The sequence below is a fragment of the Burkholderia sp. MSMB1498 genome, assembly GCF_001526245.1.
Taxonomy (GTDB): Bacteria; Pseudomonadota; Gammaproteobacteria; order Burkholderiales; family Burkholderiaceae; genus Burkholderia; species Burkholderia savannae.
The window spans coordinates 1-42,119 of record NZ_LOYJ01000035.1 but is presented as its reverse complement, the minus strand read 5'-3'; the positions used below and the strand labels follow the sequence as shown (position 1 = coordinate 42,119).

The following is a 42,119-nucleotide window of genomic DNA, read 5'->3' as shown; positions in this document are numbered from 1 at the left end:
ACCGAAGAACCGAAGAACCGAAGAACCGAAGAACCGAAGAACCGAAGAACCGAAGAACCGAAGAACCGAAGAACCGAAGAACTGGCGGAATAGAGGGACAGCGCAACACCGAAACACCGACGCGTCGACCACCGCCGCTGCGCCTTGCGCCGCGAATCGAACGCGCGGACGTTCGATTCGCGCCGTCGTCGTTCACACTTTCGCGAGCGCCTGATCGAGATCGGCGAGCAGATCGTCGATATGTTCGATGCCGATCGACAGCCGCACCGTCTCTTCCTTCACGCCCGCCTTCGCGAGCTCTTCCGGCGACAACTGGCGGTGCGTCGTCGAAGCGGGATGCGTCGCGAGCGACTTCGCGTCGCCGATGTTGACGAGCCGCGTGAAGAGCTGCAGCGCGTCCTGGAACGCGGCGCCCGCGGCGCGCCCGCCCTTCACGCCGAACGTGAGGATGCCCGGCGCGCGGCCCGACAGATAGCGGCCGACGAGCGCGTGATCCGGATGGTTCGGCAGCCCGGAATAGTCGACCCATTCGACCTTCTCGTGCCGAGCGAGATGCTGCGCGATCTTCAGCGCGTTGTCGCTGATGCGGTCGATGCGCAGCGCGAGCGTCTCGATGCCTTGCAGGATCTGGAACGCGTTGAACGGCGAGATCGCCGCGCCGGTGTTGCGCAGCGGGACCACGCGCGCGCGGCCGATGTACGCGGCCTCGCCGAACGCTTCGGTGTAGACGACGCCGTGATAGCTGACGTCCGGCTCGTTCAGCCGCTTGAAACGGTCCGCGTGCGTCGCCCACGGGAACTTGCCCGAATCGACGATCGCGCCGCCGAGGCTCGTGCCGTGTCCGCCGAGATACTTCGTCAGCGAATGCACGACGATGTCCGCGCCGTGCTCGAACGGGCGCAGCAGATAAGGCGTCGGCACCGTGTTGTCGACGATGAGCGGCAGCCCGTGGCGATGCGCGACGTCGGCGAGCGCGGCGATGTCGGTGATGTTGCCGAGCGGATTGCCGACGGATTCCGCGAAGATCGCCTTCGTGCGTGAATCGATCAGCGCCTCGAATGCGGCGGGGTTGCGCGGATCGGCGAAGCGCGTCGTGATCCCGTACTGCGGCAGCGTGTGCGCGAACAGGTTGTAGGTGCCGCCGTACAGCGTGCTCGACGAGACGACGTTGTCGCCCGCTTCGGCGATCGTCAGGATCGAATAGGTGACGGCCGCCTGCCCCGACGCGAGCGCGAGCGCGCCGACGCCGCCTTCGAGCGCCGCGACGCGCTGCTCGAGCACGTCGTTGGTCGGATTCATGATCCGCGAATAGATGTTGCCCTGAACCTTCAGATCGAACAGGTCCGCGCCGTGCTGCGTGTCGTCGAACGCGAACGCGACCGTCTGGTAGATCGGCACCGCGGCGGCGCGCGTCGTCGGATCGGGGCGATAGCCGCCGTGCACGGCGATGGTTTCGAGGCGCCAGTCGGCGGATGCGGGTTCGGTCATGATGGGTCTCCGGTCGGCCTGCTTTCGTGAAGGTGTCGGCCGATTATAGGAGCCGCGGTTGCGCGCTTTTAGCTTGTTTGGTGACAAGCTTATGCGCGGGCGGGAGAAATGCCGCGGGCGGCGTGCGATGCGGGGCGCAATGCCGCGCGGAAGGCGGACGGAAGGCGGGCGATGGATGGCGCGCCGGGCGCGAACGTGCCGGATGTGCGCTTTTGCCGCTGGATGGTTCGCCGGTTCGCGTGCGCGCTCGTTCTTCCGCTGCGCGCACGTGCCCGCGTCGCGCGCGAGCGTCAGCCGTCGACGTTCGCCGCGAAATTCAATTCGACGCCGTTGCCCGCCGGATCGTCGAAGAACAGCTGATGCTGGCGCGTGAGCGGCACGTCGGCGCTCGAAAACCGGATGCCGAACCGCTGCAGGCGCGCGATCGTTTCCGGCAGATCGCTGCACGCGAACGCGACATGATCGAACGTGTTCGTGACGTTCGGCGCGCGCGATTCGCCGGGGCTCGCTTCAGACAGATGCAGCACGGCCTGCGCGCCGGCATACAGCCAATAGCCGTGGCTGCGGAACGGCGGGCGATCGCCGGGCCGCAGTCCGACGACGTCGACATAGAAGTCGCGCAGCGTATCGAGGAGCGGACGCGGCGCGCGCAGATTGTAGTGATCGAGGCCGGTGACGGACATGGCGGGCGGGCAGCTGGCTGGAGAATGGACCCGAAGCGGTCATTCTAGCGCGCGCCGGAGGGCGGCGTGACGGCGTGCGTCGAATCGGCGAACGCGCGTGCCGGCGATCGATTCGCCGCTTGCAACGCCGGCGAGGCGAGTTGCGCCGGGCGCGACGATGCTTCGAAAGATGCCGCTCGTTCGCTGGCGACGGTCGTGCATTCAAGACCGGCGACGACGTGCGGGGCATTCGGCGCGCACGCCGCACGCGTGCACGCTTGCCGGAGACGTCGGCTTCAGGATGTCTCGCGCGAAGCACGGCGGCGCTTCGGCGCGCGCGGCCCGCACGCCGCACGCGTGATGTCGCACGATGCGCGAATGTGCAGCCGCTTCGCGGTTTTTCGTGCCTCGGCGCGAAGAACCGCATCGTTGCGATGCGGCACGCTGTCGACGGGCGGCACGCGATGCGTTGCGCCGCAAGGGCGCGGCGCGCGATCGGCGCGGCCGTATCGAAGGCACGCGGCATGCGCACTTGCGAACGCCGGCTTGCGCATGCCGATGCTTGCGCAAGCCGCTCGTGCGACTCATCGGCGATGGGCGATCGAGGCGTGCGCCGGCCGGGCGCCGACAGGCTCGGTACGGTCGGGCGACGCGACATGTCGCCGTGCGATGCGGCGTTTCAAGCGCTTCCGCTACACTGCGCCGCATCGCATCGCATCGCATCGCATCGCATCGCATCGCGTCGCATCGCATCGCGTCGCGTCGCATCGCATCGCGTCGCGTCGCGTCGCGTCGTACGCACCGCATCGCGCCACGCCACGCCACATCACATCACATCACATCACATCACATCACATCGCAAAGCAAAGCAAAGCAAAGCAAAGCAAAGCCGCGCCGCGCCTCCCAACACCTACGCGTCCGCCCGCCCCCGCAGATGACGCGCGACCGAAGCGAGCTTTTCGCAAGTCTCCGTCCATTCGCGCTCCGGCGTCGACAGCGGAACGAGCCCCGCGCCGGCCTGCAGCCAGCAGCGCTCGCCGTCCCGATACACGGAGCGCAGCACGAGCGCCGCGTCCATCGCGCCTTCGCTGTCGACGACGAACACGCAGCCGCTGTACAGGCCGCGCAAGCGTCGTTCGTGGCGCCGGATGCTGTCGAGCGCTTCCCGCTTCGGAATGCCCGACGCCGTGACGGCGGGGAACAGCTTCTCGAACGCATGCCACGCATGGCGGCCCGCCGCGAGCCGCCCGCGCACGCGCGACGCGAGATGCTGGACGGTGCCGCGCCGGTAGACGCTCATGAATTCGCTGACGCCGAGCGAATCGGCGTCACAGACGGACGACATTTCGTCCATCGCCAGTTGCACCGATACCGCATGTTCGGCGATTTCCTTCGCGTCGCGCAGCAGCTCGCGCCGCAGGCGCGCGTCTTCGGCGTCGTCGCCCGTCAGTGCGCGCGTGCCGGCGAGCGGCTGCGTGCTGACGAAGCCGTCGGCGCTCACTTCGACGACCGTCTCGGGGCTGAAGCCGTAGGCTTCAAAAGCGCCGTCGCGAAGCAGGAACGAGCGCGCCGGCGTGTTCGTCCGGCGGCCCGCGACGTAGCTCGACACCGTGTCGAGCGATGCCGGAACCTCGACCGCGCGCGACAGGATCACCTTCTGATACGCGTCCGCCTGCATCTCGCGCACCGCGGACGCGACCTGCTCCTTGTATGCGGCGGCGTCGCGATCGTCGTCGATCGCCTCGAGACGCGCGCCGGACTCGGCGTCGCGCGCGGCGTCCTGCGTCATGACCAGCTCGGCGAGCGTCGCGAGCGCGTCGGGCTCCAGGCTGCGGATCAGCGTGCGGCCGCTCGACATCCGGATCTCGCTTTGCGGAATCGCGAGCCGCAGCAGCGGCGCGTCGCCGCGCGCGCCGGCGACGCCGTACGTCAGATGCGCGAACTCGAAATGGGCGCGGCCGTACGCGCGCCATGCGTCGATCCCGACGTCGGCGAGCGCGGTCGCGATCGCGTCGCACGGCGGCACGTTGCGCCAGCATGCGCCGTCGCTGCGGCGCACCGCGCCGTCCGGCTCGACAATCACGCTCAACGCCGAATCGATGCCGACGCTCCATTCGCCGTCACGCTCGTAGAGCGTGCAATGCCGGCTCGGCAACGCGCGCATCACGCGCGACGCGAGCTCGAGCGGCTCGCTTCGCACGCTCAGTTGCCGCTCGACGTAACGCCGCGCCGGGGCGGCGTCGCGCGCGCGGGCGAGCGCGATCAGGCGCTGCTTGTCGATCTTGCCGACCGACGTCAACGGCCAATGCGCGGCGATTTCGATCTGGTCCGGCTGCTTGAATTCGCTGAGCCCGCGCGCGCGCAGCGCCTGCTTGAGCGTGGCGGCGTCGAGCGCATCGCGCTGCGGGCGCACGAACGCGCAGATGCGCTCGCCGAGCAGCGCGTCGGGAACCGCGACGACGGCCGAATCCTGCACGCCCGGCAGCGTATTGAGCAACTGCTCGATTTCCGCGGCGGAAATTTTTTCGCCGCCGCGATTGATCTGCTCCTTGATGCGGCCTTCGACGATCAGGTTGCCGGCCGCATCGCGGCGCACGAGATCGCCGGTGCGGTAATAGCCGTCGGCCGTGAAGCTGCGCGCGTTGTGCTCCGGCGCGCGATAGTAGCCGCGGATCGTGTACGGCCCGCGCGTCAGCAGCTCGCCGATCTCGCCGGCGCCGACGTCGCGGCCGTGCGCGTCGACGATGCGGATGTCGTCGCGCGACGACAGCGGCCGCCCCTGCGTGTGCACGATCGTATCGAGCGAATCGTCGAGCCGCGTGTAGCAGAGCAGCCCTTCGGCCATGCCGAACACCTGTTGCAGACGGCAGCCGAGCACGTCGGGCAGGCGGCGCGCGAGCGGCGGATCGAGCCGCGCGCCGCCGACCTGGACGAGCCGCAGGCTCGACAGATCGCTGCGCTCCCATTCGCGCGCCTGCGCCCAGAGCTGCGCGAGCGGCGGCACGAGCGCGACGTGCGTGACCCGCTCGCGCGCGATCAGCGGCATCGCTTCGTCGCAGCTCGCCGTGTCGGACAGCACGACGGTGCCGCCGCGCGACAGCGTGCCGAGTATGCCGGGGCACGCGAGCGTGAAGTTGTGCGCGGCCGGCAGCACCGCCAGATAGACGCTCGCTTCGTCGAGCCGGCAGAGCTCGGCCGACGCGCCGAAGTTGTACGCGTAGTCCGCATGCGTGCGCGGAATCAGCTTCGGCGTGCCGGTCGTGCCGCCGGACAGGAGCAGCAGCGCGACGTCGGCCGGCGCGGGCGGCGTCAACGCGCGCGGCGGCGCGTCGAGCGACGCGAGCGGCACGATGCGTTCGTCGCCGTGCCGGCCCGGCCCGCCGTCGACGACGACGCGGCGCAGCGACGGATGCGCGTCGAGCATCTCGACGGCGAGCGATCGCGCGTCGACGCCGTCGGTTTCGTCCGCGACGAAGTAGGCGGCGGGCTCGGCGATGCGGCAGAGCGCGTCGATGTCGCGCGAGCGCTGCGTCGGCATCGCGAGCACGGGCACCACGCCGAGGCGAAAGAGGGCGAAGCAGACGGTGACGAACGCGATCCCGTTCGGCAGCTGAACCATCGCGCGGTCGCCGGGGCGCAGGCCGAGCCCGTGCAGCCCGGCCGCGAGCCGATCGACGCGGCGATCGAGCGCGGCGAACGGCACGCGCTCGCCGCCCGCGACGAGCGCGGTGCGCGTCGCGTGATCGGCCGCCCAGCGGCGCAGATGCTCGCCGAGCGGCAGCGCGGCGCCGGAGTGGTCAGGGGCGGCCGCGACGGTGCGGGCCGTTTCGTTCGGATTCGGATGAAGAAGAGTTTCCATGAGCTTCTCTGAGGGTCACACACATGCGGAAGTCGACTCGAGCCGGCGCAGGATCTGTTGCAGAAACGCGCGCGGCCTGCGGGTCGCGTAGAAGTGGTCGCCGGGCATCGCGATCGGCTCGTCCGCGTGAGCGAGCCAGTCGCGCCACGCGGCGACTTCGTCGCGCGACGCCTCGGCGTCGCGGCTGCCGTAGACGAGCAGCGTCGGCGTGTCGATACGGCGCCGGGCGGCATGCGGCGGGCGGCGATAGGCCTCGGTGATCCGGAAATCGGCGCGCAGCATCGGCAGGAAGATCGCGAGCAGCGACGGATCGGACAGCAGCGTCGGGTCGCTGCCGCCGATCTCGACGAGCTGATCGACGAACGCGCGGTCGTCGAGATGGCTGAGCAGGCGCCGCCCTTGCAGGTGCGGCGCGTGGCAGCCGGACAGCACGAGCGCGAACGGCGGCGCGCCGCGCCGCTCGAGGCGCTCGCAGGTTTCGAACGCGACCTGCGCGCCCATGCTGTGGCCGGCGAGGATCAGCTTGCCGGGCGACGCGCGCGTGTCGATCAACTCGTCGGCGAGCTGATCGGCGAGCCCGCCGATGTCGTCCGCGGCCGGCTCGCGCATCCGGTGGTCGCGGCCCGGATAGATCGCGAGCGCGACGTCGACGCCGAAATCGTCGACCTGGCGCCAGTCGCGGAACGCGCTGCTGCTGCCGCCCGCGAACGGGCACATGACGAGCCGCCACGCGGCCGGCTCCGGCGACGCGATCCATGGGCGCAGCATCCGCCGCTCGTTCATGCCGCCACCTGCTCGTCGGATTGCGCGTCGACGAGCGCGCGCGGATCGATCGCCGGCGGCGGCGCGACGCTGCGCTCGCGCGCGGGGCCCGCGCATTGCAGCGCCTTTTGCCAGACGCGGGCGAGCGCGAGCTGATAGGCGGCGTCGAACGCGGCGGGCGGCGGCGCGCCGTCGAGATGCCGGCGCAGCGCGTGCAGCACGTGCGCGACGCCCGCGGGGCCGTCGGCCTCGAGCGCGTCGCGCCAGCTCGCCGGCGCGGGATGCAGCGGCAGTGCGGGCGGCAGGTCGAGATGCGCGCCGTCGGCGCCCGTCGTCCGGTACGCGCTGCGCTGGCTGTCGCGATGTCGCGGGTCGTACAGCGCGGCGGTCCAGACGACCGGGCCGTAGCTCGCCTCGAGCGACAGATAGCCGGACGGCCAGCCGAGCGTGAGCTGATGCATCGCGAGGCTGTGCAGATCGGGATCGTCGGGATCGAGATAGGTCTGCAAGCGCAGCGTCGCGCGGCATCCGGGCAGGCCGATTCGCAGCGTGCGGAACGCGGGATCGTCGTCGGCGGCGCCGTCGATGGTCGCGTCGACGGCGCCGCTCGCCTGCAGCAGCAGATCGAGCGACGAATAGAGCAATTGCCGGCTCGTGGCGAGGTGCGCGAAATGCGCGGGCTCGCCGCCGAGCGCATGCCGCACGCGCCGCGCGCGATCGATCCAGCAGCGGCCGGCCGGCGTGTGCGCATAGAAGCTGTTGACCCAGTGCGCGCATTCGCGTTGCGCGGCGAGCCGTTGCAGGCGGGCGATGTCGTCCGGATGCAGCGGATGCTCCTGCACGACGTGCACGCCGCGTTCGAGGAACGCCTGCGCGAGCGACGTGCCGGCGCCGCCGACGACCGTCGAGCGGACGACCACGCACGCGATGTCGATGTCGCCCGGCACCTCGTCGATCGACGTGTAGAGCGGAATGCCGAACGCGTGAGCCAGTTGCCGCGCGCGCGGGCTGCCGTTCGCGAGGAGGCCCGCGAGCTCGAGCCCCGGCTGCGGCGCGAGAAACGCGTTCAGATAGGTTTCGCCGAATTTCGCGCCGGCGACGAGTACGCGCCTGTTGCGCGCGTGAGTGGATTTCATGCGACTTTCTCCTGCGGGCGGCGATGATCGTCGCGCCACTGCCGGAACAGGGCGGCGACATGTTGCGCTCGTGCGTCGTCCATCACGAGCGTCCAATGGTCTGCGTCGAGCGTGTGGCGTTGCGCGTGCGCGCCCCAGCCGTGCCAGTCGCGCTCGGCCGGCTGCCAGACGGACGGGCGATGCGCGGCGGCGATCCACAGGCAGCGGATCGGCAGCGGGGCGGGCGCGGGGTGGCGCGCGAGCAGGCCGAGCAGATCGCCGATGCGTGCGAGCCAGCGCTCGCCGTCGGCGGCGTTCGAGCGTTCGGGCAGCAGCCCGGCCGCCTGCGCGGCGTGGACGAAGCATGCGGTCTGCTCGTCCGCGTCGCGCTGTTCGAGATCGTCGGGCAGCGGCACGGCGACGCGCCCTCGTGCGAGCAGACGCAACAGCGATGCGCGATCGGCGTGGCGGAAATCGTCGCGGCACACGGGATCGAGCAGCACGAGTTCGACCGTCTCGCCGCGCGCGTGCAGCAGGCGCGCGGCCTCGGCGGCGACGGTCGCGCCGTACGACCAGCCGATCAGCGTGTACGGCCCGTGGGGCTGCGATGCGCGCATCGCCTGCACGTAACGGCCGGCGAGCGCGCCGAGATCGGCGGGCAGCGCGGCGTCCGGCGCGCGCAGGCCGTGGACGCGGCAGTCGAGGCGGCGCGCGAGCGTCACGTACGCGGCGAGCTCGCCGTCGGACGCGTGGAACACGAACACGCGCGCCGGATCGCGTCCTTCGGCAAGGGGCACGACGCAGTCGCCCGCCTGCGCTTCGGTCGCCGGCGGCGCGGTCAGCGTCGCGCAGAACGCGCCGAGCGTCGGCTGCGCGAAGAGCGCCTGCAGGCTCGCGCCGCGCATGCCGCCGCGATTGAGCTGCGCGATCATGCGCGTCGCGATCAGGCTGTCGCCGCCCGACTGGAAGAAGTCGCTGTCGCGATGGATCGGGCACTTCAGCAGCGCCTGCCACGCTTCGCCGACGCTGCGCTCGAGCGCGGCCTGTGCGTGCGGGTCGCGCGGCGGCGCGACGGGCGCGCGCGCCGCGCGGGCCGGCGTTTCGTCGGCCGCTTCGCGATGCCGCTCGGCGACGCGGTCCGCATATCGATCGATGCGCTCGCATTGCCGGATGCGCGCGGGCGGCAGCGCGCGGCCGAAGCGCGCGCGCAGCTCGCGTTCGAGCGCACGGGGCTCGAGCCGGCCGACGTGCGTCGCGCGCGCGAGCACGAGATGCTGGCGCAGCGGGCTGCGTTCCTGCTCCGGCCACGCGAGCTCGACGGTGAAGCCCGCCTGCCCGAGCGCGTCGCGCCATGACGGCAGATCGAGCATCGGCTTGTCGTCGGCCGTGCGGAAGTCTTCGTAGCCGTTCAGGCCTTCGATGAAGCCGATGCTCGCCATCTGCAGCGCGCTGTCGCGTTCGGTCGCCTCGATCATCAGCAGGCGGCCGCCCGGCTTCAGCAAGCGCCCGAGGCGGCGCAGCGAGCGCACGACGTCGCTCGCGTCGTGCAGCACGTTGACCGCGACCACGACGTCGTAGCCCGCTTCGGGATGCGCATCGAAATCGACCGGCGCGTTGATGTCGAAGATCGCGTAGTCGAGCTTCGCGTGATCGGCGAAGCGTTCGCGCGCGGCGTCGAGGAACAGCGTCGACACGTCGGTGAAGCGGTAGCCGTGCAGCCGGCCGTCGAGCGCGGGCACGAGATGGCGTGTCGTCGCCGCGGTGCCGGCGCCGACTTCGAGCACGCGCAACCCGCCCGCCGGCTCGCCGAGCGCGCGCGCGATCTGCGCGGCGCTTCGGTTCAGGCAGTCGATCGCCGGATTGTCGCTGTACAGCGCGCGGGTGACCGCATCGTCGTCGTCGAACAGCAGCGCGAGCGGCGCTTGCGTGCCGTCGAACAACGCGTCGTGGCGCGCGATGCATGCGTCGAGATACGCGCCGAGCGCGCGGCTCCAGTCGGCTTGCGGCAGCGCTTCGGCCGCATCGGGAACCGCATCGAGCGCGCGCTCGCAGATGAACGCGTCGCCTTCGCGCCGCAGCCAGCCGCGCTCGGCGAGCGCGATCAGCCATTGGCGCGCCAGCCGGCGATACTGCGGCAGCGCGCGCAGGCGCGATTGCACGTCGTCGAGATCGTGGCGCTGCCCGGCTTGCGCGAACAGGCCGTGGCGATTCAGCGTCCGGGCGATGCCGTGCAGCGCGCGCGCTTCGAGCCAGCGCCACGTCGCGTCGATTTCCGCGAGCTGAGCGGCGTCGAGCATCGGCAGCGCGGACGCCAACGCCAGCGGCGCGTCGAGCGACGGCGGCGGCGCGCCGCATGCGTGCGCAGCGCAGACGACGATGTCGAGCGTGCGTCCGTCCTCGGCGAGCGCGGCGTCGGCGTCGGCCACGCCGTGCTGCGCGCGCAGTGCGTCCTCGATGTCGCGCAGATCGACGCCGGTGTCGACCGGGTCTTCCGAATCGCCTGCGTTGCCGACATGCAGCGGCCAGCGCCGACGTTCGAAATCCGCCCATGCGCCGTCGTCGCGCAGCTTCGCGAGCCCCGGCTGCATCATCCGCTCCGGTTGCGCGGCGGCGCCGCGCAGCAGGCACCGGTAATCGTCGAACATCGCCTGCGCGGCGCCGGGCGCGAGCACGTCGTCCATGCAGTACCAGCTGAACACGAGATCGCCGTCGACTTCCATCACCTGATGGTCGAGCCAGACCTGCGGCGTCTGCGTGAACACATGAACGGGCTCGCCGAACAGGCTCGTCATCGCCTGGTCGATGCTCAGGCCGTCGAGCGACATCCCGAGCATGCTCGTGAACACGACCGGCATCAGCGGCCGGCGCGGATCGTGCGCGCGGCCGCGCGACAGCTCGCGCATCAGCTCGATGCCGTTGACCTGGCTGTGCGCGAGGCGCTGCCAGAGCCGTTGCTGCGTGCGCTCGATCGTGTCGCGCAGCGTCGGCCCGCCGCCGAGCGCGAAATCGATCAGCAGCACCGACGTGAAATCGCCGATCAATTGGGAGACCTGCGGATGGTCGGGCCGCCGGTTGAAGAACGTCAGGTTCAGCGTGAAGTCCGGATGCCGGCTCCAGCGTTCGAGCGTGTGCGCGAAGAGCGCGAGCAGCGCGGCCGACGGCGTCGCGCCCCAGCGCTGCCATTCGCGTTTGAGCGTGTCCCAGTCCGCGCGCGCGAGGCGCGCCTGATACGTGGTGAAGCGGGGCCGCGCATCGTCGGCGCGCGCGGGCGCGAGCGGCAGCACGGGCGCGGGCGGCAATTGCGGCAGCGTGCGCTGCCAGTAGCGCCACGATGCCTGCCAGTCGGGCGCGTCGCGGCGTGCGTGCTCGGCGAGCACGTAATCGCGGAACGTGATCTGCAGCGGCTCGAGCGCCGCGCCGCGATACGCGCTCGCGAGATCGTCCATCATCACCTTGAAGCTCTGCACGTCGAACAGCAGCAGGTCGAGGTTCATGTGGAGCCGGTAGCGCGTGTCGTCCAGCTCGGTCACGACGAGCTCGAAGAGCGGCCAGCGGTCGGCGGGCAGCACGCGGTACGACAGCTCGTCGCGGGTGCGTTCGAGCGCGCGCGCCTGCTCGTCGGCGGCGGCGCGCGTCAGGTCGCGCCGCTGCGGCCGGTATGCGGGCACGTCGCGCAGAATCCGCTGGCGGCCGTCGGCGTCGACGATCATCCGGAGCATGTCGTGGCGCGCGACGAGCGCGTTCCACGCGGCCTCGAAGCGCGCGAGGTCGAACGTGTCGTGCCGCATGTCCCATTCGAACAGCACGTGGCATGCGACGCCGCCGTACGCGATCAGATCCGTGCGGCCGAGCCAGTACGCGTGCTGGATCGGCGTCAACGGGAACGGCTCGAAGCGGTTCGCGGGATCGTGGACGAGGATGCCCGCGGCCGGATCGGGCGCGCCGGCGCCAGCGGGCGCGGATTCGGCGATCAGGCGGCCGATTCCGGCGACCGTCATATCGCGGTACGCGCGCTCGGCGTCGAGCCTCACGCCGAGCTGCGACTCGACCGCGCTGCGCAATTCGAGGAACAGCAGCGAATCGAGGCCGAGCTTCAGCAGATCGCGTGTCGGCGTGAGCTGCGCGAGGTCGTCGAGCTTCAGTTGCGCGGCGATGCGCGCGGTCAGCCAGCGGCAGACGGCCTCGACGTCGCGCGGATCGGGGCGCTCGGCGGCGAGCGTTGCGCCGGCGGCGGCCGGTGCGCAGGATTCGGCGGAAACCCCCGCTGCCGGGTTGCGCGCGAGTCGGGCGGGCGATTGATCGGCGTCGGTGCCGAACAGCGCGCGGCGGCCGGCGTCGAGCCGCTCGTGCAGCACGCGCATCGCGAGCCGGTACGGCGCGCCGCGCATCACGGCCTGTTCCAGATGCCATAGGCCCTCCGCGGTCGACAGCACGCCCATTCCGTTTTCCGCGAGCTTGCGCTGCAACGCGGATTGCGCCGCGCGGCCGGCTTCGCCCCACGCGCCCCATGCAACGGAGATCACGCTCGGCGTTTCGTCGCCGGCGTGCGCGTCGGCGAGCCCGTCGAGATACGCGCTCGCGAGCGCGTGCGCGCCTTGCCCCGGCGCGCCGAGCGCGGCGGCCGCCGACGAATAGCAAACCAGATAGCGCGCGCCGTGCGCGCCGAGCCAGTCGCGCAGCACGCGCGCCGCGTCGGCCTTCAGCGCGAGCACGGGCGCGACGCGTTCGGCGTCGAGCGCGGCGAGCGGCGCATCGTCGAGGATGCCAGCCGCATGAATCGCGCCCGCGACGCCGCCGTCAGCGTGCAGCGCGTGCAATGCCGCCGCCAGTTGCGCGGGCTCGGCGACGTCGCAGCGCACCCAGCGCAATTCGCCTCGATGCTGCGCGGCGATTTCGCGCTGGAACGCGGGCCAGTCGTCGTGCGCGCGCGGCGCGACGAGCGCGATGCGGCGCGCGCCGTGGCGCGCGAGCCAGCGCACGCTCAGTCGGCCGAGGCCGCCGAACGCGCCGGTGACGACGTGCCAGCGTTCGTCGGCGAACCCGCCGGCGGGCAACGCGGGCGCGGCGTAGGGCTGAGCCGCGAGCGACGGCGCATGCACGCGGCCGTCGCGGACCGCGAGCCAGCGCGCGCCGTGGCCGAGCGCGCCGAGCGCGCCGAGCGCCGGCGGCAGATCGCGCCATGCGGCGTGCGGATGCAGATCGATCGCGGCGAGCATACGGTCCGGCTGCTCGGCGGCCGCGACGCGCAGCAGCCCCCAGGCGGCGCGATGGGCGGGCGCGACGGGATCGTCGGCGCGGATCTTCCATGCGCCGCGCGTCACGACGACGAGCGGCGCACGGCTTGCATCGGACAGCGCGTCGAGCAAGGCGGCGGCGACCTCGTGCGGCGAATGCGCGTCGGAGTCGAGCACGAGCAGCCGGCACTCGGCGCTCGGCGAGACCGGGACGCCCGCCGCGCGCAGCGTGTCGGCGAGCGGCGCGGATTCGGCGTGCAAGGCGATGTCGCTCGCATCCGGCGACGCGTCGGGCACGGGCCGCCAGCGCCAGCCGTAATGCGTGTCGCGCGCCGGCTGCGGCGCGGGCAGGTCGCGGGCGTCGGAGCCGGAGTGGCCATGGCCGGAGTCGGCATTGGCGTCGGCGTCGAGCGGCCGCCACGCGCCGGCCTCGTCGCGCGCGTCGAGCGCGATTCGCGCCGCGCCGAACAGGCTGCCGCACCAGCGCAGGCGCACGAGCGTGAGCCATGCGGGCGCGCATTCGGGCGCACGAATCGCCGGAGCCGCCCGGCCGCCGCCGTGGCGGGCCGCCAGTTCCGCGGCGCTGCGCGCGAGCCGTTGCCGCCACGCGTCGCGCTCGCCCGCGCAATCGGACCAGTCGGCGAGATAGACGCCGTCGTCGGTGAGCGGCTGGCCGACCAGCGGATCGGCGTCTTCGTCGAGCCACGAGGCGGCGCTCGCCGGGCGGCCCGGCATGCTCGCGAGCACGATGTGCTCGCTGATGCCGGACGTCGGCGCGCCGTCGTCCGGCAGCCAGTCGACGCGCTCGAAGCCCGCCTCGACGCATTGCGCCTTCCAGCGCGCGGTCGACAGGAACAGCTCGCCGCCGCGCGCGTCCTCGTCGTGCAGCGGCAGCACGAGCGGGCCGAACACGAAATCGAAGAGCCGCATCGGCCGCGTGATCTCGCGCATCAGCAGGCGGCCGCCCGGCTTCAGCAGCGGCGCGAGGTTCGCGAGCGTGCGGCCGACGTGCTGCGTCGCGTGGATCACGTTCGCCGCGACGATCAGATCGTATGCGCCCGCTTCGAAGCCTTGCGTTTGCGCATCTTTCTGCAAATCGAACACGCGATAGTCGACGCATCCGTGAGCGGCGAATTTCTGCTCGGCGCGCCGCGTGAAGATGGGCGAGATGTCGGTGAAGTCGTAGCGCACGTTCGGCGCGCCGTCGAGCTCCGGCAGCAGCCAGGCGGTTGTGCCGCCCGTGCCGCCGCCGACTTCGAGGATTCGGAACGGGCGATGCGCGCGCCGGCCCGCCTGCCGCTCGCGGACGAGCCCCGCGACGACGCCCGCGGCGATCTGGTTGAAATAGCGGCCGAAGCTGAATTCCTGATACAGCACCTCGACGCCGCTCGACGCGCTGTCCGGGAAGATCACCGCGATCGGCTCGATGTCGCCGCGCATCATCGCGTACAGGCTGTCCCCGGCGCGCGCGACGGTGTCGGCGATCGCGTCGAAGCCTTCGCAGCACTCGCGCAGGATTTGCAGCAGCGCGTCGCGATCGGCGTGCGGCACGGCGAGCGCGGGGGCGTAGCGGTCGCCGTCGCGGCGGTAGTAGCCGTCTTCGACGCATGCGTTCAGCAACCGCACGAGCAACTGGCGATGACGCGGCAGCAGACGGCCCGCGCGCAGGATGCCGAGTGCGCTCGCGCCTTCGTCGAAGCGCTCGCCGACGCAGCGGCGCACGAGCCGGTCGACGTAGATCGCATGCAACTGCGTGACGCAATCGTAGAGCCGTTGCAGGCGCGGCAGATCGAGCGAGGTGGCGGCCGTGGCCGCGATTCGCCGGCCTTCGGCGAGCGCGAGATCGAAATCGCCGCCGTGCGCGGCGGGCGGTGCGGCGGCCGCTGCCGGCCGCGCGTCGCGCCAATAGCGCTCGGTATCGAACGGATAGCGCGGCGCGTGCAGCTTGCGGCCGGACGAAGGCAGCACCTTCGCCCACGGCAGCGCGACGCCCGCCGCATAGAGCTCGAGCAGCGCCTGCCGCGTTTGCGCGAGCGCGGGCTGCCGCCGCCGCGCGCTCGCGATCCAGCGCGCGCCCGGCTGCGCGCCGCGCAGGCCGATGCCCGTCAGTTGCGCATCCGGCCCGAGTTCGAGAAACACGTTCGCGCCCTGCGCGAGCGCGTGACGGATCGCGTCGGCGTAACGGACCGGCTCGCGCATGTGCCGCCGCCAGTAGTCGCGCGCGTTGAGCCCGTGCGCATCGATCGGCCCGCCGAGCAGCGTCGACACGAGCGGCACGCGGCCGGGTGCGGCATTCAGCTGCGCGGTCGCGCGCTCGAACGCGTCGAGAACCGGATCGAGCAGCGCCGAATGCGCGGCGCCCGTCACCGCGAGCCGCGCGTGCCGGATGTTGCGCGCGACGAGATCGGCCGCGAGCGTGTCGATCGCATCGCTTCGGCCGGAGAACACGAGATGGCGTTCGTCGTTGTACGCGGCGACGTCGACGCCGGCGCACGCCGCGAGCGGCAGCAACGCGTCGGCGCCGGCGAACGCGGCGAGCATCGCGCCCTGCGCGCAGCGCTGCATCAGCGCGCCGCGCAGCCGGACGAGCGGCATCGCCTGCTCGATCTCGTAATGCCCGGCGACGACCGCGGCCGCGTATTCGCCGACCGAATGGCCGATCACGAGCTGCGGTTCGAGACCGAGCGCCCGCCAGTGCGCGGCCATCGCGAGTTCGAACGCGACGATCGCGGGCTGCGCGTAGTCCATCCGTTCGAGCAGATCGCCGCGCTCGCCGAACATCGCGTCGCGCAGCGGGACGTCGAGTTCGCCGTCGCAGGCCGCGAAGCAGCGATCGAGACACGCGGCGAACGCGCTCGACTGCCGGTAGAGCGTCTGCCCCATGCCCGGCCAGTGCGAACCCTGGCCCGTGAAGAGCCAGGCCATCTGCCCGGCTTCGCCGCTGCCGCGATGGACGAGCGCATCGTCTTCGCCCGCCGCGAACGCGTCGAGCGCCGCGATCGTCTCTGTGCAGAACGGCACCGCGAGCCGGTGCGGCAGATCGAGCTGCCGGCCGTGCAGCGCGGTGTGGAGCAGGTCGCGCGCGTTCGCGCGCTTCAACGCATCCGCATAGCTGCGCGCGAGGCGCTGCAGCGCCGGCTCGCTCGCCGCGCTCAGCAGTAGCGCCGCGCCCGCGTCCGGCTGTGCGTGGCTGTCGTCGCTTTCGCTCTCGCTTTCGCTTTCGCCTTCGCTTTCGGTTTTGCCGTCGCCATTGCAGTCGATGTCGCCATTGCCATTGCCATTGCCGTCGCCATTGCCGCCGACGGCCGCGCGCAGCGCGTCCGGCAGCGACGCGACGACCATATGGCAGTTCGTGCCGCCGATGCCGAACGACGACACGCCGGCCACGCGCGATGCGTCGTTCCACGGCTGCGCGTCGGTGGGCACGAAAAACGGGCTGTCGTCGAGGCCGAGCGCCGGATTCGGCTTGCGCAGATGCAGGCTCGGCGGAATCGCGCGCCGCTCGACGGCAAGCACGGCTTTCAGCAGGCTCGCGATGCCGGCGGCTGTGTCGAGGTGCCCGACGTTGCCCTTGACCGAGCCGAGCGCGCAGCGCGGCCCTTCGTCCGCCCGATGGAAGACGCCGCGCAATGCTTCGAGTTCGATCGGATCGCCGAGCGGCGTGCCGGTGCCGTGCGCTTCGACGAGGCCGATCTGCGTGCTGTCGACGCCCGCGAGCATCAGCGCGTCGCGAATCGCGTCGCGCTGGCCGGCCGCCGACGGCGCCGTGTAGCCGACCTTGCGGTCGCCGTCGTTGTTGATTGCGCTGCCGAGCAGCACCGCGACGACGGGGTCGCCGTCGCGCAGCGCGTCGCCGAGCCGGCGCAGCACGATCGCGCCGACGCCGTTGCCGGCGAACGTGCCCTGCGCGTCGGCGTCGAACGGCCGGCAACGGCCGTCGGGCGAGAAGATCATGCCCGGCTGATGCAGATAGCCCGCGTGCTGCGGAAACGACACGGCCACGCCGCCCGCGACCGCCATGTCGCATTCGCCGGAGCGCAGGCTCTCGCATGCGAGGTGCGCCGCGACGAGCGAGCTCGAGCACGCGGTCTGCACGGCGAGCGCCGGCCCGCGCAGGTTCAGCTTGTACGCGACGCGCGTCGCGACGTAGTCCTTGTCGTTGCCCATCAGCGACTGCAGGCCCTTGACCTGCGCGACTTCGGCGATCCGCAGCGGTTCCTGGCCCGGATACGTGCTCACGCGCGCCGAGCCGAACACGCCGGTGCGATGCGCCACGTTGCGCGGCGCGTAGCCCGCGTGCTCGAGCGCATGCCAGACGATCTGCAGGAAGAGGCGCTGCTGTGGGTCGATCGATTCGGCTTCCTGACGGGAATGGCCGAACAGCGCGGCGTCGAACGCGTCGGCGTCGCGCACGACGGTGCCGACATTAACGAAGTTCGGCGCATCGATCGTCGCGGCGTCGAGGCCCGCGTCGAGCATTTCCTGCCGCGTGAAGCGGCGGCTGCATTCGGCGCCGGCGAGCAGGTTGCGCCAGAACGCGTCGCTGTCGTCCGCTTCGGGGAAGCGGCATGCGTGGCCGATCACGGCGATCGGCTCGCCGTGCGGGTAGTGCGTCGCGAGCAGCGCGTCGAGGTCCGCGGCCGGGCGCGCGGACGAGGTGGCTTTATCCATGACTGGTTTCGAGAGAGGGTTCGTGAACGGCGGGTGAGGGCGCGGCCGCGGCAGGCCGCGCGAGCCGGCGGCACAGTCGGATCGCGGGCCACAGGCTCGCGACGGCCAGCGCGGCGAGCAACGCGAGCACCGGGCGATAGCCGGTGACGTCGCTCACGCGCAGCACGGCCATCGACATCAGCATGGCGACGGCCATGTCGGTCGACTGGAACAGCGCATAGTCGGATGCCGGCTGGTGAGGGCGGGTGAGCCCCATCAGCACGTTGTAGAGCGTGACGAAGCCGATCGCCGCCGCGACGTTGACGGCGCCGAACGCGAGCGTCCATTCGCGCACGCCGAAACGCGGATAGCCCGCGGCGAGCACGCCCGCGATCAGCGGGAACGTGAGCATCACGGGCAGCACGCAGCGCCATGGGCCGAAGCGGCGCATCGCCCAGCCGCCGAGCGCGATGCCGATGCCGCTCGCGACCGTGCTGTAGATCGTGACGACTTCGCCGAGCGCGCTGAGGCCGAGCCCCGCGTCGACGAGCAGCACGGTTTGCAGCGCCATCAGCCCGCGCATCGCGACGAGGTAGACCGCGGTCAGCGCGAGCGCGGGCCCGATGCCGCGCAGATCGCGCCACCGCAGTCGCGGACGCGCCGAGCCTGCGGGCGTGGCTTGCATCGGCTGCCGGATCAGCAGCGGCGGGATCGCGAGCAGCAGCGACAGCGCGGCGATGGCCGCGAAGCCGTAGCGCCATCCGGCATGCTCGGTGATCGCGAGGAACACGAACGAGCCGAGCGGAATGCCGAGATAGCTGCCGCCGACCTGCGCGACGTTCGCGAGCGGGCGGCTGCGCGCGTCGGTCGTGCAGATCGCGATGCCGTTCGCATAGATGCCGTGGCTCGCGGACAGCAGCGACAGCAGCGTCAGCGCCGCGACGATCGCGCCGGCCGCACGCGCCGGCGGCAACAGGCCGATGCATGCGATGACGGCGGCCATGCAGAGCTGCAGCGCGACGAGGCTGCCGAGATAGCGGTTGCCGCGCAGCGGCCGTGCATGACGCTCGCACCACGGCGCCCACAGGAACTTGCCGACCCACGGCAGCATCGCGAGCGACAGCCAGCTCAGTTGCGCGAGATCGGCGCCCGCATGCCGGAAGTAGCCGACGACGCCCTGCATGGTCAGCGCGCTGACCATGCCCTGGTGCGCGTAGTACGACCAGTACGGCAGATAGCGCTTCATGCGGCGGCTCCTCGCCGGCGTTGCAGATTCGCCTTGCGTTGATCGAGGCGCGCGCGGCGGTTCGCGTCGTCGGCCGGGGCGGGCGCGCTCGCGCCGCCGAGATGCGCGGCGAGCGCGTGCGGCGACGCGTGCGTGAAGAGATCCGTCACCGCGAGCGACGCGTAGCCCGCGTGCCGGAGCCTGACGTGCCATTGGACGAGCTCGAGCGAAGTCGCGCCCGCCTCGAAGAAGCTCTGCCGCGCGGCGATCGGCAGGCCGAGCGTCTGCTCGAAGTGCTGGCGCAGCCGGCCGACGAGCGCGGCGTCGACGGGCGTGTCGCCGCGGGCTGCGTCGATCGGCGCGGCGGCGGCGTGCGTCGAGCGCGCGGCGTGCGTCGCGGTCGCGATGTTCGCGGCGGCGGGCGCGTCGCCGCGCGGCGTCCGCGCGCCGGCCTGGCCGACACGCGGCACGAGGACGTCGAGCGGCAGCCGCCACGCCGATGCGTCGGACGCGAGCCGCTGCAGCAGCGCGACGTACTGATCGAACATCGCGCGCAGCCGATCGGGCTCGAACAGCGCTTCGACCGCATCCCAGTTGAAGCGCAGCTCGCCCTCCGATTCGTACACCTGGTGATCGAGCCAGACCTGTGGCGTTTGCGAGATGCCCCATCGCGGTTCGAGCCAGGACGCATGCGCGAGGAAGCGGTCGTGCTCGAAGCCGAGCGCGCTCGTGAACACGACGGGCATCTCGGCGGCGGCGCGGCCGTGCCGCTGCGCGAGCTGGCGCATCACCCAAAGCGCGGACACGTCGCGGTGCGCGAGGTCTTGCCACAGCCGCTGCTGCAATCGCTGCGCGCTCGTGAGCCAGTTGTTCGCGGGCTGCCACGCGAGCAGCAGCAGCGACGTGAAATCGCCGAGCACCTGCTCGATCTGCGGATGGACGGGCTGCCGGTCGAACAGCGTGAGGTTCACGCACAGCTCGCGCTGCGCGCTCCACGCGGACAGCACGGCCGAGTACGCGGCGAGCAGCAGTGCCGACGGCGTCAGGCTCGCCGCGCCGGCGCGCGCCTTCAGCGCGTCCCATTGCGCGCGCGTGAGCCGCGCCGACAGGCGCGCGAAGCGCGGCGTGCCGATTTCGCCGGGCGCGCGGCGAAGCGGCAGTTGCGGCGCGCACGGGAGATCGTCGAGCCGGCGCCGCCAGTAGGCGAGCGACGCTTCGCTCGCGCGGCGGCCGGCGGCGTGCGTCACGTAATCGCGAAAACCGATCTCGAGCGGCGGCAGCGCGCGATCGGGCGCGACGTACAGCTGTTCGAGCTCGGCGAGCAGGATCTGCATGCTGAGGCCGTCGAGCAGCAGATTGTCGAGGCATACGTAGAGCCGGCTGCGCGCGCCGCCGTCTTCGGCCGCCTGCACGTCGAACACCGGCCAGCGCGCCGGGTCGAGCACCTGGTGCGCGAGCCGCTCGCGCAGCGCGATTGCGTCGGGACCATCGAGGCTCGCGACGCGATGGCGCGCGAGGACGAACGGCGGCGCGTCGGCGAGCACTTGCTGCCGGCCGTCGCGCACGACCGCGCGCAGCATGTCGTGACGCGCGATCAGGCGGTTCCACGCCGCCTCGAAACGCGCGACGTCGAGCCGCTCGACTTCGAATTCGACGAAGAAGTGCGAGCCGACGCCGCCGAGCGCGAAGCCGGCCTGGCGGCCGACCAGATACGCCTGCTGGACGTTCGTGAGCGGGAACGGCGCGAAGCGCGACGCGGCGTCGCGCCGCAACGCGGCGGCCGCCGGCTCGGCGCGCGGGCGCAGCGTCGCGGCGAAGGCGGCGAGCGTCGGGTAGTCGAACAGATCGCCGAGCCGCGCCGCGTAGCCGGCCCGATCGAGCTCGCCGATCACGCGCGTCGCGAGCAGGCTGTCGCCGCCGAGTTGCAGGAAGTGGCTGTGCCGATGCACGGCATCGATCTGCAGCAGGCGTCGCCACACGTCGGCGACGGCCGTCTCGATTTCGCCCTGCGGCGCTTGCCGCGCGGCGTCGGCGGCGTCGGCAGCGGCGGGTGAGCAGTGCGAGAGGAGCGCCTTGTGATCGATCTTGCCGTTCGCGGTGAGCGGCAACGCGTCGATGAAATGCAGGCGCTGCGGCAGCATGTACGACGGCAGCTGCGCGGCGAGCGCTTCGCTCAGCTTGCGCGGATCGGGCGTGCGCACGACGGCGGGCGCGCGCAGCACGAAGCGCTGGTGCGCGCCGACGTCGTCCGCCTGCTCGCACGCGAGCCCGCGCGCGTCGAACGCGCGCCGCCAGTCTTGCGCGCCGCGCAGGCCGTGCTGCGCGGCTGCGCCGTGCGCGAGCAGGTCGGCGCTGACGAGCGCGAGCGCCGACGCGCGACGCAGCTCGGTCACGTAGACGAGCGCCGACGGCGCGGCCAGCGCGGCGAGTTCGCCGAGCGCGGGCTCGCCGAGGCGGTGCAGCGCGTTGTTGGCCCAGATCGCGTCGGCGGCGTGCGCGAGGTCCTTCAGCGCCGCGGGGTCCGCGCGCCGCGCTTGCGCATGCGGGAATTCGGCGAGGCGCGCCTGGGCGCGCAGCACCATGTCCTGCGATGCGTCGATAGCCGTGTAGGTGAGCTGCCGCGCGTCGAGACGGCGCAGCAGCGCCTCGCCGAACATGCCGCTGCGCGCGCCGGTCTCGACGAGTCGCACGGGCCGCGCGAGCGTGCGGGACAGCGCCGCGAGCGCGGCGGCGAGCGCGTCGATCGTCCGTCCGGCGCCGTCGCTGCGCAGCAGCAGCGATTCCGGCGACCAGAACGGGTGATCGAGCAGCGTGTGCGCCGGGCGTTGCCCGCGCAGGATCGCGGCGAGCGCGTCGTGGTGGGCGAGCAGCGCGTCCGCGGTCGTGAACAGCGGATCGTCGGCGCGCGGCCGGCGGCGCGCGCCGTCGTGGCGCGGGCCGCGGCGGTATGCGCCGCGCTCTTCGGCGACGCGGCCGTGCGCGGCGAGCAGCGCGAGCCAGCGTGCGAACAGCGCGCGCCACGCCGGCTGCGCGCCGTATCGCGCGAGCGCCGCGTCGACGTCGAGCGGCGTGTCGAAGTTCACGCCTTCGCGTTGCAGATGGTCGTGCAGGAAATCGGCGACGAGGCGCTCGACGTCCGCATCGGATTTCGCGATCGCGGCGGGGGCGTCGCAGGCGGCGGCGTTCGCGCGCGGGTCGCCGCCGGTGTCGGCATCGACATCGACATCGACATCGGCGGAGCGGGCGTCGTCGCCGTTCGCATCCGCATCCGCATCGGCGCTTCGCGCGATGCCGGATGCGTCCGGCGGCGCGAACCATGCGCGAAAGTCGGACGGCCATGCCGGATCGGCGCGCCGTTCGTCGAACAGCGCGTCGCCCGACGGCACGACGAACGCGGCGAGCGATTTGTCGCGTTCGCCGAGCGCGAGCGCGATGCCGGTCTTGACGCCGTCAATGCGATTGAGCGCCGCGTCGATCTCGCCGAGCTCGATCCGATAGCCGCCGATCTTCACCTGCTTGTCGCGCCGGCCGAGAAACTCGAGCGTGCCGTCGGGCCAGTAGCAGCCGAGATCGCCCGTCCGATACCAGCGCCCGTTCGCGTCGTCGACGAACTGCCGCGCCGTTCGCTCGGCGTCGTTGAAGTAGCCGAGCGCGACGCCTTCGCCGCCGATCCACAGCTCGCCCGGCACCCAGTCCGGGCAATCGCGGCGCTGCTCGTCGACGACGCGGTAGCGCTGGTTCGCGAGCGGAAAGCCATAGGGGATCGAGCGCCATTGCGGCGGCACGTCGCCGACGTCGTATGCGTTCGACCAGATCGACGCCTCGGTCGCGCCGCCCATCGCGACGAGCTCGCCGTCGGCGCGAAACGCGCGGTAGCGCGCGGGCAGGTCGAGGCCGATCCAGTCGCCGGAGAGCATCGCGATGCGCAGCGCCGACGGCGCGCCGAGCGCGAAGCCGTCGGCGTACGTGAGCAGCATGTCGAACAGCGCGGGCACGCTGTTCCATACGGTCACGCGATGGCGGTCGATCAGTTCGCACCACGCGGCGGGGTCGCGCCGCTGCGCTTCGTCGACGAGCACGAGCGCGCCGCCCGCCGCGAGCACGCCGAAGATGTCGTAGACCGACAGATCGAAGTGCAGCGCGGACAGCGCGAGCACACGGTCGCCCGCGCCGACGCGGTAGCGGCGGGTGAGCTCCGCGCACGTGTTGAGCGCGCCGCGATGCGGGATCACGACGCCCTTCGGCGTGCCGGTCGAGCCGGACGTGTAGATCACGTAGGCAGGCGTGCGCGGATCGACCGCGACGGGATCGCGCAGCGCGTCGGCCGCGATCGCGTCCTGCCACGCGAGGTAGCGCGCCGGATCGTCCGCCGCCGCGACCGCCGACGGATCGTCGCGACACGCGAGCACGAGCTTCACGCGCGCGTCGTCGTAGATCTTGCGGCGCCGCTCGTCCGGCTGGTCGAGCGGCACGGGCACGTAGACCGCGCCCGCGTGCAGCGCGCCGAGCACCGCGACGATCTGCCCGACGCCCTTCGACATGCTGACGGCGACCGTGTCGCCCGCGCGCACGCCGCGCGCCGCGAGCGCGCCCGCGCAGCGGCGCGCCTGCTCGGCGAGCGTCGCAAAGCTGAGCCGCGCGTCGCGATGGATCAGCGCGACGGCGTCAGGCGTGCGCGCGGCCGCGTCGAAGAAGCCGTCGTGCAGGCAGCCTTCCGGCACCGGCCGCGCGGTGTCGTTCGCGCGCGCGCGAGCCGCGCGCTGCGCGTCGGGCATCGGATCGGGCAGCGGCTTGCGCCATGCGTCGGGCTCGCGCACGAGGCGCCGCACGAGCGCGACGTACGCGTCGAACAGCGCGTCGACGAGGCCCGGCGGAAACAGCGCGTCGATGCTGTCCCATTGCAGCCACGCCGACGCGCCGTGCTCGAACGCGAGATGGTCGATCCACACCTGCGGCGTCTGCGAGATGCCCCACGCGGGCTCGCCGAGCGCCGCGGCGGTGTCGCGGCCGTACAGCGGCCGGCCGAGATTGCTCGTGAACACGACGGGCGCGCCGTACGGATGGCGTTGCGCCTTGCGCAGCTCGCGCAGTAGCTCGACGCCGGACCAGCGGCGATGCTCGTAGGCGTCGGCGAAGGTCGCCTGATTCTCGCGCGCGAGCGCGTCGAACGGCTCGCCTTCGGCGGCCAGATCGATCAGCAGGATGTTGGTGAAATCGGCGATCATCCGCTCGACGGCCGGATCGAGCGGCTCGCGGTCGAACAGCGTCAGGTTCAGCAGCAGGCGCGGCTCGCCGCTCCAGCGCGCGAGCACCGCGCCGAAGCACGTCGCGAGCGCCATCGTCGGCGTGACGCCGGATGCGCTCGCGTGCGCCTTGAACGCGCGCCAGTCGGCGTCGACGAGCTCCGCGCGGCGGCGGCGGAAGCGCACCGGCGCGACGCGCTCGGGCTCCTGCGCGAGCGGCAGTCGCGGCGCGGCGGGCAGCGCGGGCAGCTTCGCGCGCCAGTAGCGTTGCGCGGCGTCGCGCGCGGCCGCGCCGTCGTGCGCCAGTTGCGCGACGTAGCCGCGAAAGTCGTAGCCGCCGCCGACGTCCGGCAGCGCGCGGCCGCCGACGAGCGCCGCGAGTTCGTCGAACACGAGCGTGAAGCTCGCCGCGTCGAGCACGAGCAGATCGAGATCGACGTGCAGGCGATGCCGCCCGCCCGGCAGCAGCGACAGCTGGAAGTCGAACGTCTCGCCGTGCTCGACGTCGAGCACGCGATGGCCGAGGCGTTCGCGCAACGCGGCGAGCGCAGCGTCGCGCGCCGCTTCGCCGCATTCGCGCAAGTCGTGCACGGCGACGCCGGGCCAGCTCGAGCGCGCGCGCCATTGCTGGCTGCCGTCCGCGCGGAACGCGACGCTCAGCATCGGATGACGGGCGATCAGCGCGCGCACGGCGGATTCCAGCCTGTCGGGCGTGAGCCCCGCGCCGTCGAATTCCTGATACAGATGGCAGCCGACGCCGCCGAGCGGCTGCTGCGCGGAGCGGCCGACGAGATACGCATGCTGAACGGGCGTCAGCGAGAACGCTTCGCCGTCGCGCATCGTCGGCCACGAGCGCGGCGCGGCGGGCCGCTCGACGGCGCGCGCAGGGCTGCGCCGCATCAGCGCGAGCCAGCCGGCGAGCGTCGGCTCGCGGTACAGCTCGCGCAGCGTCAGCGTATGGCCGCGCGAGCGCAGCCGGTTCAGCCACGCCATCAGGCGCATCGAGTCGAGGCCGAGCTGCAGCAGGTTCGCGTCGGCGTCGAGCCGTTCGGGCTCGACGGACAGATCGGCGGCAAGTTCAGCGGCAAGCTCGGCGCGCAGCGATGCGCCGTCGAGCGCGACGCGGTCGGCTTCGGCGGCGGGATCGGAGGCGAGGCTCGTGTGAAGGTCGGACATGAATGAAGCTCTCGAGTCGGTTGGAATGCGAAATCCCGGAACGCAAGGACGCTCCGCCGGCGCGTCGCGCCGCCGCCCGTTGGCGGGCGATGGCGCGACGCGTCGTGCGGTCGCCGGTATTCGGATGGGGGGCGGAAACGCTCGCGTGACGAGGCGCGTCGGCTGCCGCGGCACGTGCGGCGCCGTGCGCCGGTCAACTCGGCGCGGCGTTCGCTCTCGCTGCGCTACGGACTTCTGCGCGCGGCGCGCGGCGCGGCCGGCGTTCGCGCGCGGCCGCCGCCCTGTTCAAGCCACGCCTGCGCCTGTGCGCGCGCTTCGACGTGCGTCGCGGCGATGCGAAACGGGTAGGGCGCATGCCCGGCGCGGTCCCACGCGCGGGCCTTGTCTTCGTAGACGCGCCGCCGCGCGCCGTCCGCCTCGATGCGGATCGCGCCGGCGCACAGCCGCTGCTGCTCGGCGTTGTCGCGACTCCATTGAACATACGCGGATACGAAGCGCGGCGAATGACGCGGCAGCTCCTCGCCGTCCATCACCAGCACGAACGGCTCGGCGCGCGCGTACAGCGCCTTGAACTGCGCGAGCCGTGCATCCGCCTCCGTATCGGGCACCTGCGCGGGCATGTGCAGATACACGAGCGGCCAGGATCGGGTGTCGATGAAGTCGTTCATGAATCCCTCGTCGGTAACGCCACGCAAGCGACAAGACTCGGGACAGACGAACCCGCGCGCGGCCTTCGGGCGACACGCGCAATCGATCGGCGGCCGCCTGAAAGATCCGTTTGAGGATCGGCGAGCCATCGTCTGCCTGCCCCGAGTGCAACGGCGCTGTGCGACGCGCGCTGCCTCGATTTGTCGTGCTTCTTATTATTGAGAACGATAAGCGTTATTGTTTAGAGCCTCTACCCGAAACGGGTTTATTTGCGCTCGTATCGGTATCCGGCCGCCGCCGAAAAACGCTCGCCCGACACGGATGGCGCGGCATCTGCATCGGGCGAAAAGAGGGGGGGCGGGAGGGCGCAGCCGGGGTGCGGACAGCGACGGGCGATGCCGCGAAAGAGCGCGCCGTGCGGATATCGCGCAAGGCCCGGATGCCGCCGGACGAATCGTCAGCGGCGATGCTTGAACGCCGACGGGTTGACGCCGAACTGCTTCTGGAACGCCGCCGTGAAATGGCTCGCGTTCGCGTAGCCCATGTCGGCGGCGACGGTCATCACCGGCATGTCGGCGCACGCCAGCCGACGGCGCGCCTCGTGCATCCGCTCATGCTGGAAGAGCCCGTAGACGCTGTGATCGAACAACTGGCGAAAGCCGCGCTTGAGCTTGAGCACGCTGAGCCCCGTTTCCTTGGCGAGCGCCGCGATCGTCGGCGCGCGGCTCAGATCCGCGAGCAGCAGATCGCGCGCGCGCAGCAGCTTTTGCCGGTCCGCGGCCGGCAGCGGCCACGCGTGCTGCGCGGGCTCGCCGTGCGCCTCGATCACGAGGCTCGCGAGCGCGAGGCTCTGCCCGAGCAGCCACAGCGACGGGCGGCCCGAGCGGCCCTGCGCGCATCGATGCCTGTCTTGCAGCGCATGGCTCAGCGCCTGCGCGGTCGCGCGCATCTCGGCGTCGCATCGGCATGGCGCGCAACAGCGCGCCGAATCGAGCTTGCGCTGAAGCGCCGTGTCGAGATCGGGCGCGAGCTCGCGCACGAGATCCGGCCGGATCGACACGGTCACGCTTTCGATTCGGCCCGCATGCATCGCGCGGCCGCTGCAATCGGGCGTGTAGCTGATGCATCCCGTGCCCGCCGACAGCACATGCTCGGTTTCGCGGACGCCGGTGTCGATCGAGAAGCGCGAGCGGCCCTGCAGCGCGCAACAGAAATGCACGCGGCCCCAGTCGTCGCGAAGGTTCATCGAGACCGGCTGCCGCAGCTCGCCTTGCCAGACGAGCACGTCGATGCCGTCCTGCAACGCGACGCGCAGCAGCCGGCAGTCGGGCGCGGATTCGGGGGGCGGCGTGGAATCCGCGAGCAGCGTCGATATCGCGACTTCGGGTGTTGTCGCATGCGTAGGACTGGTAGCAGGCATCGGTGATCGTCTCCGCGCACATACCGATCGGGGTAGAAGTCGATCCGATCGGGGTGGCAATGTAAATGAGAATTGTTATCATTATTGCAATTCCAGTCGCCGCCGTCGAGACGATTCGCTCATTCCGGGAGAGCCGGTCGGTTTCGGCGGCTTCACGCGCCCTCGGGCGCGCGACGGCTTCGTCTCGTCATGGCGCGCGCCCACGACGACACGGGATTGCTCGTGAGGCACGATCGCACGAGGAGTCCGCCGGCCGTCCTACGAGATCATCAAGGAGTGTGTTTCATGCGGTATCAGCGGGCCTGGCGGGGCAGGCTCCAGGCGTCGAACGCCTTTGCAACGGCAGTAGCGGTTTCTCTCATTTCTTTGGCGGGCATCGCCCGCGCAAGCGCGGCCGACGCATCGCCGGCGCAGCGGCCGGACGGCGCTCCGGCTCGGGCCGGCTCGCCGCCCGGCGCGGCGCAGGCCACCGAGCTGTCCGCGGTGACCGTCACCGCGAGCAAGCGCGATCAGCCGCTCGCGACCCTCAACGGCGCGGCGGTCGTCGTCGAGCAGCCGGCGCTCGACGACGCGCAGATCGCGAACACGCTCGATCTCGCGCGCGTGCTGCCCGGCGTGCAGATGACGGGCGGCGGTTCGCTGCTGTTTCCGCTGATCGGCTTGCGAGGCGTCACGTCGGCGCAGGATTTCTACAATCCGGCGCTGACCGTGTACGTCGACGGCGTGCCGCAGTTGCCCACGTTCGCGTCGCAGACGCTCATGAGCGTCGATCGCGTCGAGTTGCTGAAGGGGCCGCAGGGCACGCTGTACGGCAAGAGCGCGGAAGGCGGCGTGCTGAACATCGTCACGATGCCGCCCGACAACACGCCGCGCGTGCACCTGCGGGCGGGCGTCTCGAGCCGCGGCGGCAACGTCGAGCAGGCGGAGGTCGCGGGGCCGCTCGTCAAGGATTTGCTGTACGGCGCGGTGTCGCTCGCGCACGTCGACGCGCCCGGCGATCTGCGCAATCCGGTGAGCGGCGCGGATCATCAGGGCGGTTCCCGCTCATTGGCAGGCAGCGCGAAGCTGCGCGTCGCGCCGACCGGCGCGCCGTGGGAAGTGAACGTATCGGTCGGGCGCGATTGCGCGAAGGCGACGCAGGATATCTACGTGCCCTTCGACGACATCGGCGGCCGCACCGCGAACATCGATCCGCGGCTGCCCGCGCAATACGCGGAGTCGTACATGCGCCGCTGCGGGAACAGCTACGCGCTGTCCGGGCGCTACGACATCGGCGACTGGCGTCTGTCGGCGGTTTCCGCGTGGCAGACGCTCGACATCGAGCGGCGCTTCCCGTTTCTCCAGTACTTCGTGCAGCAGCCGGAGAACTGGCGGCAGAACGTCCAGGAACTGCGGCTCGCGACGCATGCGCCCGGCCGGCGCTGGGACGCGGTGTTCGGCGTGTATCGGCAGGACGTGCATCAGTCGCGCACGTACGTCAACGACATGGTGATTCCGTCGGTCGTCAATCTGTCGACGACCGCATCGAGCAACGAGAGCAAGTCGATCGCCGCTTACGGCGACGTCACGTGGCACGTGACGGGCGCGCTCGATCTGTCGGCCGGCCTGCGGGCGTCGCGCGATCAGGCCTGGACGCAGTTCGCCGGCACGGCGATGGCGTCCGCGTCGACATACGCGCCGTTCGCCGGCGCGAGCGGAATGGCAGGCAACCGGATTCTCGGCAAGCTGTCCGCCGGCTATCAGATCGATCCGGCGTGGCGCGTCTATGCGAACGTGTCGCAGGGCTACAAGCCGGGCGGCTTCAATCTCGCGCCGTCGAGCCTCGCGGATGCGCAAGGCTTCGGCCCCGAGCGCGCGGTGAGCTACGAGCTCGGCGCGCGCTACGCCGGGCAGAAGCTGCGCGGCAGCGTGGCGCTCTATCGGATCGACATCCGCAACGCGCAACTCTACGGCAGCGATCCGCTCGGCTACCAATCGCTGCGCAACGTCGGCGACACGCGCTCGACGGGCGTCGAGTTCGGCGTCGAATGGGGCATCGCGCGCGGCTGGACGGCGGCGCTCGACGGCTTCTTCAACCACGCGACGTTCCGCAGCTACGTCGATCCGTTCGGCTGCGCCGCGTGCGCCGGCAACGACGTTCCGTTCGCGCCGCGCTACGGCTTCACGCTGAACGTGGGCGGCGACGTGCCGACGAGCGTCGGCACGGTCCGGCCGCGCGTCGCGGTGCGCTGGGTCGGCGCGCAGTACTTCGACGTCGCGAACAAGCTGCGCCAGGGCGGCTATGCGCTCGTCGACGCGTCGCTCGGCTGGCGCGTGCGCCGCGACGTCGAGCTCACGCTCTATGCGCAGAACCTGACGAACCGCGACTACCGCACGTATGCGTTCCGCGCGCCGACGGGCAATCTCGCGCAGGTCGGCCTCGGGCGCACGGTCGGGGTGACGGTTGCGTTCGACTACTGACCGCGCGAGCCGCGGCGCGGCGGATCGCTGCGCGCGCCGCGCCGCGCTCGATGCGCCCGCCCGCCCGCCGCGCGCCGCCGGGCGGCGACGTCGCCCGCGATGCGCCGCCGCGCGCGATCGCGTGCCGTCGCGCGACGCGGTGCACGGCCGTCGCGCGGACGCGCACGGTTTCTCCTGCCGCCGCGCGCCGCGCGTGATCGGCTTGCGCCGCCGCGCGCCAACCAGTCTCGCCCGTTGCCGGGCCCACGAGGAATCGCCATGTCCGAACCACCGACCGAATCCGCCCGTCCAGTACGCCGACGGCGCGCGGATGCCCGCCCCGACCCGTGGCGCATCATGCGCCCGGTGCGTGCGCAGATCCGCTTCGCGATGTTCGTCTCGTCGCTCGCGACGCTGCTGAACGTCGCGTTCCTGCTGTCGCTCGCATGGACCGTGCGGCAGCTCGCCGAGCGGCCGCACGCGTGGCCGGCGTGGCCTCTCGCGTGCGCCGTGCTGTGCCTCGCCGGCAGCTATTTCCTGCGGCTCGGCGCGTTCAGCCAGTCGCACTACGCGGCGTTTCGCCTCGAGAAGATCCTGCGCGGCGATCTGGCCGAGCGCCTGACGCGCGTGCCGCTCGGCACGCTGCAGCAGGTCGGCGCGGGCGCGCTGTCGAAGGTCGTCCACGACGATGTGAAAGCGCTGCACATCTTCGTCGCCGACAGCACGCCGCTCTATGCGCGCGCGTTCGTCGGGCCGGCGTGCACGCTCGTCGCGCTGCTGTGGCTCGACTGGCGGCTCGCGCTCGGCGCGGCGGCGGTGATGGCGATCGGGTTCGGCGTGCTGACGCTCGCGATGCGCAATTCGGTCGAGATGAGCCGGCTGTACAACGACGCGCGCGAGCGCGTGAGCGCGGCCGTCATCGAATTCGTGCAGGCGATGCCCGTCGTGCGTACGTTCGATGCCGGCTATTCGACGTTCGGCCGCTTCCAGCATGCGCTCGACGCGTATCTCGACGTGCTCACGCGCTGGTATCGGCAGGCGGGCTTTTCCGCGCGCTTCTCGTTCGCGGCGCTCAATCCGCTGCCGACGTTGCTCGTGATGCTGTGGCTCGGCGCGTGGCTCGTCGCGCGCGATGCCGCGGATTTCGGCGCGTGGATCGCGGTGCTGCTCGTCGGCACCGGCATGGCGGAGGCGATGATGCCGATGATGATGCTCAACCACATGGTCGACAAGGCGAAGCTGAGCGTCGCGCGAATCCAGCAGACGCTGGCGTTGCCGACGCTGCCGATGCCCGCCGTTGGGCGAGCGCCGGCCGACGCGAGCGTCACGTTCGAGAACGTCGGCTTCGGCTACGGGGCGACGGCCGGGGACGATTCGGACGCCGCGCCCGCCTGCCGCGACGCCGGTCGCGTTCGGGGCGCCGGCGGTGGCGCGAGCGGCGACACAAGCGGCGACACAAGCGGCGACATAAGCGGCGACATAAGCGGCGACACAAGCGGCGGCACAAGCGGCGACACAAGCGGCGACAAGCACGCCGACGCCGACGACCGCGACGGCGCGCGCGTGCTGCGCAACGTGAGCTTCCACGTTCCGCAGGGCTCGACGACGGCGCTCGTCGGCCCGTCGGGCGCGGGCAAGACGACCGTCGCGCGGCTGATTCCGCGCTTCTGGGACGTGGACGCGGGGCGCGTGCTCGTCGGCGGCGTCGACGTGCGCGACATGACGGCCGATACGCTGATGTCGCAACTGGCGTTCGTGTTCCAGGACACGTTCCTGTTCGCCGACACGATCGCGAACAACATCCGCCTCGGTTCGCCGAATCGCACGATGGACGACGTGATCGCGGCGGCGAAGGCCGCGCAGGCGCACGACTTCATCATGGGCCTGCCGCACGGCTATGACACGCGCGCGGGCGAGCGCGGCGCATTCCTGTCGGGCGGGCAGCGGCAGCGCGTCACGATCGCGCGCGCGATCCTGCAGAACCGCCCGATCCTCGTGCTCGACGAGGCGACCGCGTTTTCCGATCCGGAGAACGAGGCCGAGCTGATGCGGGCGCTGTCCGCGCTGATGCGCGGCAAGACGGTGATCATGGTCGCGCATCGGCTGTCGACGATCCGCCATGCCGACCAGATTCTCGTGTTCGATCAGGGCGAGCTCGCCGAAGCGGGGCGTCACGATGCGCTGCTGGCGGCGCGGGGCGTCTATGCGCGGCTGTGGGACAGCCACGAGCGCGTGCAACGCTGGGCGCTGCGCGGGGGCGCGCAGGAAAACCGGAACCGCGTCGAACAGGAGCGCGCGTGATGAAACACGAATCGACCGAAACCCCCTGCCCGACGTCGTGGCGCGTGACGTATCGCCGGCTGACGAGCGTCGCGGGCCCGAATGCGGCGGCGCTGCGCGCGAGCATCGTCGGCCTGTGCGTGGCCGCGGCCGCGCAGGGGCTCGCGCTCGCGTGCCTGTTTCCGCTGATCGCCGCGATCGTCGGCGCGCGCTCGATCGAGTCGGCGTTCGGCTGGCTGGTCGCGATGACGCTGATCGCCGCGTTCGCGACACTCGTTCGCTGGCGCGCGCAAGGCTTCGAATACAACGGGCGCATGGCGCACACGACGCACGCGCTGCGCATGCGGCTCGGCGAGCAGTTGCGCCGCATGCCGCTCGAAACGCTGCAGGACAAGCGCTCGGGCGAGATGAACGCGCTGCTGCTCGGCAACGTCGATGAGAACCTGAACTACACGCTCGCGATCGTCAACATGATCGCGCTCGCGACCGTCACGCCCTGCGTCGTCGCGCTCGCCGCGCTTTTCGTCGATTGGCGCGTCGGCCTGATCCTGCTGCTCGTGTTTCCCGCGATCGTGCCGCTGTACCGCTGGCGCCAGCCGGCGCTCGGGCGCGGGATGCGCGCGCTCGCGGACGCGCACCGCCGCCTGAACGCCGACATCGTCGAATTCACGCAAGGGCTGCCGGTGCTGCGCGCGGCTTGCGGCGACACGGCGAAGGCGTCCACGCTCGCCGAGCGCTGCGACGAGTTGCTTGCCATGCAGACGGCCGCGCACCGCAAGAGCGCGAAGCCGAATCTCGTCGTCGCGAGCGTCGTCGAGCTGGGCCTGCAGCTCGTCGTCGCGGCGGCCGTCACGTGGGTCGTGATGGGATCGCTCGATCTGTCGGTCGTCGCGGCCGTGATGGTGATCGTCGTGCGCTTCTCCGAGCCGATGGCGACGCTGATCGGCTATGCGGCGGTCGTCGAGATGATCGAAGCCGCGCTGGAGCGCATCGAGGCGCTGCTCGCGGTCGAGCCGCTGCCGTTGCGTGAGCCGTCTTGCGTGCCGAGCCGCTTCGATTTGCGTTTCGACGACGTGTCGTTTCGCTATGCGCGTGCGGCGGGCGACGCGCTCGGCGGCTTCAGCGCGACGCTGCCGGCGAACGGGATGACGGCGCTCGTCGGCCCGTCCGGATCGGGCAAGTCGACGATCGCACGTTTGCTGCTGCGCCATGCCGATCCTCAGCGCGGTGCGATCGAGATCGGCGGCGTCGACATTCGCCGGATTCCGGAGGCGGCGCTGAATTCGCTGATTTCGGTCGTGTTCCAGGACGTCTACCTGTTCGACGACACGGTGCTCGCGAACATCCGGATGGCCCGCCCGGACGCGACGGACGACGAAGTCGAGGCGGCGGCGCGCGCCGCGCAATGCCACGCGTTCATCGAACGCCTGCCGCAGCGCTGGCAGACGCGGCTCGGCGAGATCGGCGGCCGGCTGTCGGGCGGCGAGCGTCAGCGCATCTCGATCGCGCGCGCGCTGCTGAAGAATGCGCCGATCGTGATTCTCGACGAGCCGACCGCGGCGCTCGACGTCGAAAGCGAACTGGCGGTGCAGCGCGCGATCGATGCGCTCGTGCGGGACAAGACCGTCATCGTGATCGCGCATCGTCTGTCGACGATCGTCGGCGCGGACCGGATTCTCGTGATCGACGGCGGCCGGCTCGTGCAGCAGGGGCGGCACGACGAGCTGATCGCGGCCGACGGGCGCTATCGGGCGATGTGGGACGCGCAGTATCGGGCAAAGGCGGCTCTCGACGGATTCGGCGGGGCGCCGCGCGGGCAGCGCGCAACGCCGGCGACGAACGCGGACGACGCGGTGGCGCAACGCCGCTGACACGGCGGCGGCGCGGTCGACGCATGGGTTCGGCTCGTTCTCGCGCGGACGTGAGCGGCGACGAAGCCGCATGCGAACCGGGCGCGGCGGCACGGCTCGGCGGCGTAATGGCGAACGGCACGAGGGTACGATCGCAAGACCGCAAGACCGCAAGACCGCAAGACCGCAAGACCGCAAGACCGCACGACCGCACGACCGCACGACCGCACGACCGCACGACCGCACAACCGCACAACCGCACAACCGCACAACCGCACAGCGGCGAAACAGTGAAACCCCAAGGCGGCGGCCTCGTCCGTCCGCGCCTGCCTGCATCAATCCGCGGTGTCGCCGCCCTTCGGCACCTTCGCCTGCGCCTTCTTGCCCGGCGCGGGCGACCATGCGGGGCGCGTCTTGCGCGCCGAATCGACGACGACGAGAAAGCGGCCCGCCCAAGGCGTGACTTGCCGATGCGCGCGCAGCACCCAAGGCGTGTCGCCGGTGGCGGCGCGCGCTTCATACTCGGCGTCGAGAATCCCGTGCTGATCGATGAAGACGTTCAGCGTCGCGGGAATCCGCACGCATCCCTTCGAGTGGCGAATGCCGAGCAGCGGTTCCAGATATTCCGGGTCCGTCGCGTGCATCTGAAAGCGCATCTGAGACACGCCGCCCTTGCCCCAGCCGCGCTCCGCGTCTGCCCAGCCGAAATCGTAGATGCGCATGTCGTGGCGGCCGTAGCCGCGAATGCCGTTGTCGTTCATCGTGCCTTCCGCGCGGAAATCCATGTTCGCGGGCGTGTGCTCGAACACGCCGAGCGGCGTCACGAAATGGTCGTACTGGCCGGGCAGGCCGGTCGCGACGGGCGATGCGCCGATCATCTGCCACGTGTTGTTCCGCGTCGTGCGGAAGTAGATGAATGCCGCCTGCACGTTCGGCGCGCGATCGACGAGCACGACGTATTCACGGGCCAGCTCGCCCAGATTGCGCGTATCGAGCATTTGTTGCAGGCGCTCGCCGTATGCGCGCTGCTCCGCTGCCGGCACCTTCAGGCGTCGCGTGACTTCGTGCGCGAACGTTGCGCGCAACGCGAGCGCGCGGCGCGTTACGTCCGCTGCTTCGGCTTCGGTCAGCGTCGGCAGCGGCGGGGCGGTTAGCACGCGGGGCGTTGCCGATTGTGCGCTCGACGCTTGCAAAGACGCGGATGCGCCGGATGCCTCCGACGCGCTCGATGCGCTCGAAGTGCCCGAAGTGCCCGAAGTGCTCGATGCGCCGGATGCGTTCGACGCGCCCGATGGAGCGCGATGTGACTTCGTGGCGAGCGCGACCACTGCCGAAGCCGCGCTGGCCGACACGGATGCTTTGGTGGTAATCGTCGCAGCCAGTTCGGCGCTAACCGGTTGCGATACGAATATCGCGAAGCCCGCAAGCGATGCGCGTGCAACGACGCAAAGCATGCATGCGCATTGAAGGAGACGTGGCTGCGTAGTGTGAGGACGGTTCATCGAAGCTGCCCCCGGCGAATCCGAAAATGCCGGTCGGTCTAGCCGCGGCACACACCGGTTCCATTCGCCGCGAATGTCGAGGCTTTCTTTGCTTGGTTTGCGATTCCGATGCCGAAGTTCCGGCTTTCATCGGTCGTGGGGGCGCGCCGCCGCTTGGGTGACGTGCGCTTCGTCATGCCCTTTCATTCTAGATAGCTGCGCCTGAGCCGCGTTGATCCGGATCGAATGCGCGCGTCGGGCGTCGCCGGAGTGTTTGCATTTCGCATTCGACACCCGGCAACAGCATGACGAGCCGGATCGTGCGCGTCTCCCCGTGACGGTTAGCGCGCACCGGTGCTTCGCGGCGGCGTGCGTCGCGCGGTGCGCTCGGAGCGTGTCGCGCCGCGCGATCGGCGTGGGTGGCGCGCTGCACGCCGGAACGCGTGACGCGCGGATGTCGAGCTAGGCAAGGCGGGACGCGCAATGATCCGGGCGGGGCGTGATCGTGGGCCGACCGTCCGGACGATTGCATGCGCGAGGCGACGGCCGGTGAATTCGACGTTCGGCAGCGCCGGCGCGGAATGATTCGGTATCCGGTGCAATCGGCGCGCGGCCGTCGCTGAGGCGAAGGCGCTCTAAGGCACGTTCCCGTGATCGAAAAAATCCGTCGAGGGGCTGGCCGCCAGAAGGGCCGATCGCTGCGTCATGCTCCTCGCGAATACGTCGAGTATTCACTTCGTCGCAATCCTTGTGCTCGGCCATTCTGGCGGCCAGCGCAAGCCCGTTATTAGCGGGAACAGGCCCTAGGGCGCTTTCGTTGACGTTCCATGTGCAATGCGCTTGGCATCGCGGCTCGGGGCGCTCGTCGTGTCCGCGGCGTCGAGACAGGCATCGAAACAGGCATCGAAGCGCGGCACGCGGCATCAGATCGCTTGTTGGAACCGTTTTTGTCGGCGCGCACGACGATTAGACGAACGAAACGTGCCGATGAGCGCAGGCGCGGCGGAATTCGCGCGAGCGCGCATGCGAGTGCATTCGTCTCGCGATCGGCCGATGCGCGGCCTACACTGGATTCATCGAACTTTTCAGACGAGGTGTCGACATGGCGTTGACAGCAGCGCAGACCGGCGCGCGACCGATTGCGATGGTCGCCGTCGAGCAACGGCTTCCCGCGGAGCGGCGCATCATCGTCGACGAACTGGCGGGCGCGATCGCGCCGCTTGGCACGCGAGCGATCGTCTCGTTGATCGGCCCGCGCGGGGCGGCCTGGATGGCCGCGAAGTCGGACCGGAATTTCCCCGGCGTCTGGGGCGGCATCCTGTGCCGCAAGCGCTTCATCGACGAGAAGTTGCTCGAATCGGCCGGCGAGATCGATTCGTTCGTCAATCTCGGCGCGGGTTTCGACACGCGCGCGTATCGGCTCGCGCCGCTCGCGAGCGTGCCCGTGTGGGAAGTCGATCAACCGCGGAACATCGATGCGAAGCGGCGGCGCCTTCGCCGCCTGTTCGGCGAGGTGCCCGAGCACGTGACGCTCGTGCCGATCGATTTCGAGCGCGAGACGCTCGCCGCGGAGCTGGCCCGGCACGGCTATTCGAGCGGCAGGCGAAGCTTCTTCGTGTGGGAAGGCGTCACGCAATATCTGACCGAGGCGGGCGTGCGCAAGGTGCTGGATTTTCTCGCGACCGTCGCGCGCGGCAGCCGGCTTGCGTTGACCTACGTGCGCAAGGATTTCATCGACGGCCAGAATCTGTACGGCGACGAGAATCTCCATCGGCGCTACGTCGAGCAAGGCCGGCTCTGGCATTTCGGCCTCGATCCGCAGGACTTGCAGGGCTTTCTCGAACCCTATCGCTGGCGCGTCGTCGAGCATCCCGAACCTGCGGCGCTCGCGCGGCGCTACATCGAGCCGACCGGTCGGGCGCTCACCTGCATGCCGCTCGAACGGACGGCTTACGCGGAGAAGATCTAGGCGCGATCGAGCGGCCGATCGCCGATCGCCCGATAGGCCGATAGTCCGGCGCGCCGACGAATTCACGTCGCGCAGGGCCGCCTCGAGCGTGCGCTCGACGGCGGGTGCCCGGGGAATCCGGGCTCTTACCTCCACCATGCGGGCCGCCGGCGGCGTTCGCGCTGCTCGTCGGCGCGTTGCGCCGCGACGGGTAGCGCGGGCGGCCGGGCGATGACCGCGCGCAAGCGGTGCTACCGGGCGCGGACTGGCGCGGACTGGCGCGAACGGGCGCGCCGATTTTCCGTCGACTCGGCATAATGAAGCGTCGCTTTCGACGCCGAACCGGGGCCGCCGGCCGACGATGCGCACCCGCGCCCGTCGTCCGCGCCCGATCGCTCCGGTCGTTTTCTTCCATTCATCCGGAGCGCCTCTTGTACCCACCGATCGAACCCTACGCGCAAGGCTTGCTCGACACCGGCGACGGCCATCAAGTGTATTGGGAGCTGTGCGGCAATCCCGACGGCAAGCCGGCCGTCTTCCTACACGGCGGGCCGGGCGGCGGCTGCCGCGCCGATCACCGCCGCCTTTTCGATCCCGCGCGCTACAGCGTGCTGCTGTTCGACCAGCGCGGCTGCGGCCGCTCGACGCCGCACGCGAGCCTCGAGAACAACACGACGTGGCATCTCGTCGACGACATCGAGCGGCTGCGCGAGATGGCGGGCGTCGAGCGCTGGCTCGTGTTCGGCGGCTCGTGGGGCAGCACGCTCGCGCTCGCGTACGCGCAAACGCATCCGTCTCGCGTGAGCGAGCTCGTCGTGCGCGGCATCTTCACGGTGCGCCGCGCGGAATTGCTGTGGTACTACCAGGAAGGCGCGTCGTGGCTGTTTCCCGATCTTTGGGAGGCGTTCGTCGCACCCATTCCGCCGTCCGAGCGCTCGGACCTGATGGCCGCGTACCGCCGCCGGCTGACGGGCGACGACGAGGCGGCGAAGCACGAAGCCGCGCGCGCATGGAGCATCTGGGAAGGCCGGACGATCACGCTGCTGCCGAATCCCGTGCACGAAGCGCATTTCGGCGACGCGCATTACGCGCTGGCGTTCGCGCGCATCGAGAATCACTACTTCGTTCATCAAGGTTTCATGGAGGAAGGGCAGTTGCTGCGCGACGCGCATCGTCTCGCGGGCATTCCGGGCGCGATCGTCCAGGGGCGCTACGACGTCGCGACGCCCGCCCGCACCGCGTGGGAGCTCGCGAAGGCGTGGCCGCGCGCGTCGCTCGAGATCGTGCCCGACGCGGGACACGCATATGACGAGCCGGGCATCCTGCGCGCGCTGATCGCGGCGACCGATCGCTTCGCGCGCGAGCGTTGATTCGCGATCGGGCATCGCGTGCGACGCACGTCTCGCCGCATCGCGAAGCGGTGCGCGCGTGGCGCGCCGCTTCGAGCCTTTCTTCGAAATCTCCGCCAGTGTAAGCCGCAGAACAGAGATGCGTGAGCGCGCATGACGATACTCGAAGCGAGTTCAACGAAGTGCGGCGATTCGCCGAGGCTGTCGGCGAAGAGGGGGAGTCGTGAACGCAGGTTTCGTGCAGGACCGCATCAATCAGGCCGTCTGGCGCAGCCGCAGCGCGCTTCGCGGATACGGGCGCGCATCCGGCTGGACCGATCCCGGCGAGGCGGCGGCGTTCGCATGGATCGCCGAGCGCGTGCGCGACGAGCCGATCCTCGACGTCGGCGTGGGCGGCGGGCGCACCGTGCCGCTGCTGAAGTCGATCAGCGCCGACTACACGGCCGTCGACTACACGCCCGAGCTCGTCGAGATCTGCCGGCGCAATCATCCGGGCACGCGCGTGCACCGGATGGACGCGCGCGACATGTCGACGTTCGCCGACGAGAGCTTTTCGCTCGTCGTGTTCAGCTACAACGGCATCGACGCGGTCGATCACGATGGCCGGATGTCGATCCTGAAGGAGTTCGCGCGCGTGCTGCGGCCGGGCGGCTTCGCGCTGTTCTCGACGCACAATCTCGCGGGGCCGAGCTATCGGGAAGGGCCGTCGCGGCTCGTTCGTCTGCCGCGGCGCTCGGCGAATCCGCTCGCGCTCGCGATCGATGCGGCGCGGATCGCCTATTCGCTGCCGGTCGGCGCGTTCAACTATGTCTGGAATTCGCGTTTCAATCGAACGTTCGACGGCTATGCGATGCGCGTGTGCGCCGCGCACAAGTTCGGGATACTCATCATGTATACCGATTTCGACACGCAGCAGCGGCAGCTCGATGCCGCCGGCCTGAAGCTGCGCGCGGCGTTCGGCGGCTCGACCGGCAAGCCGTTGCGGCGCGAACAGGATCTCGGCGGCGAAGCGTGGTTTCACTTCGTCGCGAGCAAGCCGGGTGCGTAGCGTGGATGCGGTTGCATCGATGCGGCGCATGTGATTCGCTGCGTCGCGTTCAGTTTCGTTCTGTTGCGTTCAGTCGTTCGGTCACGCTCAGTCGCGCTTAGCCGTGCCGTGCCGTGCCGAGCCGAGCCGAGCCGTGCCGTGCCGCGCCGAGCCACACCGAGCCACACCGAGCCGCACCGAGCCGCACCGAGTTGCGCCGAGGCGAGCGCCGGTGGTATGCGCGCGGCTCGCCGGGCGTTCAGACAAACGCGTCCGCCAGCCGAAGTTTTTGCTCGGCGGGCTGCTGCGCGCCGCGAGCGTCGCCGCGCTCGCTCACGCGATCGTCTTGCAGCCTGAACACCGCGACCGCGCCGTGCAGCGCGCGCGCCTGCTCGGCGAGCGCGTGCGCCGCCGCCGACGCCTCCTCGACGAGCGCCGCGTTCTGCTGCGTCACGTTGTCCATTTGCGCGACGGCATGGTTGACCTGCTCGATGCCGACGCTCTGCTCGTTCGACGCCGACGCGATCTCGCTCACGATGTCCGTCACCTGCCGCACCGAGCCGACGATCTCGCCGATGATCCGCCCCGCGTCGCCGACGAGCGCGGAGCCCGCGCCGACGCGTTCGGCCGACTGCTCGATCAGCGCTTTGATTTCGCGGGCCGCCGTCGCGCTGCGCTGCGCGAGCGTGCGCACCTCGCCCGCGACGACCGCGAAGCCGCGCCCTTGCTCGCCCGCGCGCGCGGCTTCGACGGCCGCGTTCAGCGCGAGGATGTTGGTCTGGAACGCGATGCCGTCGATCACCGCGATGATCTCGGCGACCCGGCCCGAGCTGTCCGCGATCCCGCGCATCGTGTCGACGACTTGCCGCATCACGTCGCCGCCGCGCGTCGCGGTCGTCGACGCGCCCGCGGCCACCGCGCACGCATGCTGCGCATGCTCGGCGTTGCGGCGCACGGTCGACGTGAGCTCGTCCATGCTCGCCGCCGTTTCCTCGAGCGACGCCGCCTGTTCCTCGGTGCGCGACGACAGATCGAGATTGCCCGACGCGATCTGCGCGCTCGCGGTCGCGACGCCGTCGGCGCTGTGCCGCACGTCGTGGACGACGCGCGACAGGCTCGCCTGCATGTCCTTCAGCGCGGCGAGCAGCTCGGCGATCTCGTCGTCGCCGCGCGCGTCGATCGGCGTCGACAGATCGCCCGTCGCGACCCGGCGCACGCAGGCGAGCGCGCGCGCGAGCGGGCGCGTGACGGCGCCGCTGAACCAGACGCCGCCGGCGAGCGCGAGCGCGAACACGACGAGCGTCGCGACGATGCTGACCGTCGTCGCGTGCGCGGCGTTGCTCGCGGCTTCGGCCGATTCGCGCGCGCTGTCGGCGGCGATGTCCTGCGCGGCCTTTTCGAGGAGCGCGGCGGGCGCGCGATCGACGCCGGCCACGGCCTGGTCGCCCGCCGACGGATCGAAGCCCGACGCCTTGAATGCTTCGAATCCCTTACGATAGCCTCGCCCCATTTCCACGTGCGCCGACGCGAATTGCTCGATCAGCCTGCGGCTTTCGCCGTCGGGCAGCTTCGATTCGAGTTCGGCGGCGAGTGTGCCGACGGTTCGTTCGCGCTGCTGGAACGCGCTCCAGTACTTGTCGAGTTTCGCCGGGTCCTTGCCGCGCAGCAGCGTGTCCTTCCATTCCTGCACTTGCAGCTTGAACGCGACGAGCGTCGCGGACACCATCCGCTCGTTCGCGGCGTTTTGCTGGACCGTCGTGGCGTACGTGTCGAGCGAGCGGTTGAGCGCATGAATGCCGTAGAACGCGCCGGCGGATGTGAGGACGAGGGCTGCCGCGAAGGCAAGCGGGATTTTGTGGCGGAGCTTCATCTGATTTCGGGCGTTGCTGGGTGAATGCCGTGTGGCCTGCGTCGATGGCTGGTTATCGGCGCGGGCCTGGGTTCCTTAAATCAGATGATTGAGCGCGACGGGCAGGCGAATCGCGGATGCCGGGATGCGATGGGATGCTTCGGGATGCTCGGGATGCGCGTGCGAGCGGGCGGGGCGCGCAGGCAATGCGGGCGCGTTGCGGCCGACGAATCGCGTGACGAAGCGAGAATCGCGACGAAAGGCGCGAGGACAACGCGCTGCGAATGCCGCAAGCTGAAAATCGCGAGACGCGAGACGCGAGACGCGAGACGCGAGACGCGAGACGCGAGACGCGAGACGCGAGATGCAAGTCGCAAGTCGCAAGTCGCAAGTCGCGAGATGCGAGATGCGAGA

19 protein-coding genes are annotated in these 42,119 nt (G+C 71.0%); 7 read left to right on the top strand and 12 right to left on the bottom strand.

The genetic code is table 11. The annotated features are described in order from the left end of the window. Positions 1 to 192: 192 nt before the first annotated feature. From WS91_RS07170 to WS91_RS07120, 10 genes are all read right to left on the bottom strand, one after another. Positions 193 to 1,488 carry an O-acetylhomoserine aminocarboxypropyltransferase/cysteine synthase family protein gene (locus WS91_RS07170; protein ID WP_038755247.1) on the bottom strand — a complete coding sequence of 432 codons (1,296 nt, stop codon included), beginning with the start codon at positions 1,486 to 1,488 and terminating at the stop codon, positions 193 to 195. A gap of 290 nt (positions 1,489 to 1,778) precedes the next feature. Further along, positions 1,779 to 2,171 (bottom strand): VOC family protein, encoded by a 393-nt coding sequence (locus WS91_RS07165; protein ID WP_038755249.1) that lies wholly within the window; start codon positions 2,169 to 2,171, stop codon positions 1,779 to 1,781. An 889-nt stretch (positions 2,172 to 3,060) separates the two neighbouring features. Continuing rightward, positions 3,061 to 6,009 (bottom strand): salicylate synthase, encoded by a 2,949-nt coding sequence (locus tag WS91_RS07155; protein ID WP_059670002.1) that lies wholly within the window; start codon positions 6,007 to 6,009, stop codon positions 3,061 to 3,063. Between the two features lie 15 nt (positions 6,010 to 6,024). Then, a complete protein-coding gene (locus WS91_RS07150; RefSeq protein WP_038755252.1) occupies positions 6,025 to 6,792 on the bottom strand; it encodes a thioesterase II family protein in 768 nt (255 codons plus the stop codon). Beyond that, positions 6,789 to 7,907, bottom strand: a complete 1,119-nt coding sequence (locus tag WS91_RS07145; RefSeq protein ID WP_059670001.1) for a Gfo/Idh/MocA family oxidoreductase — start codon at positions 7,905 to 7,907, stop codon at positions 6,789 to 6,791. The genes WS91_RS07150 and WS91_RS07145 overlap by 4 nt, the downstream gene beginning before the upstream one ends. Then, a complete protein-coding gene (locus tag WS91_RS07140) occupies positions 7,904 to 17,791 on the bottom strand; it encodes a type I polyketide synthase (RefSeq protein ID WP_059670000.1) in 9,888 nt (3,295 codons plus the stop codon). Before WS91_RS07140 ends, WS91_RS07145 begins: the two co-directional genes overlap by 4 nt. Next, positions 17,784 to 19,016, bottom strand: a complete 1,233-nt coding sequence (locus WS91_RS07135; protein WP_059669999.1) for an MFS transporter — start codon at positions 19,014 to 19,016, stop codon at positions 17,784 to 17,786. The genes WS91_RS07140 and WS91_RS07135 overlap by 8 nt, the downstream gene beginning before the upstream one ends. Then, entirely contained in the window at positions 19,013 to 25,414 is a 6,402-nt protein-coding gene (locus WS91_RS07130) for a non-ribosomal peptide synthetase (protein ID WP_059669998.1), read from the bottom strand. Before WS91_RS07130 ends, WS91_RS07135 begins: the two co-directional genes overlap by 4 nt. A 224-nt stretch (positions 25,415 to 25,638) precedes the next feature. Beyond that, the gene (locus WS91_RS07125; RefSeq protein ID WP_038755257.1) at positions 25,639 to 26,082 is read right to left on the bottom strand and encodes a hypothetical protein; all 444 of its coding nucleotides are present in this window, start codon (positions 26,080 to 26,082) and stop codon (positions 25,639 to 25,641) included. Between the two features lie 437 nt (positions 26,083 to 26,519). Next, positions 26,520 to 27,482: a helix-turn-helix transcriptional regulator gene (locus WS91_RS07120; protein ID WP_038755258.1), complete on the bottom strand. Its 963-nt coding sequence runs from the start codon at positions 27,480 to 27,482 to the stop codon at positions 26,520 to 26,522. A 285-nt stretch (positions 27,483 to 27,767) separates the two neighbouring features. Here WS91_RS07120 and WS91_RS07115 point away from each other — a divergent pair, with 285 nt between their 5' ends. The 3 genes from WS91_RS07115 to WS91_RS07105 all read left to right on the top strand — a co-directional run bounded on the left by WS91_RS07115 (position 27,768) and on the right by WS91_RS07105 (position 34,072). Then, a complete protein-coding gene (locus WS91_RS07115) occupies positions 27,768 to 29,942 on the top strand; it encodes a TonB-dependent receptor (protein WP_059669997.1) in 2,175 nt (724 codons plus the stop codon). A 336-nt stretch (positions 29,943 to 30,278) separates the two neighbouring features. Beyond that, entirely contained in the window at positions 30,279 to 32,222 is a 1,944-nt protein-coding gene (locus WS91_RS07110; RefSeq protein ID WP_059669996.1) for an ABC transporter ATP-binding protein, read from the top strand. Further along, a complete protein-coding gene (locus WS91_RS07105) occupies positions 32,222 to 34,072 on the top strand; it encodes an ABC transporter ATP-binding protein (protein ID WP_081990127.1) in 1,851 nt (616 codons plus the stop codon). Before WS91_RS07110 ends, WS91_RS07105 begins: the two co-directional genes overlap by 1 nt. A gap of 314 nt (positions 34,073 to 34,386) precedes the next feature. On the opposite strand, the gene WS91_RS07100 is transcribed toward WS91_RS07105, so the two are convergent. Next, positions 34,387 to 35,208 carry a hypothetical protein gene (locus tag WS91_RS07100; protein ID WP_331458324.1) on the bottom strand — a complete coding sequence of 274 codons (822 nt, stop codon included), beginning with the start codon at positions 35,206 to 35,208 and terminating at the stop codon, positions 34,387 to 34,389. A gap of 82 nt (positions 35,209 to 35,290) precedes the next feature. Here WS91_RS07100 and WS91_RS35590 point away from each other — a divergent pair, with 82 nt between their 5' ends. The 4 genes from WS91_RS35590 (at position 35,291) to WS91_RS07080 (ending at position 39,877) form a co-directional block, all read left to right on the top strand. Next, positions 35,291 to 35,518 (top strand): hypothetical protein, encoded by a 228-nt coding sequence (locus WS91_RS35590; RefSeq protein WP_156432309.1) that lies wholly within the window; start codon positions 35,291 to 35,293, stop codon positions 35,516 to 35,518. 1,116 nt (positions 35,519 to 36,634) lie between these two features. Further along, positions 36,635 to 37,501, top strand: a complete 867-nt coding sequence (locus WS91_RS07090; RefSeq protein WP_059669994.1) for an SAM-dependent methyltransferase — start codon at positions 36,635 to 36,637, stop codon at positions 37,499 to 37,501. Positions 37,502 to 37,911: 410 nt separating this feature from the next. Beyond that, positions 37,912 to 38,850, top strand: coding sequence for a prolyl aminopeptidase (gene pip / locus WS91_RS07085; protein WP_038755265.1), 939 nt, complete (start codon positions 37,912 to 37,914; stop codon positions 38,848 to 38,850). A gap of 202 nt (positions 38,851 to 39,052) precedes the next feature. Beyond that, positions 39,053 to 39,877 carry a class I SAM-dependent methyltransferase gene (locus WS91_RS07080; RefSeq protein ID WP_059669993.1) on the top strand — a complete coding sequence of 275 codons (825 nt, stop codon included), beginning with the start codon at positions 39,053 to 39,055 and terminating at the stop codon, positions 39,875 to 39,877. 238 nt (positions 39,878 to 40,115) lie between these two features. On the opposite strand, the gene WS91_RS07075 is transcribed toward WS91_RS07080, so the two are convergent. Next, a complete protein-coding gene (locus WS91_RS07075) occupies positions 40,116 to 41,726 on the bottom strand; it encodes a methyl-accepting chemotaxis protein (protein WP_059669992.1) in 1,611 nt (536 codons plus the stop codon). Positions 41,727 to 42,119 lie beyond the last annotated feature (393 nt).

Bases quoted from the DNA above. Each gene is read 5' to 3' on its own strand.
- WS91_RS07170 (WP_038755247.1), bottom strand. From the start codon at position 1,488: ATGACCGAACCCGCATCCGCCGACTGGCGCCTCGAAACCATCGCCGTG.
- WS91_RS07165 (WP_038755249.1), bottom strand. From the start codon at position 2,171: ATGTCCGTCACCGGCCTCGATCACTACAATCTGCGCGCGCCGCGTCCG.
- WS91_RS07155 (WP_059670002.1), bottom strand. From the start codon at position 6,009: ATGGAAACTCTTCTTCATCCGAATCCGAACGAAACGGCCCGCACCGTC.
- WS91_RS07150 (WP_038755252.1), bottom strand. From the start codon at position 6,792: ATGAACGAGCGGCGGATGCTGCGCCCATGGATCGCGTCGCCGGAGCCG.
- WS91_RS07145 (WP_059670001.1), bottom strand. From the start codon at position 7,907: ATGAAATCCACTCACGCGCGCAACAGGCGCGTACTCGTCGCCGGCGCG.
- WS91_RS07140 (WP_059670000.1), bottom strand. From the start codon at position 17,791: ATGGATAAAGCCACCTCGTCCGCGCGCCCGGCCGCGGACCTCGACGCG.
- WS91_RS07135 (WP_059669999.1), bottom strand. From the start codon at position 19,016: ATGAAGCGCTATCTGCCGTACTGGTCGTACTACGCGCACCAGGGCATG.
- WS91_RS07130 (WP_059669998.1), bottom strand. From the start codon at position 25,414: ATGTCCGACCTTCACACGAGCCTCGCCTCCGATCCCGCCGCCGAAGCC.
- WS91_RS07125 (WP_038755257.1), bottom strand. From the start codon at position 26,082: ATGAACGACTTCATCGACACCCGATCCTGGCCGCTCGTGTATCTGCAC.
- WS91_RS07120 (WP_038755258.1), bottom strand. From the start codon at position 27,482: ATGCCTGCTACCAGTCCTACGCATGCGACAACACCCGAAGTCGCGATA.
- WS91_RS07115 (WP_059669997.1), top strand. From the start codon at position 27,768: ATGCGGTATCAGCGGGCCTGGCGGGGCAGGCTCCAGGCGTCGAACGCC.
- WS91_RS07110 (WP_059669996.1), top strand. From the start codon at position 30,279: ATGCGCCCGGTGCGTGCGCAGATCCGCTTCGCGATGTTCGTCTCGTCG.
- WS91_RS07105 (WP_081990127.1), top strand. From the start codon at position 32,222: ATGAAACACGAATCGACCGAAACCCCCTGCCCGACGTCGTGGCGCGTG.
- WS91_RS07090 (WP_059669994.1), top strand. From the start codon at position 36,635: ATGGCGTTGACAGCAGCGCAGACCGGCGCGCGACCGATTGCGATGGTC.
- WS91_RS07075 (WP_059669992.1), bottom strand. From the start codon at position 41,726: ATGAAGCTCCGCCACAAAATCCCGCTTGCCTTCGCGGCAGCCCTCGTC.